At 62.0% G+C, this 56,598-nt stretch carries 54 protein-coding genes, 4 pseudogenes and 1 riboswitch (2 of these 59 running past the window's edge); of the genes and pseudogenes, 28 read left to right on the plus strand and 30 right to left on the minus strand.

Going from position 1 to position 56,598, the window contains the following annotated elements:
* The 5 genes from N2597_RS29890 to N2597_RS29910 all read right to left on the minus strand — a co-directional run.
* On the minus strand, positions 1–498 hold the 5' end (the start) of the coding sequence (locus N2597_RS29890; protein WP_183598060.1) for an ABC transporter permease. 513 nt of this gene lie to the left of the window's left edge; the window shows 498 of its 1,011 coding nt (coding positions 1–498); the start codon lies at positions 496–498; the stop codon falls past the left edge of the window.
* Complete coding sequence (locus N2597_RS29895; protein WP_183598062.1) at positions 495–1,496, minus strand: ABC transporter permease; 1,002 nt, start codon at positions 1,494–1,496, stop codon at positions 495–497. The genes N2597_RS29890 and N2597_RS29895 overlap by 4 nt, the downstream gene beginning before the upstream one ends.
* Before the next feature lie 9 nt (positions 1,497–1,505).
* Complete coding sequence (locus N2597_RS29900; RefSeq protein ID WP_183598064.1) at positions 1,506–3,041, minus strand: sugar ABC transporter ATP-binding protein; 1,536 nt, start codon at positions 3,039–3,041, stop codon at positions 1,506–1,508.
* A gap of 72 nt (positions 3,042–3,113) precedes the next feature.
* Positions 3,114–4,109 carry a rhamnose ABC transporter substrate-binding protein gene (rhaS, locus tag N2597_RS29905; RefSeq protein WP_077989669.1) on the minus strand — a complete coding sequence of 332 codons (996 nt, stop codon included), beginning with the start codon at positions 4,107–4,109 and terminating at the stop codon, positions 3,114–3,116.
* A 45-nt stretch (positions 4,110–4,154) separates the two neighbouring features.
* A complete protein-coding gene (locus N2597_RS29910) occupies positions 4,155–4,967 on the minus strand; it encodes a DeoR/GlpR family DNA-binding transcription regulator (protein WP_010027273.1) in 813 nt (270 codons plus the stop codon).
* A 198-nt stretch (positions 4,968–5,165) separates the two neighbouring features.
* On the opposite strand from N2597_RS29910, the gene N2597_RS29915 reads away from it, so the two are divergent.
* Positions 5,166–7,262 (plus strand): bifunctional rhamnulose-1-phosphate aldolase/short-chain dehydrogenase, encoded by a 2,097-nt coding sequence (locus tag N2597_RS29915; protein ID WP_183598066.1) that lies wholly within the window; start codon positions 5,166–5,168, stop codon positions 7,260–7,262.
* Here N2597_RS29915 and N2597_RS29920 read toward each other — a convergent pair whose 3' ends face one another.
* Entirely contained in the window at positions 7,263–7,421 is a 159-nt protein-coding gene (locus tag N2597_RS29920) for a YqaE/Pmp3 family membrane protein (protein WP_088689959.1), read from the minus strand.
* 79 nt (positions 7,422–7,500) lie between these two features.
* Between N2597_RS29920 and rhaI the strand changes: the two genes are divergently transcribed.
* Positions 7,501–8,793: an L-rhamnose catabolism isomerase gene (gene rhaI / locus N2597_RS29925; RefSeq protein ID WP_183598067.1), complete on the plus strand. Its 1,293-nt coding sequence runs from the start codon at positions 7,501–7,503 to the stop codon at positions 8,791–8,793.
* A gap of 64 nt (positions 8,794–8,857) precedes the next feature.
* Here the strand turns inward: rhaI and N2597_RS29930 are convergent, their stop codons facing one another.
* Complete coding sequence (locus N2597_RS29930; RefSeq protein WP_183598069.1) at positions 8,858–9,316, minus strand: carboxymuconolactone decarboxylase family protein; 459 nt, start codon at positions 9,314–9,316, stop codon at positions 8,858–8,860.
* Positions 9,317–9,425: 109 nt separating this feature from the next.
* Between N2597_RS29930 and N2597_RS29935 the strand changes: the two genes are divergently transcribed.
* Positions 9,426–10,292, plus strand: coding sequence for a sigma-70 family RNA polymerase sigma factor (locus N2597_RS29935; protein WP_077989665.1), 867 nt, complete (start codon positions 9,426–9,428; stop codon positions 10,290–10,292).
* Positions 10,293–10,553: 261 nt separating this feature from the next.
* Positions 10,554–11,762, plus strand: a complete 1,209-nt coding sequence (locus N2597_RS29940) for an amidohydrolase/deacetylase family metallohydrolase (RefSeq protein ID WP_183598072.1) — start codon at positions 10,554–10,556, stop codon at positions 11,760–11,762.
* Positions 11,763–11,782: 20 nt separating this feature from the next.
* Here N2597_RS29940 and N2597_RS29945 read toward each other — a convergent pair.
* The 4 genes and pseudogenes from N2597_RS29945 to N2597_RS29960 all read right to left on the minus strand — a co-directional run bounded on the left by N2597_RS29945 (position 11,783) and on the right by N2597_RS29960 (position 13,942).
* Positions 11,783–12,230: pseudogene (locus N2597_RS29945) on the minus strand (PIN domain-containing protein).
* Entirely contained in the window at positions 12,227–12,481 is a 255-nt protein-coding gene (locus tag N2597_RS29950) for a FitA-like ribbon-helix-helix domain-containing protein (RefSeq protein ID WP_183598074.1), read from the minus strand. Before N2597_RS29950 ends, N2597_RS29945 begins: the two are co-directional and overlap by 4 nt.
* Before the next feature lie 71 nt (positions 12,482–12,552).
* The gene (locus tag N2597_RS29955; RefSeq protein WP_183598076.1) at positions 12,553–13,386 is read right to left on the minus strand and encodes an IclR family transcriptional regulator; all 834 of its coding nucleotides are present in this window, start codon (positions 13,384–13,386) and stop codon (positions 12,553–12,555) included.
* A 226-nt stretch (positions 13,387–13,612) separates the two neighbouring features.
* Entirely contained in the window at positions 13,613–13,942 is a 330-nt protein-coding gene (locus N2597_RS29960; RefSeq protein ID WP_183598078.1) for a hypothetical protein, read from the minus strand.
* Between the two features lie 236 nt (positions 13,943–14,178).
* On the opposite strand from N2597_RS29960, the pseudogene N2597_RS29965 reads away from it, so the two are divergent.
* Positions 14,179–15,032: pseudogene (locus N2597_RS29965) on the plus strand (SDR family oxidoreductase).
* Positions 15,033–15,122: 90 nt separating this feature from the next.
* Here the strand turns inward: N2597_RS29965 and N2597_RS29970 are convergent.
* Entirely contained in the window at positions 15,123–18,734 is a 3,612-nt protein-coding gene (locus N2597_RS29970; protein ID WP_183598080.1) for a hydantoinase B/oxoprolinase family protein, read from the minus strand.
* An 89-nt stretch (positions 18,735–18,823) separates the two neighbouring features.
* Here N2597_RS29970 and N2597_RS29975 point away from each other — a divergent pair, with 89 nt between their 5' ends.
* The gene (locus tag N2597_RS29975; protein WP_183598082.1) at positions 18,824–19,351 is read left to right on the plus strand and encodes a winged helix DNA-binding protein; all 528 of its coding nucleotides are present in this window, start codon (positions 18,824–18,826) and stop codon (positions 19,349–19,351) included.
* Positions 19,352–19,404: 53 nt separating this feature from the next.
* Here the strand turns inward: N2597_RS29975 and N2597_RS29980 are convergent, their stop codons facing one another.
* Positions 19,405–19,620, minus strand: a complete 216-nt coding sequence (locus N2597_RS29980; protein ID WP_183598084.1) for a hypothetical protein — start codon at positions 19,618–19,620, stop codon at positions 19,405–19,407.
* A gap of 128 nt (positions 19,621–19,748) precedes the next feature.
* Here N2597_RS29980 and N2597_RS29985 point away from each other — a divergent pair, with 128 nt between their 5' ends.
* Both N2597_RS29985 and N2597_RS29990 read left to right on the plus strand, forming a co-directional pair.
* Positions 19,749–20,372: a TetR/AcrR family transcriptional regulator gene (locus tag N2597_RS29985; RefSeq protein ID WP_009994566.1), complete on the plus strand. Its 624-nt coding sequence runs from the start codon at positions 19,749–19,751 to the stop codon at positions 20,370–20,372.
* A 65-nt stretch (positions 20,373–20,437) separates the two neighbouring features.
* A complete protein-coding gene (locus tag N2597_RS29990; RefSeq protein WP_096763531.1) occupies positions 20,438–20,635 on the plus strand; it encodes a hypothetical protein in 198 nt (65 codons plus the stop codon).
* Here N2597_RS29990 and N2597_RS29995 read toward each other — a convergent pair.
* Positions 20,619–21,056, minus strand: coding sequence for a DUF1810 domain-containing protein (locus tag N2597_RS29995; protein ID WP_106795763.1), 438 nt, complete (start codon positions 21,054–21,056; stop codon positions 20,619–20,621). The genes N2597_RS29990 and N2597_RS29995 overlap by 17 nt on opposite strands.
* Before the next feature lie 90 nt (positions 21,057–21,146).
* The gene (locus N2597_RS30000) at positions 21,147–21,425 is read right to left on the minus strand and encodes a hypothetical protein (protein ID WP_170961481.1); all 279 of its coding nucleotides are present in this window, start codon (positions 21,423–21,425) and stop codon (positions 21,147–21,149) included.
* Positions 21,426–21,695: 270 nt separating this feature from the next.
* On the opposite strand from N2597_RS30000, the gene N2597_RS30005 reads away from it, so the two are divergent.
* Positions 21,696–23,066, plus strand: a complete 1,371-nt coding sequence (locus N2597_RS30005; protein ID WP_183598086.1) for an amidase — start codon at positions 21,696–21,698, stop codon at positions 23,064–23,066.
* Positions 23,067–23,132: 66 nt separating this feature from the next.
* Positions 23,133–23,993 carry a sugar phosphate isomerase/epimerase family protein gene (locus N2597_RS30010; RefSeq protein WP_096763534.1) on the plus strand — a complete coding sequence of 287 codons (861 nt, stop codon included), beginning with the start codon at positions 23,133–23,135 and terminating at the stop codon, positions 23,991–23,993.
* Positions 23,994–24,008: 15 nt separating this feature from the next.
* Here N2597_RS30010 and betC read toward each other — a convergent pair whose 3' ends face one another.
* Positions 24,009–25,523 carry a choline-sulfatase gene (gene betC / locus N2597_RS30015; RefSeq protein WP_183598088.1) on the minus strand — a complete coding sequence of 505 codons (1,515 nt, stop codon included), beginning with the start codon at positions 25,521–25,523 and terminating at the stop codon, positions 24,009–24,011.
* A gap of 94 nt (positions 25,524–25,617) precedes the next feature.
* On the opposite strand from betC, the gene N2597_RS30020 reads away from it, so the two are divergent.
* From N2597_RS30020 to N2597_RS30030, 3 genes are all read left to right on the plus strand, one after another.
* Positions 25,618–26,523 carry a choline sulfate utilization transcriptional regulator gene (locus N2597_RS30020; RefSeq protein ID WP_183598090.1) on the plus strand — a complete coding sequence of 302 codons (906 nt, stop codon included), beginning with the start codon at positions 25,618–25,620 and terminating at the stop codon, positions 26,521–26,523.
* 90 nt (positions 26,524–26,613) lie between these two features.
* Complete coding sequence (locus tag N2597_RS30025) at positions 26,614–26,814, plus strand: hypothetical protein (RefSeq protein ID WP_010032807.1); 201 nt, start codon at positions 26,614–26,616, stop codon at positions 26,812–26,814.
* A gap of 55 nt (positions 26,815–26,869) precedes the next feature.
* The gene (locus tag N2597_RS30030) at positions 26,870–27,664 is read left to right on the plus strand and encodes an HpcH/HpaI aldolase family protein (protein WP_077989653.1); all 795 of its coding nucleotides are present in this window, start codon (positions 26,870–26,872) and stop codon (positions 27,662–27,664) included.
* Positions 27,665–27,670: 6 nt separating this feature from the next.
* On the opposite strand, the gene N2597_RS30035 is transcribed toward N2597_RS30030, so the two are convergent.
* From N2597_RS30035 to N2597_RS30090, 12 genes are all read right to left on the minus strand, one after another.
* Positions 27,671–28,351 carry a spermidine synthase gene (locus N2597_RS30035; protein WP_096763537.1) on the minus strand — a complete coding sequence of 227 codons (681 nt, stop codon included), beginning with the start codon at positions 28,349–28,351 and terminating at the stop codon, positions 27,671–27,673.
* 70 nt (positions 28,352–28,421) lie between these two features.
* Entirely contained in the window at positions 28,422–29,321 is a 900-nt protein-coding gene (locus tag N2597_RS30040) for an ABC transporter ATP-binding protein (RefSeq protein WP_077989651.1), read from the minus strand.
* Positions 29,318–30,121: an ABC transporter ATP-binding protein gene (locus tag N2597_RS30045; protein ID WP_077989650.1), complete on the minus strand. Its 804-nt coding sequence runs from the start codon at positions 30,119–30,121 to the stop codon at positions 29,318–29,320. Before N2597_RS30045 ends, N2597_RS30040 begins: the two co-directional genes overlap by 4 nt.
* The gene (locus tag N2597_RS30050) at positions 30,118–30,996 is read right to left on the minus strand and encodes an ABC transporter permease (RefSeq protein WP_183598092.1); all 879 of its coding nucleotides are present in this window, start codon (positions 30,994–30,996) and stop codon (positions 30,118–30,120) included. Before N2597_RS30050 ends, N2597_RS30045 begins: the two co-directional genes overlap by 4 nt.
* 1 nt (position 30,997) lies before the next feature.
* Complete coding sequence (locus tag N2597_RS30055; protein WP_183598094.1) at positions 30,998–31,975, minus strand: ABC transporter permease; 978 nt, start codon at positions 31,973–31,975, stop codon at positions 30,998–31,000.
* Between the two features lie 56 nt (positions 31,976–32,031).
* On the minus strand, positions 32,032–33,678 hold the full coding sequence (locus N2597_RS30060; protein ID WP_077989647.1) for an ABC transporter substrate-binding protein: 1,647 nt from the start codon (positions 33,676–33,678) through the stop codon (positions 32,032–32,034).
* Between the two features lie 43 nt (positions 33,679–33,721).
* Entirely contained in the window at positions 33,722–34,744 is a 1,023-nt protein-coding gene (locus N2597_RS30065; RefSeq protein ID WP_183598096.1) for a glycoside hydrolase family 3 N-terminal domain-containing protein, read from the minus strand.
* A gap of 2 nt (positions 34,745–34,746) precedes the next feature.
* The gene (locus N2597_RS30070) at positions 34,747–35,247 is read right to left on the minus strand and encodes a GNAT family N-acetyltransferase (protein ID WP_183598098.1); all 501 of its coding nucleotides are present in this window, start codon (positions 35,245–35,247) and stop codon (positions 34,747–34,749) included.
* 192 nt (positions 35,248–35,439) lie between these two features.
* Positions 35,440–36,273: a bifunctional hydroxymethylpyrimidine kinase/phosphomethylpyrimidine kinase gene (gene thiD, locus N2597_RS30075; RefSeq protein WP_183598100.1), complete on the minus strand. Its 834-nt coding sequence runs from the start codon at positions 36,271–36,273 to the stop codon at positions 35,440–35,442.
* Positions 36,270–36,905, minus strand: a complete 636-nt coding sequence (thiE, locus tag N2597_RS30080) for a thiamine phosphate synthase (RefSeq protein WP_183598102.1) — start codon at positions 36,903–36,905, stop codon at positions 36,270–36,272. The genes thiD and thiE overlap by 4 nt, the downstream gene beginning before the upstream one ends.
* The gene (gene thiM / locus N2597_RS30085) at positions 36,902–37,705 is read right to left on the minus strand and encodes a hydroxyethylthiazole kinase (RefSeq protein WP_183598104.1); all 804 of its coding nucleotides are present in this window, start codon (positions 37,703–37,705) and stop codon (positions 36,902–36,904) included. The genes thiE and thiM overlap by 4 nt, the downstream gene beginning before the upstream one ends.
* Positions 37,706–37,746: 41 nt before the next feature.
* A riboswitch (TPP riboswitch) is annotated at positions 37,747–37,843 on the minus strand.
* A gap of 95 nt (positions 37,844–37,938) precedes the next feature.
* Entirely contained in the window at positions 37,939–38,523 is a 585-nt protein-coding gene (locus tag N2597_RS30090) for a DUF1349 domain-containing protein (protein ID WP_096763543.1), read from the minus strand.
* A gap of 226 nt (positions 38,524–38,749) precedes the next feature.
* On the opposite strand from N2597_RS30090, the gene N2597_RS30095 reads away from it, so the two are divergent.
* The 7 genes from N2597_RS30095 to N2597_RS30125 all read left to right on the plus strand — a co-directional run bounded on the left by N2597_RS30095 (position 38,750) and on the right by N2597_RS30125 (position 46,908).
* Complete coding sequence (locus tag N2597_RS30095) at positions 38,750–40,276, plus strand: ABC transporter substrate-binding protein (RefSeq protein WP_183598106.1); 1,527 nt, start codon at positions 38,750–38,752, stop codon at positions 40,274–40,276.
* 207 nt (positions 40,277–40,483) lie between these two features.
* Positions 40,484–41,425, plus strand: a complete 942-nt coding sequence (locus N2597_RS30100) for an ABC transporter permease (protein ID WP_179363856.1) — start codon at positions 40,484–40,486, stop codon at positions 41,423–41,425.
* Complete coding sequence (locus N2597_RS30105; protein ID WP_096763545.1) at positions 41,425–42,294, plus strand: ABC transporter permease; 870 nt, start codon at positions 41,425–41,427, stop codon at positions 42,292–42,294. The genes N2597_RS30100 and N2597_RS30105 overlap by 1 nt, the downstream gene beginning before the upstream one ends.
* 53 nt (positions 42,295–42,347) lie before the next feature.
* Positions 42,348–42,860 (plus strand): RidA family protein, encoded by a 513-nt coding sequence (locus N2597_RS30110; RefSeq protein WP_037144659.1) that lies wholly within the window; start codon positions 42,348–42,350, stop codon positions 42,858–42,860.
* Positions 42,861–42,930: 70 nt separating this feature from the next.
* Entirely contained in the window at positions 42,931–44,127 is a 1,197-nt protein-coding gene (locus N2597_RS30115) for an aminotransferase class V-fold PLP-dependent enzyme (protein WP_096763546.1), read from the plus strand.
* A 34-nt stretch (positions 44,128–44,161) separates the two neighbouring features.
* Positions 44,162–45,997, plus strand: coding sequence for an ABC transporter ATP-binding protein (locus N2597_RS30120; protein ID WP_183598108.1), 1,836 nt, complete (start codon positions 44,162–44,164; stop codon positions 45,995–45,997).
* Between the two features lie 89 nt (positions 45,998–46,086).
* Positions 46,087–46,908 (plus strand): bifunctional allantoicase/(S)-ureidoglycine aminohydrolase, encoded by an 822-nt coding sequence (locus tag N2597_RS30125; protein ID WP_096771384.1) that lies wholly within the window; start codon positions 46,087–46,089, stop codon positions 46,906–46,908.
* A gap of 405 nt (positions 46,909–47,313) precedes the next feature.
* On the opposite strand, the gene N2597_RS30130 is transcribed toward N2597_RS30125, so the two are convergent.
* A complete protein-coding gene (locus tag N2597_RS30130; protein WP_225881399.1) occupies positions 47,314–47,571 on the minus strand; it encodes a hypothetical protein in 258 nt (85 codons plus the stop codon).
* 422 nt (positions 47,572–47,993) lie between these two features.
* On the opposite strand from N2597_RS30130, the gene N2597_RS30135 reads away from it, so the two are divergent.
* Positions 47,994–48,440 carry a hypothetical protein gene (locus tag N2597_RS30135; protein WP_183598110.1) on the plus strand — a complete coding sequence of 149 codons (447 nt, stop codon included), beginning with the start codon at positions 47,994–47,996 and terminating at the stop codon, positions 48,438–48,440.
* Positions 48,441–48,460: 20 nt separating this feature from the next.
* Positions 48,461–51,415: an autotransporter family protein gene (locus N2597_RS30140; protein WP_183598112.1), complete on the plus strand. Its 2,955-nt coding sequence runs from the start codon at positions 48,461–48,463 to the stop codon at positions 51,413–51,415.
* 174 nt (positions 51,416–51,589) lie between these two features.
* On the opposite strand, the pseudogene N2597_RS30145 reads toward N2597_RS30140, so the two are convergent.
* A pseudogene (locus tag N2597_RS30145) lies at positions 51,590–51,797 on the minus strand (ISNCY family transposase); the annotation flags it as partial.
* A 3-nt stretch (positions 51,798–51,800) separates the two neighbouring features.
* On the opposite strand from N2597_RS30145, the pseudogene N2597_RS30150 reads away from it, so the two are divergent.
* The 6 genes and pseudogenes from N2597_RS30150 to aspA form a co-directional block, all read left to right on the plus strand.
* A pseudogene (locus N2597_RS30150) lies at positions 51,801–52,085 on the plus strand (cupin domain-containing protein); the annotation flags it as partial.
* A 72-nt stretch (positions 52,086–52,157) separates the two neighbouring features.
* A complete protein-coding gene (locus N2597_RS30155; RefSeq protein ID WP_077989771.1) occupies positions 52,158–52,877 on the plus strand; it encodes a FadR/GntR family transcriptional regulator in 720 nt (239 codons plus the stop codon).
* 51 nt (positions 52,878–52,928) lie between these two features.
* Positions 52,929–53,636, plus strand: a complete 708-nt coding sequence (locus N2597_RS30160; protein ID WP_183598114.1) for a FadR/GntR family transcriptional regulator — start codon at positions 52,929–52,931, stop codon at positions 53,634–53,636.
* Between the two features lie 232 nt (positions 53,637–53,868).
* Positions 53,869–55,338 (plus strand): amino acid permease, encoded by a 1,470-nt coding sequence (locus tag N2597_RS30165; protein ID WP_406549661.1) that lies wholly within the window; start codon positions 53,869–53,871, stop codon positions 55,336–55,338.
* A gap of 62 nt (positions 55,339–55,400) precedes the next feature.
* Positions 55,401–56,498: an asparaginase gene (locus N2597_RS30170; RefSeq protein ID WP_183598118.1), complete on the plus strand. Its 1,098-nt coding sequence runs from the start codon at positions 55,401–55,403 to the stop codon at positions 56,496–56,498.
* Between the two features lie 99 nt (positions 56,499–56,597).
* Position 56,598, plus strand: partial view of an aspartate ammonia-lyase gene (gene aspA, locus N2597_RS30175; RefSeq protein WP_183598120.1) — a 1-nt sliver only. 1,427 nt of this gene lie beyond the right edge of the window; only 1 of the gene's 1,428 nt is visible here; its start codon straddles the right edge of the window (only 1 of its three bases is visible, at position 56,598); its stop codon lies beyond the right edge, outside the window.

The following is a 56,598-nucleotide window of genomic DNA, read 5'->3' on the forward strand; positions in this document are numbered from 1 at the left end:
ATCGGCGGGGTATTTGCCATAGGCCTGGTCGCCGAGCACGATATAGGAAATGCCGCGGAAAAGGCTCATCGTGCCGATGGTGACGACGATCGACGGCAGTTTCAGCACCGAGACGAGCAAACCGTTGAAGATGCCGCAGGCAAGGCCGGTGCCGATGCCGATCAGCACAAGGCCGGGCGTGCCGATGCCGGCTTGAGCTGCCGCTCCCATCGCCGTCGAGGCGAGCGCGATGATCGCGGCAACCGAGAGATCGATCTCGCCTGAGATGACGAGCAGCGCCATGGCGAAGGCAATCATCGCCTTTTCGGTGAAGTTGAAGGTCGCGTCCGAGAGGTTCCAGGCATCGAGGAAATAGGGCGACGCCAGCGAATTGAAAATGAAGATCAGGACGGCGACGCCAAAGAGCAGCACTTCCCAGCTTGCGATGATGCGGCGGAAAGGTGTGCCGAGGCGGTCGGGGATGATGCGCTTTTCGGACGGCATGGAAACGGCGCTCATGCTGCGGCCTCCGTTGTCGTATCGGCTGCGGCGCGGTCGCGCAGGATGATGCGGCCGCGGTTGCGCTCGCGTCGGGCGTTGAAGGCGACGGCGAGGATGATGACGGTGCCTGATATCGCCATCTGCGTGAAGGGTGAAATACCGATGACCGGCAGAGCATTCTTGATGACGCCGAGGAAGAGCGCGCCGAGCACCGTGCCGGCGACCGAGCCGACGCCGCCGGCAATCGAAATGCCACCAATGACGCAGGCGGCAACGCTGTCGAGTTCGAAACCGTTGGCGATATCGACATAGGCGACAGCATAACGCGACACCCAGAGATAGCTGGCAAGACCCGCCAAGGCACCCGAGAGGACGAAGGCAAGGAATTTCGTCCGGCCGGTATCGATGCCGGCATAGACCGCCGCGGTCGGATTGCCGCCGGTCGCATAGGCCGAGCGGCCGAATTGGCTGTAGCGCAGCAGCATGTACATCAGCGCGACGATAATGATCGCGACCCAACTCAGCACCGGCAGGCCGAGGATCGGCGTACGGGGAACGGCGAGGAAGGTCGGCGTCATCTGATGCGCGTTGACCCAGGCTCCGCCAGAGAGCACGAAGGCCATGCCGCGATAGATGGTGAGCGTGCCGAGCGTCACGACGATCGGCGGGATCTCAAGACGCCAGACGAGGAAGCCGTTGATCGTGCCGAGTGCCGCGCCGATGACGATCGCTGTGAGGATGAGCACGACGAGCGGCAGGCCCGGATATGCGGCATTCATCATCGCGATCGCCATGCCTGTGAAGGCGAGATTGGCGGCGACCGACAGGTCGATCGATTTCGTCAGGATCACCGTCATCTGCGCCAGCGCCAGGATGATCAGGATGGAGGTATCGTTGAAGATGCCGGCGAGATTGTCCGGCGTTGCGAAATCGGCTGCCCGCGTCGAGAAGATCGCGATCATCACGACGATGATGAGGAACAGCAGGGTTTCGCGTTTTCTGATCAGTCTTGCCATGCTTCTACCTCATGCATTGCCGGTGGCGGCGCGCACCAGCGCTTCCGGCGACAGTTCGGCGCGTTCGAAAATTCCGGCCGAGAGGCCTTCCTTCATGACGAGGACACGGTCGGACATGCCGATGATCTCCGGCAGTTCGGACGAGACCATGATGATCGACAGGCCTTCGGCGGCGAGTTCGCTGATGAAGCCGTGCACGGCCGCTTTCGAGCCGATGTCGATACCCTTGGTCGGCTCGTCGAGGATGATGACCTTCGGCGCCGTCGCCAGCCATTTGCCGATGACGACCTTCTGCTGATTGCCGCCCGACAGCGTGCCGACCGGCACGGAAAGCGCGGCAGCGCGCAGATCCAGCCGCTCGGCATATTTGCGGGCCAGCGCGAATTCGTTCGCAGCCCGGAGGAAGCCGCGGCGCGAGGTGCGGGCGAGCGACGGCAGCGTCATGTTCTGGAAGATCGGCATCGGCAGCGCCAGGCCATGGCGGCCGCGCTCTTCCGGCACATAGACGATGCCGGCGCGGATCGCGTCCTGCGGCGAATGGATGGTGACCTCGCGGCCTTCGAGCATCATCGTGCCGGAAAGCGGCTTGGTGATACCGAAGAGCGATTGCGACAGTTCCGAGCGGCCGGCGCCGATCAGACCGTACACGCCGAGAATCTCGCCCTTGCGCAGGGTGAAGGAAATGTCGCGGAATTCGGTGCGGTGGCTGTAGTTGCGGATCTCCAGCACCGGGCCACCGATGGCAACATCGATCTTCGGAAAGACGTTCTCGACGTCGCGGCCGACCATCATCCGGACGATCTCGTCCTGCGGCGTGTCCTTGAGCCGCCCCTGGCCGACGGCGCGACCGTCGCGGAAGACGACGAAATCGTCGGCGATCTCATAAAGCTCGTCGAACTTGTGGCTGATGAAGAGGATCGCCTTGCCCTGGTCCTTCAGGCCCCGGACGATGCGGAACAGATCGTCGATCTCCTTGCGGGAAAGGGCGGCGGTCGGTTCGTCCATGATGACGATGCGGGCCTCGATCGACAGCGCGCGGGCAATCGCCACCAGGTGACGCTGCGCGATCGAGAGGTCTTTCAGCCGGATGGTCGGATCGATATTGCTTTCGAGCGCGGTCAGCAGCGTCTTCGAGCGGCTGTTCATCGCCTGCCAGTCGATGGTGCGCAGGCGCGTGCGCGGCGCATGGCCGAGGAAGATGTTTTCGGCAACCGTCAGCTCGTCGAAAAGCACTGTTTCCTGATGGATGGCGGTGACCCCGGCATCGATCGCAGCCTGGGCGCTGGCAAAACTCGTCGGCCGGCCGTCGACCAGGATCTCGCCTTCGTTCGGCCGGTAGATGCCGGTCAGGATCTTGACGAGCGTCGATTTGCCGGCGCCGTTTTCGCCGATCAGTGCGGTCACTGTGCCGGGATGAAGCGCGATGCTGACATTGTCGAGCGCCTTCACCCCAGGAAAGATCTGGGAGATGCCGCGCATTTCCAGGATCGCGGGCGCATCGCCGGTTTTGCTGTCCGTGACGGGTTGTTGAAAGGCAGCGTTCATCAGATTTCTACCAGTGTCAAAAGGGAAATCCCGGCGGCATCGAGCCGCCGGGTTCTACGCGTCGGCTCCGGATCAGAAGACCTTGGAGAACTGGTCGATGTTCGAAGCATTGTAGACGAAGGGATCGGCCATGGCGGCTTCGCCGTTGTCGCCGACCTTGATCTTGCCCATGCGGCCGGCATTGATCTCGCTGCCCGGCTTGCCGTCGGTCTCGCCCTTGACGAGGCGATAGGCGATCTGGGTGGCGGAGTAGCCGAGGTCGATCGGATTCCAGATGGCGAATTCCTTGGTCGCGCCCGACTTGATGGCGCCGGCCATTTCGGACGGCAGGCCGAGGCCGGTGACGTAGACCTTGCCGACGAGGCCCTTGTCTTCGACGACCTTGGAGGCGGCGAGAACGCCGACCGTCGTCGGAGCGACGATGACCTTGACGTTCGGGTTCGACTTCAGGAGGCCTTCGGCTTCACGATAGGATTTGTCCGAGAGGTCGTCGCCGTAAACCGTGGTGACGAGGTTGAGGCCCGGGAAATCCTTGAGCTGCTTCTTCATCTGGTCAATCCAGATGTTCTGGTTGGTCGAGGTAGTCGTGGCCGACAGAATGGCGAAGTCGCCCTTGCCGCCTTCCAGATGATTCTTGGCGAGCGTCAGGCACATCTTGCCGATCAGCTCGTTGGACGAAGGATTGAGCTGCAGGATGCGACCTTCCGGGGCGACGCCGGAATCCCAGGAGATGACCTTGATGCCGCGCTGGGTAGCCTTCTTCAATGCCGGAACGAGCGCGTCCGGATCGTTGGCCGAGACGGCGATGGCATCGACGCCCTGGGCGATCAACGAGTTGATGACTTCGATCTGGCCTTCGGCCGTCGTCGAGGTCGGGCCGGTATAGATCACCTCGACGCCGCCGAGTTCCTTGGCGGCTTCCTGGGCGCCCTTGTTGGCGGCGTCGAAGAAGCCGTTGCCGAGCGACTTGACGACGAGGCCGATCTTGATGTCCGCGGCGGTTGCCGTGCCGGCCATCATGGCGACGGCGAGCGCTGCGCCGAGCGCAAGTGTCTTTGCGAGTTTCATGTTACTTCCTCCCATTAAGATTAGACTTCCCACCTCGGCGGCGCCTCATGCGACCGACGAGGAATCCTCCCTCACAGCCTGGGTCACCGGGCTTGCGACAACGAGCCGGACGCCGGCATTCTCGACCATGCGCGCCGCCTCTTCCGAAATCCCGTCATCGGTGATGACCACGGAAACGCGGTCGAGCGCGCAGAGAATGAGGCTCGACCGGCGATTGAACTTGCTCGAATCGACCATGACGACGAGTTCGTCGGCCTGATGCATCAGCTTCTGCTCGCTCTGGATGATGAGGGCATCCGCCTCCATGATGCCGAGCGGGCCGACGCCCTGGGCGCCGATGAACATGCGCCGCGCATAAAAATTGCGGATCGCGTCATTGTCGAAAGGCGACAGGATCAGGCTCTGCTCGCGATAGATCGCGCCGCCCGGCACCGTCACCGTGTTTTTGGAATGCTTCACCAGATGTTCGGCGATGGCGAAAGAGTTGGTCATGACCTGCAGGCGATGGCCGGCCATATAATGCACCATCTGGAAGGTCGTCGTGCCGCCATTGATGATGATGGCGTCGCCGGCTTCGCAGAGATCGACGGCGGCGCGTGCAATTGCGCGCTTTTTATCGATGTTGACTGATTCTGAAACCCGGAAGGGTCGGCCGGCAAGATTGCCGAGCTGCGGCGGGTGCACGGCTTCCGCACCACCGCGGACCCGGCGGATCTTGCCCTGCACATGAAGAGCCGCAATATCGCGCCGGATGGTCGCTTCGGAAGCTTCCGTAAGCTCGGAGATGTCCTGGATCGTAACGACGGACTTTTCCTGAACGGCGCTTAAGATGATGCGATGGCGTTCGCGTTCGTGCATTGGGCTCCTCCTCTTGTCATATTTATTTCGTATCCGTTAAAGACTGTCAATCACAAACGATCATAAATTTTCATATTGCGATGCAGCATAATCGATTTTGATCGTTTTCGATTGACAAGCGCACTTTTGATGCGCGATACCGTGAGCGAAAGGGCGTGCTGATTGCGGCCCCCGACAAGCCTGATATGGGAGGATGATATGGCGGCGAACGTCCGGCTTCTGGAAAACCGGTGGGATGATGGTTACGCGGCGGGCCTCGACGAGCCCGGCAAGCTGCTCTATCGCTCCAATCTGCTCGGCGCCGACAAGCGCATCACCAATTACGGCGGCGGCAACACCTCGGCGAAGGTGATGGAAACCGATCCGCTTGATGGCGGCAAGGTCAAGGTGCTCTGGGTCAAGGGCTCGGGCGGCGACGTCGGCACGATCAAGCTCGATGGTTTCGCCACGCTCTACCAGGACAAGCTGGAATCGCTGAAATCCATCTATAAGGGTGTCGAGGACGAAGACCGCATGGTCGGCTTCCTGCCGCATTGCACCTTCAACCTCAACGGCCGCGCCGCCTCGATCGACACGCCGCTGCACGGTTTCGTGCCTTTCACCCATGTCGATCACATGCATCCCGATGCGATCATCGCCATTGCCGCCTCGAAGAATTCGAAAGAATTGACGCAGCAGATCTTCGGCAACGAGATCGGCTGGCTGCCCTGGCGCCGTCCGGGCTTCCAGCTCGGCCTCGATCTCGAAGCCTTCGTCAAGGCCAACCCGAACGCCAAAGGCGTCGTGCTCGAAAGCCACGGCCTCTTCACCTGGGCGAATGATGCCAAGGCCTGCTACGAGCTGACGCTCGAGATCATCAACAAGGCGATCGTCTGGTTTGCCGAAAAGACCGAAGGCAAGACGATTTTCGGCGGCGCGGTTTCCGAGAGCCTGCCAGTTGCCGAACGCCGCGCCATTGCCGCCCGGCTGATGCCGGAGATTCGCGGCCGCATCGGCAAGCAGGAGCGCAAGCTCGGTCATTTCGACGATCAGGAGGCCGTGCTCGAATTCGTCAATTCCAGGGATCTGCGTCCGCTCGGCGCGCTAGGCACCAGCTGCCCGGATCATTTCCTGCGCACCAAGATCCGCCCGCTGATCGTCGATTTCGATCCCGCCAAGCCGGATGTCGACGCGATCATTGCCGGTCTCGACCAGGCGCTGGAAGATTACCGCGCCGACTACGCCCGCTATTACAACGACTGCAAGCATGACAATTCGCCCGCCATGCGCGACGCCAATCCGGTGATTTTCCTCGTTCCCGGCGTCGGCATGCTGTCCTTTGCCCGCGACAAGGCGACATCACGCATCGCCAGCGAATTCTACGTCAACGCCATCAACGTCATGCGCGGCGCCTCGACGGTCTCTGAATATCAGGGCCTGCCGGAGCAGGAAGCCTTCGATATCGAATACTGGCTGCTCGAAGAGGCGAAGCTGCAGCGCATGCCGAAGCCGAAGAGCCTGGCCGGCCGGGTGGCCTTCGTCACCGGCGGCGCCGGCGGCATCGGCCGGGCGACGGCCGCGCGCCTCGTCGGCGAGGGCGCCTGCGTGGTGCTCGCCGATATCGATCAGGCGGCGCTCGAATCGACCGAGGCCGATTTCGTGAAGAAATATGGCGCCGATGCCGTGCGTAGCGTGAAGCTCGACGTTACCAAGGAAGACGCGGTTATCGCCTCCTTCGCCGAGTCCTGCGTCGAATTCGGCGGCATCGATATTCTCATTTCGAATGCCGGTATCGCCTCCTCGGCGCCGATCGAAACGACCGAGCTGTCAACGTGGAACCGCAACATCGACATTCTGGCGACCGGTTACTTCCTCGTCTCGCGTGAGGCCTTCCGGCTGTTCCGCCGGCAGGCGCTCGGCGGCAACGTCGTCTTCATTGCCTCGAAGAACGGGCTTGCCGCTTCGCCGAATGCGTCCGCCTATTGCACGGCGAAGGCCGCCGAGATCCATCTCGCCCGCTGCCTGGCGCTGGAAGGCGCGGATGCCGGCATCCGCGTCAACACCGTCAATCCGGATGCGGTCCTGCGCGGCTCCAAGATCTGGAGCGGCGAATGGCGCGAACAGCGTGCGGCTTCCTCGAAGATCGAAGTGGACGACCTGGAGGAGCATTACCGCAAGCGTTCCATGCTGAAGCTCAACGTGTTCCCGGAAGACATCGCCGAAGCGGTTTACTTCCTGGCATCCGATCTCTCGGCCAAGTCGACCGGCAACATCATCAACGTCGATGCCGGCAACGTGCAGAGTTTTACGCGCTAACTATTTTCGGAGGATCACCCATATTGCGTGGATGATCCCCGGCACATAGCCGCAAAGCGTCAGCAATATGTTGAGCCAGAAATGCAGGCCGATCCCGACCTGCAGGAATACGCCAAGGGGCGGCAGGATGATCGCAAGAAGAATGCGGACGATGTCCATCGTAGCTCCTGAGTTTTGAAGACATACAAGCGTTAGAACGCAAACCACGGTTCGGTGGTTCGCGACGTGGGAGGAAACAATGGCTGAATTCAGGATTGCGCCGGATCTGGTGGCGAGCGAAAATGAAAAGCGGGTGGCGGCACTGAAAGCTGATTACGGCGCATTGGGTGCGACGCTTGATCGGCGCGGCGTCGATATCGAAGCAATCACCCGCAAGGTTGCGGAATTTTTCGTCGCCGTTCCGTCCTGGGGTGTCGGCACCGGCGGCACGCGCTTTGCCCGTTTTCCCGGAACCGGCGAGCCGCGCGGCATCTTCGACAAGCTCGACGATTGCGCCGTCATCAACCAGCTGACGCAGGCGACGCCGAATGTCTCGCTGCATATTCCCTGGGACAAGGCGGATGCCAGGGAATTGAAGGCCAAGGGCGATGCGCTCGGCCTCGGCTTCGACGCAATGAATTCGAACACTTTTTCCGATGCGCCGGGACAGGCCCATTCCTACAAATACGGTTCGCTCAGCCATACGGATGCGGCAACGCGGGCGCAGGCGGTCGAGCACAATCTCGAATGCATCGAGATCGGCAAGGCGATCGGCTCGAAGGCGCTGACGGTGTGGATCGGCGACGGCTCGAACTTTCCCGGCCAGAGCAATTTTACAAGGGCGTTCGAGCGTTACCTCGCCTCGATGGCTGACATTTACAAGGCGCTGCCCGACGATTGGAAGCTCTTCACCGAGCACAAGATGTACGAGCCGGCCTTCTATTCGACGATCGTGCAGGACTGGGGCACCAACTACCTGATCGCCCAGACGCTCGGCCCGAAGGCCCATTGCCTCGTCGATCTCGGCCATCATGCACCGAACACCAATATCGAGATGATCGTCGCCCGGCTGATCCAGTTCGGCAAGCTCGGCGGCTTCCACTTCAACGATTCGAAATATGGTGATGACGATCTCGACGCCGGCGCGATCGATCCCTACCGGCTGTTCCTCGTCTTCAACGAGCTGGTCGATGCCGAGCAGCGTGGCGTCAACGACTTCAACCCGGCCCATATGATCGACCAGTCGCACAATGTCACCGATCCGATCGAGAGCCTGATCAACAGCGCCAACGAAATCCGCCGCGCCTATGCGCAGGCGCTGATCGTCGACCGCAAGGCGCTCGAGGGTTACCAGCAGGACAATGACGCGCTGATGGCGTCGGAAACGCTGAAGCGCGCCTATCGCGCCGATGTCGAGCCGATCCTCGCCGAAGCCCGGCGCCGGGCCGGCGGCGCGATCGACCCGATCGCCGCCTACCGCGCCAGCGGCTACCGCAACAAGGTGGCGGCCGAGCGCCCGGCTTCCGTTGCCGGCGGCGGCGGTATCATCTGAATTGCAAAGCTGAAAATAAAAGGATGACCGGCAGCGCGGATGACGCGCTGCCGGTCATTGCCGTTTACGGCTTCCAGGCGCCGGCGATCTGGCGGGTGGCGATGTTCAGCCGGTTCCAGACATTGATGTTGGCGATGGCGACGACGAGGGCTGCGAGGCTTCTGCCGTCGTAATGCCGGGTCGCTTCGTCCCAGATATCGTCCGGCACCGGGTCGGCGCGGTCGCTGGTGCGGGTCACGGCCTCGGTTAGCGCGAGGGCTGCCCGTTCGGCATCGCTGAAATAAGGCGTGTCGCGCCAGGCGCTGACGGCGAAGAGCCTTTCATCGGTCTCGCCGAGCTTCTTGGCGATGCGCGGATGCCCGTCGATGCAGACGCTGCAGCCGTTGATCTGGCTGGCGCGCAGATTGACGAGTTCGAGCAGCTTCGGTGAAAGGCCGGCCTCCGCCGGCACTTTGCCGAGCGCCGTCAGCGCCTGCATGGCCGCGGGAAGGACGAGGGCGGGATTTCCCATTCTCTCCTGCATGATATGTCTCCTTGATGCGTTTGCGGGTCGACCGATCCGCCGGCACTGTCACATCGGCCGGTTTCCATTCGTCATAGGTTTGACGGAACGCAGCGAAGGAATGTGACGGATGAACGAAAAAATATGGCTGGCTGATGAATTTGAGGCGAACCGGGCACATTTGCGCGCCGCCGCCTATCGCATGCTCGGCTCCCGCAGTGAGGCGGAGGACGCCGTTCAGGAGGCCTGGCTGCGGTTGAGCCGGGCCGATACGAGCGATGTCGGAAATCTCGGCGGTTGGCTGACGACGGTCGTGGCGCGTATCTGCCTCGACATCCTGCGGGCGCGCAAAAGCCGGCGCGAGGAGCCGCTGGATATGCCCGCTCATGCCGGGCTGGCCGATCCTGAGAAGGATCCGGAACGCGAGGCAGCCTTCGCCGATTCCGTCGGCCTGGCACTGCTCGTCGTGCTGCAGACGCTGGCGCCCGCCGAACGTGTCGCTTTCGTGCTGCACGACATGTTCGATCTGCCGTTCGATGAGATTGCGCCGATCATCGGCCGCTCATCCGCTGCCGCCCGACAGCTCGCAAGCCGCGCGCGCCGAAGGGTGCAGGGCGTGGACGAGGCGCCGGAGGTCGATTTTGCCCGCAAGCGGACGATCGCCGAGGCCTTTCTTGCCGCTTCCCGCAACAGCGATCTGGAGGCGTTGCTTGCTGTGCTCGCGCCCGACGTCGTCTTCCGGCCCGATGCGACGGCGGCCCGATATGGCATTGGCGAAATGCGCGGCGCGGCCGACGTGGCCCAGGCCTTCAAGGGCCGGGCACAGGCGGCGCAGATCGCCGTCGTGGACGGCGAAGTTGGATTTGTCGTTGATATTGGCGGTCAGATTCGCGTCGCGGTGACGCTGGCGATCGGCGATGACAGGATTGTTGCGATCGACGCGGTTGCCGATCCGGATCATCTGCAACGGATCAACTATTCGATCCTTCGGGACTGAAAGCGCGCTGATGTTGGAACCAGACCGGCTCGCTTCGGGGCGCCTCTGCGTTTGCGCCGTGGCGAGTCGGGTCATTTTCTGTGACAGATTCCTTGACAGCCATGAGCTTGGCCTTATTCTATTATACGGCCTCATATGTCATAATTACGGAATTGCTCAGGTGTGATTGTATGAGCCGCCATCTCTAGTTTCCCTCACTCTCCATAGCGACTTGGACGGATGGGCAGGGAGCGATTCCCAGACTTCGGAAGGAATACATATATGTCCGGCGACCAGATGAAGAAGCCGCTTCTCCTTACCAATGTCAAACCGGTCGCTTTCGGTGGGGGTACAGGCGAGAGGGTGATCGACATCCTCGTTGATGGCGAGGGCAGGATCGCTGAGATCGGGTCGTCGCTCGCGGTTTCCCAGGATGTGACGCGCATCGATGGCAAGGGTGCCTTCATCTCGCCAGGCTGGATCGACCTGCATGTGCATATCTGGCATGGCGGCACCGACATTTCGATCCGCCCCTCTGAATGCGGTCTCGAGCGCGGCGTGACGACGCTTGTCGATGCCGGGTCGGCCGGCGAGGCGAATTTCCACGGTTTCCGTGAATATATCATCGAGCTCTCGCGCGAGCGCATCAAGGCGTTTCTGAACCTCGGCTCGATTGGTCTTGTCGCCTGCAACCGCGTCGCTGAACTAAGGGACATCAGAGATATCGATCTCGACCGCATCCTCGAAGTCTATGCCGAAAACAGCGAGCATATCGTCGGCATTAAGGTGCGCGCCAGCCACGTCATCACCGGTTCCTGGGGTGTGACCCCGGTCAAACTCGGCAAGAAGATCGCCAAGATCCTCAAAGTGCCGATGATGGTGCATGTCGGCGAGCCGCCGGCGCTTTATGATGAAGTGCTCGAAATCCTCGGCCCCGGCGACGTCGTCACCCACTGCTTCAACGGCAAGGCCGGGTCGAGCATTATGGAGGACGAGGATCTCTTCAATCTCGCCGGGCGCTGCGCTTCGGAGGGCATCCGCCTCGACATCGGCCATGGCGGCGCCTCCTTCTCTTTCAAGGTGGCGGAAGCAGCGATCGCCCGCGGCCTGCTGCCCTTCTCGATCTCGACCGACCTGCACGGCCATTCGATGAATTTTCCGGTCTGGGACCTGGCGACGACGATGTCGAAGCTGCTCAGCGTCGGCATGCCCTTCGACAAGGTGGTTGACGCCGTCACCCATGCGCCGGCATCGGTCATCAAGCTGTCGATGGAGAACCTGCTTTCGGTCGGCGCGCAGGCGGAATTCACCATTTTCGACCTGGTCGATTCCGACCTCGAAGCGACGGATTCCAACGGCGATCTCTCGGTCTTGAACAAGCTGTTCGAGCCGCGCTATGCGGTGATGGGCGCCGAGGCCGTCACCGCCAGCCGCTACCTGCCGCGAGCGCGCAAGCTCGTGCGGCATAGCCATGGTTATTCCTACCGTTAGGATATACGGCGCCGGATTGATCAGAAATCCGTCCGAAAGGCGTGAGGTGCTTGGTGGTTCCAGGGATTTACGACAGTAAGTCCCGCGGCTTCAAAGGGGCTGACGTCGCGTGTTGCGACCATAAACCCCTTCGAAGCGGCGATGGCGGCGATATATCCGTCCGGAGTTGGAAATCCTTTGCCGCCCGCACGAGCCCCTGACGGCAAGATCGGCATAGTGTCGGGCCGCTTCCGCGTCGAATGACAACACGCGATCCTGAAACAGTTCGAGTATACCGCCGAGTGTTTCGGTTAGAGCCGTCTTGCGCCGACCGTCCGGCAGCGCGCCGATGCCAAACAGCAACTCGGCCAACGTCACACTCGACAAATACAAGGTTTCAGCGACCTGCTCGTTCAGCCATGACCGCACAGCCGAATGAGGGGTTGGTTTCATCGCCTCGGAAAGAACGTTCGTATCCAGAACGATCATTCAAACCTCAATGGCTCCGCCGGCGCCTTGTTGCGTAGCTGGTCGAGCCCTTCGAAATCATCATTGGACAGCCCTGACTGTCGACCGATTTCCGCCAACGCATCCCCCATGCGCATACGCTGCTCGGGTTTCACCGCATTTTCCAGGATGTCACGGACCTCCGCCTCGGTGCTGCGGCCGTGTATCGCCGCCCGCAGACGCAATGCGCGATGCACCTCATCGGGCACATTTCGAACTGTCAGAATGGCCATATTCAAACTCCGAATACGCTGTCAATGACAGCAATATAGCCATTATGCAGTCATGTCGCAATCAGGAGGCGCTAGCGGTTGCGCCAGCCCATCAGTTTTTCGATCTGCTCCGCCGAATTGCGCACATGCGCGGTATAGTGGTTCTCGTCGGAGAAGGCTTTCTGCTCCGGCAGCACGATGGAGATGGTGGCGACGCACTGGCCGTCGCGGTCGCAGATCGGCGAGGCGATGCAGGCGACCGCATAATCGGATTCCCCCGCCTGGATCGACAGGCGCGCCTCAAAGGCCTTGGCGGCGGCTTCCGATAGCGTGCTTGGATCGATCTCGGCGCGGCCGGTCGGCGACGAGCGGGCGCAGCGCTTGAACAGCTCGATGCGCTCCTGCTCCGGCAGATGGCCGACGAGCAGGCGGCCGGATGCTGTCCAGTTCAACGGCACCCGGGTGCCGACGCGGGATGCCACCTGGAAGTGGCTCGGGCCATCGGCCATGGCAAGCACCAGCATATAATCGCCGTCGCGGCCGCAGACCTGCACGGTTTCGCCGGCCTGGCGGCAGAGATCATGCATCTCGTGGGTGGCGATGCTCATGAAATCAAGCGACCGGGCATAGGCGAGGCCATAGTGATAAAGCCGCGCACCGAGCCAGATCGAACCATCAGCCTGACGTGTCAGCATGTTCTTCTCGACCAGATCGTCGACGATGACGTAAACGGTCGAAAGCGGCGCCTTCACCGCCTTGGCGATGGCATAGACGCCGGCCGGCGATCCCGTCTCATAGAGATGATCGATCACCTGAAGCGCCCGGTCGATGCCGCTGACGCGCGCGCGGCGCGCACCCTTGCCGGCGGCTTCGTCGGCATGGCCCTCATCTTCGGAGTAAACTGCGGGTGATGTCTTTCCGTCCAATTCATGCACCTCGTTAACACTGCGATCATGTTACATTACTATGGCATAGCGGTCGCTGTGGCAAATCGCAACATCTTGTAGGTTGATCGTGCGGGCGGGTGCGCCAGCGATGGAAGCCCTGGGGAAACTCATGGATTATTCTTCAGCCACCGCCATCCCCGCAGCCCACTGATCATAAGAAGACTCGTCAGCACTTGCATCAGCGACATTGTTAGAAATGCCGCAGTCATTTCAGGTTCGTATCCGTTTCGCACGAATATCCAAGCCCACAAACCCTACCCAAGGCATGCAGCAAAACCATCGCAACCGAGAATGGCAACAACCCCAGCTTGCCGCTGCGTATGCGCAGGCCCGTCAAGATTAACAAAGCTCCGACGAGGATTTCGATGCCAGAGCGCAAATCAAAAATTTGGGATTCTAAATAGGGGCTCAGAACATAGGAAATGCCCAGCAGAAAAGTGGGTAACCCGGCCATTCTGGTCACATAAATAGCGCTCTCTCTGTCCCTGACACGTGGCCATAAGCCATGAGGCTGCACTGATCCGTCAGTTGTCATTTCGGTGTCTCATTGGGCAATGCGTGTAATGCCTCGCCATTACAACCATGCTTGAGGTCTGTCGAGGAGGATTCTGAATTCGGGCGCGATGGCGCTCGAAATCGGACGCCGTCCCGATGGCGACGAGAACTGATGTCTCGACGTGAGGTCATTTGAATCCGAAAACGATGCAGTCGTAATCCCGCTTGGAACAACAAGCCGCAGCCTGAGTTTGACCCCGAACCCAGGAGGTCATGATGACGAATTATCCGACACCGCCTTTCCCGTCCCAGAAACAGCCCATGCCCGGTTTTACCGCACAGATGGATCCCGTTCCCGATCATGGCGAGAAAAGCTATCGCGGTTCCGACCGGTTGAAGGGTAAGCGGGCGATCATCACCGGCGGCGATAGCGGCATCGGCCGGGCGGTGGCGATCGCCTATGCCAGGGAGGGCGCCGACTTGGTGATTTCCTACCTGGACGAGGATGAGGATGCCGACGAGACGAAGCGGCTCGTCGAACAGGCCGGACGCAAGGCCGTGCTCGTCAGCGGCGATATCCAGGATCCGGCTCATTGCCGGCAGATCGTCGACACGGCGGTCAAGGAGCTCGGCGGTATCGACATTCTCGTCAACAATGCCGCGCATCAGGCAAGCTTCAAGAGCATCGACGAGATCAGCGACGAGGAGTGGGAACTGACCTTCAAGGTCAACATCCACGCGATGTTCTACCTGACCAAGGCTGCCGTCCCCCATATGAAGCCCGGCAGCGCCATCATCAATACGGCCTCGATCAACTCCGACAGTCCGAATCCGACATTGCTCGCCTATGCGACGACCAAGGGGGCGATCCAGAATTTCACCGCCGGCCTCGCCCAGCTGCTGGCCGAGAAAGGCATTCGCGCCAACGCCGGCCGGGGCCGATCTGGACGCCGCTCATTCCCTCAACGCTTCCTGAGGAAAGCGTCAGCAATTTCGGCAAGCAGGTGCCGATGAAACGGCCGGGCCAGCCGGCCGAGCTCGCAACAGCCTACGTGATGCTGGCCGATCCTTTGTCCAGCTATGTCTCCGGCACGACAATCGCGGTCACCGGCGGCAAGCCGATCCTTTGATGCCGGTTACCCGGAACTGGCGGTTCGGGTTCAAACACGTGCATGAAAGGACGAACTGAAGCGTGTCCTTCTGACCTGATGCGACCCGCTTCAGCGCGGCCTGCCGTAACCGCCGCCGGTCGGCGTCGTGACGATCACGGCGTCGCCGGCGGCGAGCATTGCCTGATCGCAGCCTGCGAGCCCTTCGCTGGTGCCGTCTGCGCGACGGATCTCGGTTTTCCCCAACTGCCCGTCTTCCCCGCCGAACAGGCCGAACGGCCGGATCGTTCGATGCGAGGAGAGAATGCTGCAATCCATCATTTCCAGAAAGCGAATGGTACGCTCGGTGCCGCCGCCGGAACTATACTGCCCCTTGCCGCCTGAGCCGCGGCGGATGTGGAAATCTTCCAGCACGACAGGAAACCGAAATTCCAGCACTTCAGGGTCGGTCAGCCGCGAATTGGTCATGTGCGTGTGCACGCCGTCGGCGCCGTCGAAGCCCGTACCGTCATTGAGCCGGCCGGCGGGGCCGCCGGCGCAGATTGTCTCGTAATATTGGTAGGTTGCGTTGCCGAATGTCAGGTTGTTCATCGAACCCTGGGCTGCCGCGAGCGTGCCGAGTGCTCCGAATAGGGCATTGGTCACATGCTGGCTGGTCTCGACATTGCCGGCAACGACGGCGGCCGGATAGGCCGGGCGCAGCATCGAACCATCCGGCACGATGATCCTGATCGGCCGCAGGCAGCCGGCATTCATCGGGATCGGCTGCTCGACCATGACACGGAAGACATAGAGCACGGCAGCGCGGGTCACCGGTTCCGGCGCATTGAAATTGGTCGGCTGCTGCGCGCTCGTGCCGGTGAAATCGACGGTCGCCTCACGCGCCAGCCGGTCGACGGTGATCTTCACCTTGATGACGGCGCCCTGATCGGTGGGATAGGTGAATTCGCTGTCGCTCAAGCGGGCGATCACCCGGCGAACGCTCTCCTCGGCATTGTCCTGCACATGGCCCATATAGGCTTCGACGACGTCGAGCCCGAAATGAGCGACCATTTTGCGCAATTCCCAAACGCCCTTTTCATTGGCGGCGATCTGCGCCTTCACGTCGGCGAGGTTCTGGGCGGGGTTGCGGGCGGGATAAGGATGATCCTTCAGCATCGCCGCGAATTCAGCTTCGCGAAAACGACCTTCTTCGACCAGCAGGAAATTGTCGATCAGCACGCCTTCCTCGTCGACCTTCGTTGCCCGCGGCGTCATCGAGCCCGGCGCCTTGCCGCCGATATCGGCATGATGGCCGCGCGAGGCGACGTAAAAGAGAATGGTCTCTCCGGTATGGTCGAAAACAGGTGTGACGACGGTGATGTCGGGCAGGTGCGTGCCGCCATTATAGGGAGCGTTGAGCGCGAAGACGTCGCCCGGGCGGATGCGGCCCTCGTTGAGGCGGATGATGGTTTCGACCGAACGGTCCATGGAGCCGAGATGCACCGGCATGTGCGGCGCATTCGCGACAAGGGCGCCGGTGCGGTCGAAGACGGCGCAGGAGAAATCGAGCCGTTCCTTGATGTTGACCGAATGGGCCGTGTTCTGCAGCGTCACGCCCATCTGTTCGGCGATCGCCATGAAGAGGTTGTTGAAGACTTCGAGCATGACGGGGTCGGCATTCGTGCCGATGGCGGCATTGCGTGCCAGCGCGATTTCGCGGGTGAGGACGATATGGTCGTGGCCGGTGAGCCTTGCCTGCCAGCCGGGTTCGACGACGATCGTCTGATGCGGTTCGATGACGAGCGCGGGGCCCTTGATGATGGCGCCAGGCTTCAGTGCACCGCGTTCGAAAATACCGGCCTCATGCCATGCACCGCCGGAAAAGATGCGGGTCGTGCGCAGCGCTCGCGGTACGAAGGCTTCCGCCCGTGTCACCGTTTCCTCGATGTTGGCGCCGCCCCCAATGCCCTCGACTTCGATGGAGTCGACGACAACAGGACGGTCTTCGAAGATAAAGCCGAACTGCTTCTTGTGGGCGATGGCGAAGACTTGCACCATCTCTTCCTGTGGCCCGAAGGCGACCGGCAGGGCGGTGTCGGTGCCCTTGTATTGCAGGTGCAGGCGGGTGACGATCTCCATATCGGCAGCCTCGACGCCCTGCAGCGCCAACTCCTCGCGGACATCTTTCTCCAGTTCAGCCCTGATGCCGCCAATCGTCGCCAGCGCCTCGGCAATCTCCGTCAGCACTGCGCGCTGGCGCGTGGCGCGTATATCGGCAAGCCCCATGCCATAGGCCGAGAGGATGCCGGAAAACGGATGGATCAACACGGTTTTCATGCCGAGGCTGTCGGCGACGAGGCAGGCATGCTGGCCGCCGGCGCCGCCGAAGCAGGTGAGCGCATAGCCGGAAACGTCATAGCCGCGCTGGACGGAGATCTTCTTGATGGCATTGGCCATGTTCTCGACGGCGATGGCGAGGAAGCCGTCGGCTACGTCTTCCGCCGTGAGCCCACCGCCGATCGTCTCTGCCATCTCGGCAAAGGCGGCGCGCACCGCCTCGGCATCCAGCGGCTGGTCCTGCTCCGGCCCGAAAATCGCAGGGAAGAATTCCGGCAGCAGCTTGCCGGTCATGATGTTGGCGTCGGTGACGGCAAGCGGGCCGCCACGGCGATAGGATTTCGGGCCGGGCGTGGCGCCGGCCGATTCCGGGCCGACTCGGAAGCGCGAACCGTCATAACTCAGGATCGAGCCGCCGCCGGCAGCGACGGTGTGGATCTTCATCATCGGCGCGCGCATCCGCACGCCGGCCACTTCAGTCTCGAAGGCGCGTTCCAATTCACCGTCGTAATGCGAAACGTCGGTCGAGGTGCCGCCCATATCGAAGCCGATCATCCTGTTGAAACCGGCAATGCGTGAGACCTCGACCGCGCCGACGACCCCGCCAGCAGGACCCGAGAGGATCGCGTCCTTGCCCTGGAAGAGATGCGCGTCGGTCAGCCCGCCGGAGGACTGCATGAACATCAATTTCGGGCCTTGTCCCTCGACAGCGCCGAGCTCGGCTGCGACCTGATCGACATAGCGCCTCAGAACCGGAGACAGATAGGCATCGACGACGGCGGTATCACCGCGGCCGACGAGCTTGATCAGCGGTGAAACCACATGCGAGGGCGAGATCTGGGTGAAGCCGATCGCGCGCGCGATGGCGGCGGCCCGCTGCTCGTGCTCGGGGTAGCGATAGGCGTGCATGAAGACGATGGCGACGGCGCGCAGCCCTTGGGAATAGGCAGCTTCCAGCGCTTGCCGCAAATTTTCCTCGTCGAGCGGGCGTTCCACGGTGCCGTCGGCCAGCACGCGCTCGTCGGCCTCGATGACATCGGCATAGAGCAGTTCCGGCTTGACGATCTTCTTGGCGAAGATATCGGCGCGGGCCTGGTAGCCGATCTCCAGCGCGTCGCGAAAACCCTTGGTCGTCACCAGGAGGGTCGGGTCGCCCTTGCGCTCCAGCAGCGCATTGGTGGCGACCGTCGTTCCCATCTTCACCGCGCCGATGAGCTTGGAAGGGACCGGATCATCGGCTTTGAGGCCGAGCAACTCGCGAATGCCGTGCACCGCCGGGTCGCGATAGGCTTCCGGATTTTCCGAGAGCAGCTTGTGGGCAATGAGTGAGCCGTCCGGGCGCCGGGCGACGATATCGGTGAACGTGCCGCCGCGATCGATCCAGAAATCCCACTGTCCGCCCATCGTCCGGCCTCCTGTTGAACTGAAAATTTATTGACGATTTATCGATAAAATGTCAACGTTTCTCGTCTTGGATCGCGGAGGTGTTGATAATGGCGGAAGGGCGTGGACGACAGGAGATCGGGCCGATCGTCTCCTCCGCACATCTGGCCGATGGCGCGCTTCCTGTACTCTCGGAGCTGGAATTCGGCCTGATCCTCGCGAGCAATGCCTTCGACCGCTGGATGGTGCGCTGCATGACAGCGGCGGGCGAACCGGGCTGCGCCGCAATCGACGTGCTGGTGCTGCATTCGGTGGCTCACCGGCAGCGGCCGAAGCGGCTCGGCGACCTTTGCAGCGTGCTCGGCGTCGAGGATGCGCATGTGGTGATTTATGCGATCAAGAAACTGGAAAAGCGCGGTCTGGTGAAAAGCACGCGGGCGGGCAAGGAAAAGTTGATTACCGCCACCGACAAAGGCCTTGAAACCTGCCTGAAATATCGCGCCGTGCGCGAAGCGCTGCTAGTGGATTCGGTCAGAGGGCTTGGGCTCGATCCGGCGGCGACATCGGCAGTGGCGGCGACCCTCAGGGCTCTTTCCGGCCATTATGATCAAGCAGCAAGGGCCGCCGCCTCTTTATGACGACAGCCCTTGTCGGGGGCAGGGAGAGATCCCCCGGTATTCAGAAAGTTGTTTCAGCCGAAGCAGGGCATCGCCGGCAGGTTGGCGCGGCTTGCGAGTGCTCCGATCATTTTGCCGACCGGCGTCGGGCGCGGTTCGCGTTTGCCGGCAGCCGTCTCCAGGAGTTGCTTGAAATCTTCAAGTCTCACGCCGTCGGCGCGCAATACCATGGCGATCAGGGGGTCGCGAAGGGCTTCGGATATCGTCAGGTCGTCTCTGGTCTTTCTCATGGCTTGTCCTCCTTTCGTGGGCGGTCGCCCGTGTTCCACTTTGCGCCGCCAAGCTCTCGGCATTGACTTTGGCGGTCTGTGGTGTTACCGGTAAGTAACAATGCAGTTGTTACCGATCGGTCACATTGATGTCAAGGACTTCGTCCGCAAAAAAATCAGAAACTTCGAGTGAAATCTCCGCCGCCGTTCCAGAAGATCGCATCCCTCCGCGGGAGCGCATCGTCTCGACCGCCTCGGAGCTTTTCCGCGAACACGGCATTCGCGGCATCGGCGTCGATGCCATCGCCGATGCGGCATCGACCAACAAGATGACGCTTTACCGGCATTTCGGCTCGAAGGACGAGCTCGTCTGCGAGACGCTGCGCCGCGCGTCCGAAAAGGCGGATGCCATCTGGCGGGATCTGGAGGCGGCCCATCCCGGCGATCCCAGCGCCCAGCTGGACGTCTGGGTCGAGATGCGGGCGCAGTGTCTGAACGGCGAGCCCGCCGGCTGCGATCTCGCCAATGCCGCCATCGAACTCAAGGGCGAGGGCCATCCCGCCCACGAGATGATCGAGCGGCACAAGGCTGAACAGCGCGATCGCCTGGCTGCGCTCTGTTCGGCAGCCGGTGCGCGCGAACCTCAACTTCTTGCCGATACGCTGACGCTGCTGCTCGAAGGCGCGCGAGTCAGCCGCCAGGCGATGGGTGCCGCCAGCTGTTGCGGTCATTTCGCCAAGGCCTGCAGGGCGGCGATCGCCTCTTTCACCTGACCTCCGGGGAACCTTACCGCCTCCATGCCGTTTTTCCATCACCGGAAGGCGATGTGGAGGCAGAGATGAACTACGTCTATCTCAAGCGCCTATATGCCAGACGCGCCGAGCTCGAAGCCAAGCTGGAGCTTCACGATGCGCGCTATTGTTTCGGCGAGGAAGAGGTCGATGACGGCACTGACAGCGATCTGCGTCAGCGATTGAGCGAGGTCTCCGACGAGATCGCCGCCCTGGAGAACAGAGCGGCTACTGCCTGGCGCTGAGGATTTCCATCGTCCGCTCGTCGAATTGTCCCTCATAGAAACGCTCGATCGCCCGGTGGAAAGGCGAGCCGTGATCGCTGATCGCGGCAAACAGCGTCATCGATGAGCGCAGCTTGAAGTCATCGGGCGAGCCGAGGATGTCATGCGCCGATCGGCCGTCGACCGATAAAATCGCCTCGACGCAGCGCAGCAGCCGGCTTGAAAGAATGGGGTGGGCGAGATAGGCAGCGGCTTCCTCGGCCGAACGGATCGCATATTTCTCCGCCATCGCCGACGTGCCGAGACCTGATATCTGCGGGAAGATGAACCACATCCAGTGGGACGTCTTGCGCCCGGCTTTGAGCTCGGAGAGCGCCTGTTGGTAGATGCCGTTCTGGGCTTCGACGAAGCGGTCGAGGTTAAAGTCGATATCACCGGCCATGGTTCTTTTCCCTTTTCCTGCTGTCTTGCAGCCTGGGCCAAGGGGTTCCATGCCCGGCGAAGCTTTCAGCCCGGCGAAGTAGCTGGGCTGTCAGCAGACCCTTTCAGCGTAGGGGCTGCTGTCGCGGCAATGGCCGTAAGGCGGATGATGCGGCGTGTTATCGCCGGCTGGGGCGGCAATCGCCGATGTCGTCATCGGATCGGTATTGCCGGAAGAATATGCGGCAAAACCCGCAAAGCTCAAGACAAGCAATGCGCCGACAACGACAACGCGCTCAAAACCCGACAGTTTCTGGGCACTGACATGTTCCGCATAATCGCGCTCGCCGGCGCCGGCCGTTTCGTCCTCTTTCACGTGGACGGTCACCATATCTTGGTGACGGTTTAAAGTTTCACAATCTGTCATCTAATTACTCCTGCAACACATGCAGAGTCGCGTCCCGAGAGTAAACTCACACCCTCGCGCCGCATCCTACTCCAAATGCGAGCATCATGTGTGTCTTCAATCGCGGCAATTGAAGGGGCGATCTGCAAACGCAGTGTTCAAAAAATCGAACTAATCGATGCAAAATATCGTGAAGCTCTGGCTCGTCGAAATGATCCGCGGTAATCCGGAGGGATATTTCCTCTGGATGGTCCCATGAGCAAATCCTTCGGCGCCATGACGGTCGCCCAGCTTTCCGTCCTCATTCAAGGCGGCGCAGCCGATCCGGTCGATGTGGCAGAGGCCGTCTTCGACGCCATCGCGAATTACGCCGACAAGGCTGTGTTCACCACACTGCTTGAAGACCGGGCGATGGAAGAGGCGCGCGCGTCTTCCGGACGGCTGCGGCAAGGGCGCTCGCTCGGACTGCTGGACGGTATTCCGATCGCCTGGAAAGATCTTTTCGACATCGAAGGGGTGACGACGACGGCAGGCTCTGTTGTCCTGGCAGGGGATGCGCCGGCCGAGCGGGATGCGGCCGTCGTCGATTTGCTGGGGAATGCCGGCATGATCGCCATCGGCCGCACCAATATGAGCGAGTTCGCCTTCTCCGGCCTCGGCATCAATCCGCATTACGGCACACCGGTCAATCCGCGCAGTTCCGACCGCCCGCGCATCCCCGGCGGCTCCTCCTCCGGCGCCGGTGTGGCCGTCGCCGCTGGATTGGTCCCGGTCGCGATGGGCACGGATACCGGCGGGTCGGTGCGCATTCCCGCCGCCCTCAACGGCATCGTCGGCTACAAGGCGACACGCGGCCGCCATGCGATGGACGGTGTCTATCCGCTGGCGAAAAGCCTGGATTCGTTGGGACCGCTCTGCCGCACCGTCAAGGATGCGGTCTGGATCGATGCGGCGATGCGCGGCCTGACGGCGCCCGCTGTCGCTGAGCGGCGCTTGCAGGGGCAGGAATTGCTCGTGCCTGAAAACATCGTCTTCGATGGGGCCGAACCGGGTGTCGTCGTCGCCTTCGAAGCGGCCCTGGAGCGCCTTCAAAGGGCAGGTGTTCGGGTTTTGCGCATCACCATCCCCGCTTTCGACGCAATCATCGATCTGCTGACGACGTACGGCCCGCTGGTGACTGCGGAAGCCTATGCCCTTCATCAGGAGCGGCTGTCAGGTCCGGAAGCGGACCGCATGGATCATCGCGTCGTCCTGCGCACCCGCTTGGGAGCGAGGACGACGGCGCCGCATTACATGTCGATTCTCGAGGCTCGTCGCCGGCTGATCGCCGATGTCGACCGCCTGGTCGGCGACCGACTGATCGCCTTTCCGACCGTCGCCCATGTGGCGCCGCCGATCGCGCCGCTGGAACAGGATGACGAGCTCTTTTTTGCCACGAACAACAAGACGTTGCGCAATACGATGTTCGGCAATTTCCTCGACTGGTGCGGCGTCTCCGTCCCCTGCGGCACGGGCGAGGCCGGCATGCCGGTCGGCCTGTTGTTGTCGGCAACAGCGCGCCGCGACGAGGCGCTGCTCGGGGCGGCTCTTGCCGCCGAGTCGATCATCCGCGGCGATTTCGCCTGATCGACAATTGAACCGACAGGCGTTTATTGCCATTGATGGCAACAGGAGATCCTGGGAGGACGGCAGATGCAGCTTTTGCAAAACGGACGCTTCGCGGTTTCGACATGGTCGCTGCATCGTTTGCTCGGTGCCGTCCATGCCTATAGCCCGGATCCCGACAAAAGCGCGGCGCCGAAGGAACCCTACGGTCCCGGCGGCGCGGCACTGATCGACGTGCCGGCGATGCTGGCGGCGCGCGACATCAACCGGCTGGAGATCTGCTCCTTCCATCTGCCGAGCCTCGATCCCGCCTATCTTAGCGAACTCAGCGACGCGATGACGGCGTCGAACGTGCTATTCCAGACACTGCTCGTCGAGGACGGCGATCCCAGCCATGCCGGGACGGCCGAGCGCGACATCGGCTGGATCGCGGAGTGGATCGGCATCGCGGCGGCCCTTGGGGCGCAGAGAATGCGTGTCATCGCCGGCAAGCAGAAGCCGACTGAGGAAAACCTTGACCGTGCGGCCCGCCAGCTCAACTGGCTGGCCGAGAAGGCGGAAGGCAGCGGCGTGCGTATCGTCGTCGAGAACTGGTTCGACCTCTTACCGTCGCCGGTCGAAATGAACTGGCTGCTCGACCGGCTGGATGGCAAGGTCGGGCTCAACGGCGACCTCGGCAACTGGTCGGCACCTGCGAAATATGCCGGTCTGGCCGATATCATGCGCCGGGCGGAAATCTGCCACGCCAAGGCCGATTATAATGCCGGCGGTCTCGATGCAGACGATTACCGCATGTGCCTGGAGATGTGCGAAAGGGCCGGTTATGCCGGCCCCTTCACGTTGATCTACGATTCGACCTTCTTCGCTGACGAATGGGACGGCATCCTGCTGCAAAAGACCTTCATCGAGGATTTTCTGCGCGACGCGCCGGCGCGCCGAACGGCTTGAACCGGAGCGTTCCCGTTATTCTTGGCGCGGGAACCGCTGGCTTTCCTCCAGCACGTTCAGATCCATGTGGTTGCGCATATAGCGCTCCGATGCTTTCTGCAGCGGCTGATAATCCCATGGGTAATAGGCGCCGTTGCGCAGCGCCGCGTAGACCACCCAGCGGCGGGCCTGGCTTTCGCGCACGGCCGCGTCGAAAGCGGCAAGGTTCCAGCGCCGGCTCGCCTGCTCGACAAGCTCTGCCAGAATTTCGGCATGGGCCAGGTCGGCTGCCAGATTTTCGCGCTCTTGCGGATCTGCCTCGAGATCGAACAGCATCGGCGGGTCCTTTTCGCAGAGCGAGAGCTTGTATCGGCCGTCCCTGATGCAGACGAGCGGCGCCTCGGAGCCTTCGGCGGCATATTCCATCGGTACCGGGCCGCGGCTGCCGGTGCCCTTCGCAAGGCTTGCGAGATCCTGGCCTTCAGTCCACGGCTTCAGCGACGCGATATCGATGCCGGCCAGACCGGCAAGCGTCGGCGTCACATCGAGGGTAGAGACGGGCTGGTCGATGCGCTTCGGCGTCCAGCCGGGGGCTGCGATCATCAGCGGCACGCGGGACGATCCTTCGAAGAAGTTCATCTTGAACCAGAGGCCGCGATCGCCAAGCATGTCGCCATGGTCGGACACGAAAAGGATGATGGTGTTCTCGGCCATACGGCTGCGTTCCAGCACACCGAGAAGCTCGCCGATCTTGTCGTCGACATAGGAGATATTGGCGAAATAGCCGCGTCTTGCCCGCCTGATCTGCTCTTGGCTGATGTCGAACGCATCGTGGTCGCAGGCTTTCATCAGGCGCTGAGAATGAGGATCCTGCCGCTCGAAGGGGATTGCCGCGACCGCCGGGTCGAGGGCCGGGCAGTCCTCATAGAGATCCCAGAATTTGCGGCGCGCGACATAAGGATCGTGCGGATGGGTGAAGCTGACGGTCAGGCACCAGGGGCGCTCGTCATGGCCGCGCGAGAGATCGTAAAGCTTGCGCGTGGCGTGATATGCGACTTCGTCGTCATATTCCATCTGATTGGTGATCTCGGCGACGCCGGCGCCGGTCACCGAACCGAGGTTGTGATACCACCAGTCGATGCGCTCGCCGGGCTTGGTGTAATCGGGCGTCCAGCCGAAATCGGCTGGATAGATATCCGTCGTCAGGCGTTCTTCGAAACCGTGAAGCTGGTCGGGGCCGACGAAGTGCATCTTGCCCGACAGCGCCGTCTGGTATCCGGCCGCGCGCAGATGGTGGGCATAGGTCGGGATATCGGAGGCAAATTCCGCCGCATTGTCATAGACGCGCGTCCGGCTCGGCAATTGCCCGGACATGAAGGAGGCTCGCGCCGGCGCGCAGAGCGGGCTTGCCGTATAGGTATTGGCGAAACGCACGGAGCGGCCGGCCAGTGATTTCAGGTGCGGCGCGTGAAGAAAATCGGCGGGACCATCGTGAAAGAAGGTTCCATTCAGTTGATCCACCATCAGGATGAGGATGTTCGGGCGCCCCATGTCAATTCCCTTTGCTATTTGAAGATTTTATTGAAGCGCCTATTGTGAGAGCTGTAAAGACAGCTTTTTTCGATGGCCACCCAAAGGTATTTTTATGTCAGATCACCCACCTGAGCTCGGATGGATGCGCCTCTTCGTCGAAGTTGCACGGCTCGGGAGTTTTTCGGCGGCTGCAACGCTTCTCGGGCTGACCCAGCCTGCTGTGAGCTACCAGATCCGCCGGCTGGAGCAGCAGTTCGGCGTCAACCTGCTTCGCCGCCAGCATCGCGGCGTCAAACTGACCGCGGAAGGCGAGCGCCTTCTCGCGGTCGCTGCCAAGGCGGTCGGCGACATCGATGCGCTCGCCCGCAGTTTCCGTGTCGAAGCCGAGAGGCCGGTCGTCAGGCTCAGGACCGACTATGCTTTCTCGGCGCTTTGGCTGATTCCCCGCATGGATGGCTTTCGACGTCTGCATCCGGAAACGGACATACAGATCGTCGCGACGCAGAGGCTTGCGGCCGGATTTCGCGACGAAGCCGATGTCGCGGTCGTTTTCGGTACGCGGACGGAGTTCGAAGCCGTCGGCACCCTTCTGTTGCCGGAGAGGGTCGTGCCCGTCTGCACGCGGGGATTCCTCGATCGCAACGGACCCTTCGACGATCCAGGGCAATTGGCCGGGGCGAGGCTCATCCATCTCGACGCACCGCTGCCATCGCCCTGGTTCGACTGGCGCACGTATTTTGCCGAATTCTCCATCCTGCGCGGCGCCCATGCCGGCCGCGGTGATATCAGCTTCAATACTTATTCATTGGTCGTTCAGTCCGCGCTGAGCGAGCAGGGCGTGGCGCTCGGCTGGATGGGGCTCGTCGACACACTGCTTTCGGCAGGCATGCTGCTGGAAGCCGGCCCGTCGCTGGAGGCTCGAGACCGCGGTTACTGGCTGGTGCCTCCGCGATCTCCAAACGTCCACAGCGAAAGGCTCAGCACATGGCTGTCGGATGAGGTGAAGAAGAATGATTAGCGACGGTTGCATTTCTCCTCGGAAGAAGCCTTGTCATTGGCGATGGCGATCGACATTGTGGGCCGAATCCCTAGCGGAGGTGACTAAAGCATGCGAACCATCGGATATGTCGTCGGCCTGCTTATGGTCGTATTCGGGCTGATCTGGATCGGGCAGGGAAGCGGCTATTTTCCCTATCCGGCATCGAGTTTCATGATTGCCCAAAAGATCTGGATGCTCTGGGGCGCCATTCTGGCGGCGGCAGGCATCGTCGTGATGGTCAGCATCTCGCGGCTTCGCCGCAGAGGATGAATTGGCCGCTTGGCGGCAACCGGCCGCTGACGGCCTGTCGAATGAGGAGAATGGCATGAGCGCAGCTGAAATCGACGGTTTTGCCGACCGCATCAGGAAGCACCAGGCCGGTATGATCTCGGCCTGGGTCGGTATCCCCGACGCCATGCTCGTCAACCATCTGGCGCAGGAAGCTTTCGACGCCGTCGTCTTGGATATGCAGCACGGCATGTGGGACATGCAGTCGGCGGCAAATGCCGTTGCTCAGGCGCGTCTTGCCGGCAAGCCGGCCATCGCGCGCATTCCGGTCGGCGATTTTGCCTCCGCATCGCGGCTGCTTGATGCCGGGGCCTCCGGTGTCATTGCGCCGATGATCAATTCGGCCGAGGATGCACGAGCCCTGGTCAGGACGACGAAATATCCGCCGCTCGGCGAGCGCAGCTGGGGACCGTCCCTGGCGCTGAATCATAGCGGTCTGGCGGCGGACGCCTATCTGAAGACTGCCAACGAGCTCACCGTCGCTATCGCCATGATCGAGACCCGCGCGGCGCTCGACGCGATCGACGGCATTCTTGGTGTAACCGGCATCGACGGTATTTTTGTCGGCCCGGCCGACCTTTCGATCGCTCTGTCGAACGGCGATCAGGTGGCGCCGAATGCGGCCGAGATCGACAGCGCCATGCAGCACGCGGTTGCGCGCTGCCGCGCCCATGGCAAATTCGCCTGCGCCTATGCCGGCGATGGCGAGCGGGCCGGCGAACTGCTGAAGTTCGGCTTTGATCTGGTCACCGCCGGCGCCGAGACCATACAGCTGCGCGCCGGTGCCCGCCGCGCCATCAATGCCGCCCGCAGGATCGCTTCGGGCAGCTGATCTTCGTCAGCGGGCCGGCTTGATCGCCAGCCAGATGACGTGGCGGGCGCCGCCGCGTTTGCCGTTGGCGCGGGTGTTGACCGCTTCGACGGAAAAGCCGCTGTCCTTGAGGCGGCGGGTGAAATCCGTATCGGGGCCGGACGACCAGACGGCGAGCACGCCGCCGGAGCGAAGCGCGTCGCGGGCGGCGCGCAGCCCGGCGAAATCGTAGAGCCGGTCGTTGGATTTGCGGGTCAACCCGTCCGGGCCGTTGTCGACATCGAGCAGGATCGCGTCATAAGCGTTCTTGCCGGCGCGGATTGCCTCGCCGACATCCCCCTGATGGATGCCGACGCGGGGATCGTCGAGGCAGCCCTTGAACACCTCGGCCATCGGCCCGCGCGCCCAGGCGACGACGGCTGGCACCAGTTCGGCGACGGTGACACCGGCATCTTCGGGAAGGACGGCAAGAGCGGCGCGCAGGGTGAAACCCATGCCGAGCCCGCCGATCAGCACCTTCGGCTTCGGATGCGTCTTGATCCGCTCCCAGGAAAGCGTGGCAAGAGCTTCTTCCGAGCCGCTGAGACGGCTGTTCATCAGCTCGTTGGCGCCGAGCATGATCGAGAACTCGCCGCCGCGCTGCTTCAGGCGCAACTCGCCGCCTTCGCCGGGAATGGTCGCGGAATCGAGTTGGATCCAGGGCAGCATGACAGTTTCGCCTTCAAATGAAGAAAGGCTCCCCTAGCACAGGCAGATGAGCGAAACCAGCAAACCGGCGTCAGACCATCCGCATAAAATGACACGGCTCCACCTCGGCGACAGCGTCCTGCGGTGCGGCCGAACGGCGGCGGATATCCTCGACCTCGTCGGGCCTCAGGCGCGCCTTCGGATCGTCGAAACGGACGTCGGGATCGGGCACGGCCGAGAGCAGCAGCCTGGTATAGGGATGCAGCGGATTGTCGATCACTCGGGCGGTGCTGCCCCATTCGACGATCTGGCCGGCATACATCACGGCGATGTCCTCGGCGACATAACGGGCGGTGGCGATATCATGGGTGATGTAGAGCAGGCCGAGATTCATCTCCCGCTTCATCTCGTTCAACAGGTTGAGCACGCCGAGGCGCACGGAGACATCGAGCATCGAGGTCGGTTCGTCCGCCACGATCACTTCCGGTTTGACGGCAAGGGCGCGGGCGATGTTGACGCGTTGGCGCTGGCCCCCGGAGAGTTCATGCGGATATTTCGGCGCGACGAGATCGGGATCGAGCCTGACGCGCTCCAGCAGTTCGCGGATCGTCGCGTCGATTTCAATCCCCTTGATATCGGGGCGATGCAGTTTCAGCGGCCGACGGAGATGGTGCGCGATGGTATGGGCGGGGTTCAGCGAAGCGAAGGGATCCTGGAAGATCATCTGCACGGAGCGGCGGTAGCGGGCGATTTCAGCGGAATTCGCCGTCTCGACCGGCCGGCCCTTGTAGAGGATGCGGCCCGATCTCGGCAGATATTCGCGCATCGCCATGCGGGCGCAGGTGGTCTTGCCGCTGCCGGATTCGCCGACGAGCGCCAGCGCCCGGCCAGCGCGCAGCGAAAACGAGATGGAGCGGGCAGCATAAACGACAGATGCACCGTGGCCGAAGGTCTTTGTCACCGTGTCGAGCGCAAGGATGGCTTCGCTCATAGCAACACGCCTCCATGCAGCGAGGGGAAGGAAGCCCACAGCTTCTTCGTGTATGCGTGCCGCGGCGTTCGGTAGATCGCTTCGGCTGTGTTTTGTTCCACCAATCTGCCGGACAGCATGATGCCGATGCGGTCGCAGAACTGCACCATCAGCCCGAGATCGTGGGTGATGAAGAGGACGGAGAAGCCGAAGCTGCGGCGCAGCTCGTTGATGCGCTGCAGGATTTCACGCTGGACGACGACGTCGAGCGCCGTCGTCGGCTCGTCCATGATGACGAGCTTCGGGTCGAGCGCCATGCAGATGGCGATGACGATGCGCTGGCGCATGCCGCCGGAAAACTGATGCGGATAATCGCGCATGCGATCCGGCGCGATGTCCACGAGCGTCAGCATCTCGGCGGTGCGCTCGCGGGCTTGCGCACGGCTCATGCCTTTATGGGTCCGCAACACGTCATAAAATTGCGCCTCGATGCGCAGCACCGGGTTCAGCGAATTCATGGCGCTCTGGAATACCATGGCGACTTCGCGCCAGCGGAAGGCGGCAAGCGCCTGCCGGTCGAGGCTGAGCACGTCGCGGCCGTCGAGCAGGATGCGGCTCTCCTTGCGGATCAGCGCCGGCGGCCTGTGCAGGCGGCTGATGGCGAAGGCGATGGTGCTCTTGCCGCAGCCGGATTCGCCGGCAAGGCCGAAGACCTCGCCGGGCGCCACATCGAAGCTGACATCGTCGACGGCGCGAAAATCCTTCTCCTCGCCGATATAGTCGATCGAGAGCTTTCTCACCGAGAGCAGCGGCTGCGTCACAGGCGGCCCTCCCCGGAACGGACGAGCAGCGACCAGCGCTTCAGATGATTGCCGGTACGCAGCCTTGGATTGGCGATCTCGTCGACGGCGAAGTTCAGGAGTGACATTCCGATGCCGAGGAAGGCGAGCGCGAAGCAGGGGGTGAGAATATCCCACCAGGCGCCGACCGAAAGCGCCGAGGCCTTCTGAGCATTGTAGAGCATCGTGCCCCAGGAGATCGCGCGGGGATCGCCGAGGCCGAGAAATTCCAGCGTCGCCTCGGTGATGATAGCGAAGATGACGCTGCCGATGAAATTGATGCCGACGATCGATATCACATTGGGGAAGATCTCGAATGTCATGATGCGCCATTGCGGCTCGCCCATCATCTCGGCCGATTTGACGAAATCCTTGTGTTTGACGGAAAGCGTCTCGGCGCGTGTGACGCGGGCGCCCCAGGCCCAGGAGGTGGCGCCGAGGATGAGCGCAATGACCAGCGGGCTCGCTTGGCCGATGAATGCGGCGAGCACGAGCAGCAGCGGCAGGTTGGGAACGACCAGCACCATATTTGTGAAGAAGCTGATGATCTCGTCGGTCTTGCCGCCGCGATAGCCCGCGATGATGCCGAGCGCGGTGCCGACGAGGGTGATCAGCAGACCGGCGCCGAAGCCGACGGCGAGCGAGGTGCGGGCGCCGTAGAGCAGGCGGGCGAAGACATCCTGGCCGATGCGGGTCGTGCCGAGCAGATGATCGAGCGTTGGCGCCTGGTGCGGCCGCCCGGTGCGGGCGGCGGGATCGTATTGGGACAGCAGCGGCGCTGCGATCGCAACGATGACGATGAAAGCGATGATGACGAGGCCGGTGAGCGCCTTGCGGTTTCGAAGCAGGGTCTTCATCTCACGCTCCCTTCAGCCGCGGGTCGAGCATGACATAGCTGACGTCGACGATGAAATTGGCGATCAGCATGGTCGCGGTCATGATCAGCAGCTGGCCCTGGATGACGGGGTAATCGCGGGCGAGGATCGCCTGGTAGAGAATATTGCCGAGGCCGGGATAATTATAGACGACCTCCGTCACCAGCGAGCCGCCGAGGATGGTGCCGATGGCGATGGCAAGGCTGGAAACGGTCGGCAGCAGGGCGTTGCGCGCCGCATACCAGAGCATCACATGGCGGTCGGACAGGCCTTTGGCGCGGGCCATGACGATATAGTCCTCGCCGAGCAGGTTGATCATGTTGTTGCGCATGGTGACGGTGAAGCCGCCGATCAGCACGGTGCAGAGCGTCACCATCGGCAGGATGCCATGATAGGCGACGCTGCCGATATATTGCAGGCTGAAGGCCGGATCGAGCGAGGGATCGGCCGCATAGCCGTTTGGGAACCAGCCGAGCGTGAAGCCGAAGATGAACAGCACGATCAGCGAGGTGACGACGGCCGGCACCGAGGTCGCAAAAATCGCGCCGACGGAGACGATGACATCGAATCTGCTGCCACGCCGCCAGGCGGCGAGGATGCCGAGCAAGGTGCCAAGCGCGAAGCTGATGAGCGTTGCGGTTCCCATCAGTCCGACGGTCCAGACGAGCGCATGGCCGAGCACCGAGGTGACCGGCAGCGGGAAATATTTGATCGAGCGGCCGAGATCGCCGGTGAAGATGCTGCCGAGATAGGTGAGATATTGCTGCCAGAGCGGCCCGTCGACGAAGCCGAAGGTGAGCTTCAGCGCCTGCAGGCTTTCCGGCGGCAGTTCAGTGCCGGCGCTCGCAAACATGATCTGCACGGGATCGCCCGGCATCAGCCGGGGCAGGAAGAAATTGATCGTCGCTGCCGCGATGAAGGCCGCCATATAGAAGACGAGACGGCGAAGCAGGAAAGCCATGGAAACTCCGTCGTGGCGGGAGCGGCGTTGAAAGCACCGCTCCCGGGATCAATGCCTTACTTGACCGGCTCGAGAGCGAGCAGGTTCAACAGGCGTGCCGGATTGGTGCGCGAAATCGACGGATTGACGAAGGGGTTTTCCTTGGTCGACCAGCCGGTGAAGCGCTTGGTGTTGTACTGGTACCAGTTCGGATTGTTGAACACCGGAATGACAGGCATGTTTTCGGCGACGATGCGCTGCGCCTTGTTCATCGCGTCCTTCTGCTTGGCGAGGTCGGCGGTATGGGTGAATTCGACGACGAGCTTCTCGACATCGGGATTGAACCAGCGCTGGGCGGTGAAGCGGGTCTTGCCCTTGTCCGAGGCGCTGAAGGCGCGCTTGTAGGGATAATAGGGCGAGGCCGAGGCCGGCAGGCTGTTGATCGCCGCATCGAAGCTGCCGTTGATGAGGTTGCCTGTCCAGACGGCTTCCTCCGGCGTTTCGATCTTGGCGTCGATGCCGACCGCCTGCATGCCTTCGACGGCGATGTTGACGGTGTCGACCCAGTCCGTCCAGGAATTCGGAACGATGATCGAGAAGGAGATCTTCGTACCGTCGGGATTGTCGCGGAAGCCGTCGCCGTCCTTGTCCTTGTAGCCGGCTTCGTCGAGCAGCGCCTTGGCGGCGTCGGCGTCATACGTCGCGAACTTGCCGAAATCGGCCTTGACCGACGGATCCGCCCAGCTTTTGTAAAGCTCGCCCATCAGGCCGGGATCTTCGTTCAGCGTCGGATAGCCGTAGCCGGCGACGTCGATCATCGTCTTGCGGTCGAGCGCCATGCCGAGCGCACGGCGAAACTTCACATCGTTGAAGGCCTTCTTGTTGTTCTCGTTCGCGGTTTCCAGGTTGAACAGGAAGGCGACCATGCTGCTCGGCGAATACCAGTAGTGGAAATGTTCCGGATCCTTGGAGACATAGACATTATCAATATCGGGGATGAAGGAGACGCCCCAATCGAGCGTGCCGTCGGCCGTTGCCGTCAGGATCTGGTTGTTGTCGGCAAGCTGCGGGAAACGGATGCAATCGACCTTCAGGTGCTCATTGTCCCAGTAGTTGGGATTGCGGCACTGATCGTAGGTCTGACCGGTGAAACGCGGCACCTCGGTCAGCGGGCCGCTGCCGACCGGGTTTTCGTTGGCGAAGGTGACCGGGTCGGCGACATCCTTCCAGACATGTTCGGGGACGATCGGCAGCTGCGAGATCTGCTCGGCGGCGAGCGAGCTCGGATTGGCGAGCGTGAAACGCACCGTCTGGCCGTCGACGGCCTGGACGTCGGTGACGAAGGTCCAGATGCTGACGAAGTCGAGCGCCGGGAATTTCTTCAGGTAATCATAGGTGAACTTGACGTCGGCTGAGGTCAGCGGCTTGCCATCAGACCATTTCAGGTCGGGGCGCAGCTTGAATTCGATGCTCTTCAGGTCGTCAGAAAGTTTGAAGCTTTCGGCCAGGCGATAGACCGGCTTGTTGCTGTCGAAGCGGTTGAAAATAACCAGCGGCTCGTAGATGAAATCGAGCGTCGACTGGCGCGCCGATGTCTGGTTGAACGGGTTGAAGTTGCGAACCCAGGTCGTCGCCGGTTCGATATTGGCCGTCAGGATCGTCTGCGCCATGGCAGAGCCGGAAAGCAGCGACAGCGCGGCGGCGATAAGAAGATATTTTTTCATGTTTTATTCCCCTTCTTTTATACGGTGAGAGTTGGCGCGCCAGTCAGGAGACCAGCGCGCTTGCAAATATGTCTTCGACTTCGGCATGGGCGGCCCGATAGTCGATCTTGAGATTGCCGAGACGGGCCTTGCCGGCGGCGATCCGCTGCAGTGCGGCGGCGGTCAACGGGCGCGCCGCCTTGGCGGCTGCTTCGCTTTCCCTGACGTCGCCATGGCTGTGGAGCGCGATGTCGAAGCCGGCGTCGAGCACCTGTTTGACGCGTTCCGGCAGGGTGCCGGAGAGCGACTGCATGAAGATGCAGTCGGAGATCAGCACGCCCTCGTAACCCAAGTCCTTGCGGATCACGTCGTGCATGATCGGCGAGACGGACGCCGGCAATTCCCTGTCATAGGCCGAGTAGACGACATGGGCGACCATCGCCCAGGGTGTGTCATTCAGCGCGATGAAGGGCTTGAAATCGGTGGCAGCGAGCGTCTCGCGGCTGGCGTCGACGACCGGACGCTCCTTGTGGGAATCGAGCGTCGCCCGGCCATGGCCGGGAATGTGTTTCATCACAGGCATGTTGCCGGTCTCGAGCAGGCCGTCGACCACCTCGCGGCCGAGGGCGGCGATGACATCGGGATCGGGGCCAAAGGAGCGGGCACCGATGACCGCGCTCGTCGTCTCGAAGACGAGGTCGAGAACGGGTGAGCAGCCGCTGGAAAGACCGAGTTCCGTCATCATCGCCCCCATGGCCTGGGAGGAAAGGCGTAATGCCTTTTTGCCGAGCTGGAAATCGCGGCGCGCCAGTTCGGCGAACTGGCCGAAGCTGCGGAACAGCGGCCAGGGACCGGCATCAAGGTGCTGGACGCGGCCGCCCTCCTGGTCGGTGAAGACGGGGGCGTCGTCGCGGCCGACCGCTTCACGGAAGCGTTCGATCAGCCGCTTGGTCTGCTCCGGCTCGCGCTGATTGCGCCGGCCGACGAAGAGGCCGAGCGGATTGGTCTCGCGAAACAGCGTAAATTCATCATCCGAAAGAACCGGATTGGGAAGGCCGACGAAAAGGGCGAGCGGGGTCGAGGACAAGTCTATAGCTCCGGTATCAGATGATCATTTCGGCGTGCTTTCAGCATGCCTTCGTAGATGCCCTTGTCGGGGGCCGGGATGGTAATTGCGCCTGCGGTCCTGGCGTAAAATTCGACCGGGCCGGCATCGCCGATAAAGGCATAGGCATGGCCGAGCGCTTTCATGGTCTGAAGGCAGGCGGAAAACAGCGCGAGCCCGATGCCCTTGCCGCGCGCTTGCGGGTCAACGCCGGTCGGTCCGAAGAAGCCGCGTGCCGTCGTGTCGTAGCAGGCAAATCCGAGCAGTTCTCGACCTTCGACGGCGATCAGGCAGGCGACGGGCTGGCGGGAGAAGGCGACCGAGACCTCGCTTGCCCAGTTCTCGCTGAACCGTTCGCGAACCCAGTTGACGACGAGATGCAGTTCCGGGGGGAGGGCCGGGCGGCTGGCGACGCCGACGTTGTCGGCTCGCTGTTTCAGCTCGGCAAGCTTCGCGGAATACAGGCTCACAAGCAGGTCTGGCACCCGACATTCCTCCTGTAATTCCGTAGTTACGGAATATATATCCCTCTTATGTCATAGACTTGGCCATCTCGCCGGGCTTGTCAACAGGGTTTTTCAATCGTCGCCAGTGATGCAGCGCTTTGGCGCGGCACAGGCGAAAACGGCCCGGGGAGACCGGGCCGTTCGATGAGAGCTGTTCGTCGATTTGAGCGCTTATGCGCCATCTTTCCAGAGTGCATGAAAATGCTGTACCGGACCGTGGCCTGAGCCGACGGTAAGGTTTCCGGCCGCCGCGACCGCGCCGGCCAGGTAATCCTTGGCGATGGCGACCGCCTCTCGCGCCGAGGTGCCCTTGGCGAGCTCGGCCGCCAGCGCGCTCGAAAGCGTGCATCCGGTGCCGTGGGTGTTCTTGGTCGGCACGCGCTGGGCTTCGAACCAGTGCAGGCCATCGGCGGCGGCCAGCACGTCGGGGCTGTCGTCGCTATCGAGATGGCCGCCTTTGACCAGGACGGCGGACGGGCCGAGGGCGCGCAGCCGTTCGGCCTGCGCCGCCATGTCAGCCCGGTTCGTCGCGACCGGCTGGTGCAGCAAGGCGGCGGCCTCCGGCAGGTTCGGGGTCAGCAGCGTGGCAAGCGGCAGCAGCCGGAGGGTCAGCACGTCGACCGCTTCGGGTGCGAGCAGCGCGGCACCGCCTTTGGCGATCATGACGGGATCGAGGACGACAGGAATGCCGTGTCCGTTGTCTGTTGCTGCGGCCAGAGCTTTAGAAAGTGCGGCGGCGACGGCCTCGGCGATCTCGGCATTGGCGATCATGCCGATCTTGACCGCATCGACGCGCACATCGGCAAAGACGGCATCGATCTGGTCGGCGACGAATGGAGGCGGCACCAGATGCACGCCGGTGACCCCTTGGGTGTTCTGCGCCGTCAGTGCGGTCAGCACCGCCATGCCGTAGACGCCGCGCGCGGAAAAGGCCTTGAGATCGGCCTGGATGCCGGCGCCGCCGGAGGGATCGGAGCCGGCGATGGAAAGAACGTTGCGGATCATGCCGGAACCTTTCGAATTTCTGCAGCGATGCGGCGGGTGGCGGCTTCCGGATCCGGCGTGCCGCAGACGGCTGAGACGACGGCAAGCCCCTTGGCGCCGGCGGCAAAGACATCGGCCACATGCTCCGCCTTCAACCCGCCGATGGCGACGGACGGCACCGGCGAGACCTGCACCAGCCTGGCAAGACCGTCAAAGCCGATCGGCTGCTTGTGGTCGGCCTTGGTCGGCGTCGCAAATACCGGGCCGACGCCGGTATAATCGACGAGATCGGGATCGACGGCGGCCGCGAGCGCCTCGGTCTCGACCGAGAGGCCGAGGATCATGTCGGGGCCGATCATTTCCCGCGCAGTGCGCGCATCCATGTCCTCCTGGCCGATATGCAACCCGTCGGCGCCGATGGCGATCGCCGCCTCGACATCGTCATTGACGATGAGGCGGGTGCCGGTGCCATCGAGCGCCTGTTTCAAGGCGCGGCCGGTCTCGATCATCCCCAGCGTGCCGGCTCTTTTGTCGCGCAGCTGCACGATCGTCGCGCCGCCGGCAACGGCAAGCCGGGCGGTCTCGACCATGCCGATCGGGGCGCAGAGATCCGGATCGAGCACGAGATAGAGCGAAAGGTCGAAAGCCTTCATGCAATCGATACCCTGGCTCTCGCATCCAGCGCTTCGCCGTCGAGCGCGGCCAGCGCATCGAGGAAGCGCCAGGCGAACGAGCCGGGGCCGGCCGCCCCGAGTGCGGCATCTTCGCCGGCGACGGCAAAGGTTGCGAGTGCTGCGACCGTCGCCCCGAACAGATCCTCTGGCACTGTGGCGGCGAAGGCGCCAACGAGGCAGGTGAGCGAGCAGCCGAGCGCGGTGACCTGCGGCATCAGCACCGATCCGCCCTTGATGCGCACCGCCCTGGCGCCATCGGTCACGAAATCAACGACGCCGGTGACGGCGACGATGGCCTGCTGCCGCTCCGCGAGCCGACGAGCCGAATCCTCCGCCTGCTCGACCGGATCGCGGCTGTCGACGCCCTGGCCGCGGCTCTCCCCGCCGGCAAGCGCGATGATCTCGGAAGCATTGCCGCGGATGATCGTGGGCTTCAGCGCCAGCAGATCGGTGACCGCTTGGCGGCGAAAGGCGGTCGCATAATGCGCCACCGGATCGAGCACCCAGGGTTTGCCTGATGAGGCTGCCGCCTTGGCCGCCGCCTGCATGCCGTCGAGCCATTGCGTCGACAGCGTGCCGATATTGACGGTCAGCGCGCTCGCGATGCCGGCGAATTCGCCGGCTTCCTCAGCCGCATGCACCATGGCGGGCGAAGCGCCTGAGGCAAGCAGGACATTGGCCGCGACGTTCATGGCGACATAATTGGTGATGCAGTGGACGAGCGGCGGCTTTTCGCGCATCGCCTCCAGCATGGCTCCCGAGGTGGTCTTGCTCTGCATGGCGCCCCTTTCAGGCGGGGCAGGCGCGGGGCGCGTCGACGGCGATGCCCCGAGCGACTCCCTCCGCCGGCATTATCCGGTTCAGGTTCGAAGGGTTCTTCTCAGCCCGCCTGTCGACGAACGCCCCTGTCTCTCATCCCGCTCTTTTTCGCAGAGAACGACGCGGCTGTCATCCCGAAAATAGCGTTCCGCCTGCCTTCCGACAAATCTGGTTGAACGCATCACAGCGTTCCTCAACTTAAATCATGCAGATCCGTCGTAATTGCCGGCCCGATCGAAAACTCCGAAAAACGCACCGTCAACCCGCTTCGCTCCGGCGTGCACGCGGTCGGCCCAACCTCGTATCGGCCGGCAGCGGGGAAGGGCGCTAACCGCAGTAGCGGCCAGCGGCTGCCGTCGCGGGAGGCCTGGATACGCAGGGCGCCGCCTGCGAGGGTGACGCGGATGCGGAAATCTTTGAGTTCCTTGAAAGGCTGCGACACCGACCAGTCGGACCTGCCGTCGGTGACGACGGTGCTCAGGAAGGCCTCGCCGTCGGTGAATTCGACGCCTGTCTTGACCCAGCGTTTTTCGTCGAGGCGCACCATCAGGCCGGCCTGGTCGTAAAGGGTGCGGAACTCGCCTTGTACGCGGATCTGCGCGGTGAAGCTCTCGGTCGTCGGGAAGGCGAGGAAGTGGCCGCTGTCGCGGGTGAAGCCGTAATAGGTTTCCCGCCAGAAATCGGTCTTTTCGCCTGTTGTCAGCGTCAGGCCGGTTGCGTCGGCGTGCCAGCTTTCCGGTTCGTTCCGCCATTTTCCGTCGTTGAAATCGATGCTCATTCCATCCTCGCTCTATTGAAGCCGTGGCGCTGCCGATTCTTCACGCTCGCATAATGCGCGAGCTTCGGGCAGGCGGCTAGCCGCACACGCGGTTCGGTGCTGTTTGCCGCTGCGACCTCGTCTCACGACATAATCCACGGCTTCCGCTTGACACGATCATTTCATCTCTTATTCTGTTACAAAAACATGAATTACATAATTGTGGAACTTAACCGGGAGCTCTCATATGAAAACGCTTGTCGCATTCCTGCTCGGCACTGCGCTCGTCGCCCTGCCTTCGACCTTGCTTGCTGAGGAAAAGGGCGGCGTCATCAATGTCGCGACGATCGGCGAGCCGCCGACGCTCGATCCGATGTCGTCGACGGCCGATCTCGTCGGCATCGTCACGCAGCATATTTTCGAAACGCTCTACACCTTCGACAAGAGCTGGAACGTGACGCCGCTTCTGGCCGAAAGCCTGCCCGAGATCAGCGCCGACGGCAAAACCTATACGATCAAGCTCAGGGCCGGCATCAAGTTCCACGACAATAGCGACATGACGTCCGAGGATGTCGTCGCCTCGCTGAACCGCTGGATGAAGATCGCCTCGCGCGGCAAGCAGGTGGCGGGCTTCATCGACAAGATCGCGGCTGCCGATCCGGCGACCGTGACCATCACGCTGAAGCAGCCCTATGCGCCGCTGACCTCGCTGCTCGCCTTCAACAATTCGGCGGCGATCATCATCCCGTCGGAAAAGCAGGACGAGCCGATGAAGGAGTTCATCGGCACCGGCCCCTATATGCTGAAGGAGCGCAAGGCCGACCAATATATCCAGCTCGTCCGCTTCGACGGATACGTCTCGCGCGAAGGCGACAGCAATGGTTATGGCGGCGCCCGCCGTCAGTATCTCGACGAAATCCGCTTCGTGCCGGTGCCGGATCCGAATACCCGCGTCGAGGCCGCCGTTTCCGGCCAGTACGATTATGTCGATTCGATCCCGGTCGAATCCTACGACAAGCTGAAGGCCTCGACCGCCTCGCAGCCGGTCATGCTCAAGCCCTTCGGTTATCCAGTTTTCGTCTTCAACACGAAGGAAGGTGTTGCCGGGAATGTCGAGGTTCGCAAGGCGATCCGCCAGGCGCTCAGCATGGAAGACATGCTGGCCGCCGCCTTCGGCAGCACGGATTTCTATGCGCTCGACGGCGCCATCTATCCGAAGACCTTTTCCTGGTCGACCGATGCCGGCGCCGAAGGCGCCTACAATGTCGCCGATCCGGAAGGGGCGGCGGCTGCCGCCAAGAAGGCCGGATACAATGGCGAGCCGATCCGCATCCTGACCAGCCGCCAGTACGAATTCCATTACAAGATGGCGCAGGTCGCCGCCGAATATCTGAAGCTTGCCGGCTTCACCGTCGATATGCAGGTGGTGGATTGGGCGACGCTGACGCAGCGCCGTACCGATCCGAAGCTCTGGGATATCTACATCACCCACAGCCCGTTCCTGCCGGAGCCGGCGCTGATCGGCTCGCTCTCGACCAGCTCGCCCGGCTGGTGGGATACGCCGGCCCGCAAGGCCGCCGTCGATGCCTTCACCTCCGAAGTCGATCCGAAGAAGCGTGTCGCACTCTGGGCCGATGTCCAGAAGGCCGTTTATGCCGATGCGCCCTTCATGAAGATCGGCGATTTCAACGCGGTTTCGGCGAAATCGGTCAAGCTCGAAGGCGTCGATCCGGCTCCGTGGCCGTATTTCTGGAACGCTTCGATCAAGAAGTGATGGAGTGATTTCGGTGGCCGCCAGTTGCTCCCTCATTCCTGTGGTTGTCACAGGAATCCAGCCACGGCGCTTCTGCGCCGTGATTGACCCTTATCCGATCAAAGAGTCTTTCGCGCCCAAGGACTTGGGCGCGCTGGATTCCTGTGACAAGCACAGGAATGAGGGAAGGTGGATGCTGCGCGAACCAAGCCGAGGAGCAAAGTTCGGATGATCCGCTACATCCTCCAGCGCCTGTTCGGCATGATCGTCGTGATGTTTCTCGTCGTCACGATCGTCTTCGTCATCGTGCGGGTGACGCCGGGGGATCCGGCCGCGGTCATGCTCGGGCCGGATGCGACGCCGCAGGATATTGCCGATCTGAGAAGCAGGCTCGGCCTCGATCAGTCGCTCGGCCTGCAATATGTCTATTATATCGGCCAGCTGCTGAAGGGCGATCTCGGCCAGTCGATCTTCCTCAACATGCCGGTCACGTCGGCTCTGCTCGACCGCGCCGAGCCGACCTTTTTCCTGACGCTGTTTTCCCTTGCCATCGCCAGCATCATTGCGCTGCCGATCGGTATCTATGCCGCCTATCGGCGCGGCTCCTTCGTCGACCAGGCGGCAACGACGCTGGCCATGTTTGCCGCCAGCATTCCAAGCTTCTGGCTTGGTCTCATCCTGATGCAGTTCTTCGCCGTCAGGCTCAATCTCTTCCCTGTTTCGGGCTATGGCGGCCCCGGCTCGACCTTTGCCGACCGCATGTATCATCTGACACTGCCGGCCTTTGCGCTCGGTATCGTCTCTTCGGCGCTGATCCTGCGCTTCACCCGCGCCTCGATGCTCGATGTGCTCGGCGATGATTATATCCGTACGGCCCGCGCCAAGGGGCTGATCGAGCGCAAGGTCATCCTCAAGCACGCGCTGAAGAACGCGTTGATCCCGATCCTGACGGTGCTCGGCCTGACGGCGGCCGTATTGATGTCCGGCGCCGTCGTCACCGAGACCGTCTTCGGTCTGCCGGGCGTCGGCAATCTCGTCGTCTCGGCGGTGCTGCGCCGCGACTATCCCGTCATCCAGGGGGCGCTGCTCGTCATCGCCGCCCTCTACGTGCTGATCAATTTTGCGATCGACATGCTCTATCTGCTGGTCGATCCGAGGGTGCGCTACTGATGGCCGATATTGCAATCAAGCCCGCCGAGAGCGAGGGCAGCAAATTCCTCCGCCGCCTGCTGAAGCGCAAGACGGTGGCCTTCGGTCTGCTGATCCTGGCGATCTTCGTGCTGCTGGCGGTCTTTGCGCCTGTCGTCGCGCCCTATTCGCCCTCCAAGCTTTCGATCGTCAACCGGTTGAAGCCGCCGGGCGGCACCTTCTTCTTCGGCACCGACGAGTTCGGCCGCGACGTCTTCTCGCGCACGATCTTTGCCGGCCGCCTGTCGCTGCTCGTTGGTGCGGCGGTCGTCAGCCTGTCGGCGGTGATCGGCGTGACGCTCGGCCTGCTTGCCGGCTTTTTCCAGAAGCTCGACACGCCGATTGCCCGGCTGATCGACGCGATGATGGCGTTCCCGGATATTCTGCTGGCGATCGCCCTTGTCGCCGCCCTCGGCCCGTCATTGACGACGGTCATCATCGCGCTGTCGATCGTTTATTCCCCGCGTCTTGCCCGCATCGTCCGCGCGTCGACGCTGGTTATTCGCGAGCTGCCCTATGTCGAGGCAGCCAAGGCGCTCGGCATTTCCACCTTCCACATCATGACCCGGCATGTGCTGCGCAATCTGCTGTCGCCGATCCTGGTGCAGGCCACCTTCCTCTTCGCCAGCGCGATGCTGGCCGAAGCCGGCCTCTCCTTCCTCGGCCTCGGCGTCAGCCCGGAGATCCCGACCTGGGGAACAATGATCGCCGCCGGCCGGCAATATATCGGCCAGGCCGACTGGATGACGCTGTTTCCCGGTGTCGCCATCATCCTCTCGGTGCTGTCGTTGCAGATGGTCGGCGATGGCCTGAGGGACATGCTCGATCCAAGACTTCGCAAGGACCTTTAATCCGCCGACCTAAATCGGCCAATCCAAAACCAAATTCGCCAATCCAAATTCGCATGACAGGAGTTTGCGTGAATCAATTTCCCAACGCCGCCGGCAAGGTCGAGAACTCGCCTTACCAACGGTTAGCCGCCCTCGGCATCAAGCTGCCGCCGCCGCCGCCGCCGATCGCCAATTTCGTGACGCATGTGGTGGAGGGCAATATGCTCTACCTCTCCGGCCAGGGGCCGCGCGAGGCCGACGGCTTTCTGCATGCGGGCAAGGTCGGCGGCGGCGTCGGTGTCGAGGAGGCCTATCGGCATGCGCGGTTGACCGGCATCAACCTGCTCGCCGTCATGCAGGAGGCGCTCGGCGATCTCTCCCGCGTCAAACGGGTGGTCAAGCTGCTCGGCATGGTCAATGCCGTGCCTGAGTTCGAAGATCATCCGAGCGTCATCAACGGCTGCTCGGATCTGCTGATCGCGGTCTTCGGCGCGGCCGGCGAACATGCCCGCTCGGCCGTCGGTTTCGGCTCGCTGCCCGGCAACATCACCGTCGAGATCGAGGCGATCGTCGCCTTGAATGGCTGACGAGAGCTTGCATATTTGGAGCAACGTCCACCCATGGCCCGTTCCTCGCCCCAGACTTCCGGAGACCTTCATGCCCAATGATATCAGACCTTCGCTCGGCCTTCGCCCCGTCATCAACGTATCCGGCACGATGACCAGCCTCGGCGCCTCGATCGTCGTGCCGGAGGCGATCGAAGCGATGGCATCGATCCTGCCACATTTCGTCGAGATCAACGACCTGCAGCGCAAGGCAAGCAGCGTCATCGCCCGGCTGACCGGCGGCGAAGCCGGCTTCGTCACCGCCTCCTGCTCTGCCGGCATCTCGCTGGCGGTCGCAGGCGCCATCACCGGCGACAATCTGCTGGCGATCGAGAAGCTGCCGGATGTGGTGCCTGAGAAGAACGAGGTACTGGTGCAGATGGGCCATGTGGTGAGCTACGGCGCCCCGGTCGATCAGGCGATCCGGCTTGGTGGCGGCAAGGTGGTGCTTGTCGGGCAGGCGACCTCGACCCATCGTTTCCACATGGAAAAGGCCATAAGCGAGAAGACCGCCGCCGCCGTCTATGTCGTCTCCCACCATGTCGTCGATTACGGCCTTTTGAACCTGAAGGAATTCGTCGAGATCGCCCATGCCAGGGGCGTGCCTGTGATCGTCGATGCGGCCTCGGAATATGATCTGAGAATTTTCCTGGAGCAGGGGGCCGATATCGCGCTCTATTCCGGCCATAAATTCCTCGGCGGCCCGACCTCGGGCATCGTTGCGGGCCGCAAGGAACTGGTGCGCCATGCCTTCCTGCAGAATATGGGCGTCGGCCGCGGCATGAAGGTCGGCAAGGAGAGCATCTTCGGCGTCATGGCGGCGCTCGAGGCCTGGGAGCGCCGCGACCATGCCGGCATCCGCGAACGCGAGACCGGCTATCTCAATCTGTGGAAACGCACGCTCGACGGCCGCCCCGGCGTCATCGCATTGATCGAGCCCGACCCGACCAACAATCCGCTCGACCGGTTGCGCCTGATCGTCGATCCCGAACAGGCGCATATCACCGCCTGGGATCTCGCCGATGCGCTGGCCAAGGGCAGCCCGCCGATCATTGTCCGGGATCACGAGGTGGAGCATCGCTATTTCTATCTCGACCCCTGCAACATGCATCCGGGCCAGGAGGTCATCGTCGCAAACCGCCTGGTCGAGGAACTCGACAAGGCGCGCGCTTCCAACGAGATCATCGCAACCCCGATCGAAAACCGCAGCCGGCACCGCTTCGACGGCTTGCTGCGCTGGCCGGACTGATCCGCCGTTCTCATTCGCCGCAAGAGGAGCCGACATGGGCAGCGTCCAAGCACAATCGATCGAGACCGCCATCCCCGTTCTTTCCGTCGAGGGGCTGACGACGTCCTTTCTGGTCGACGGCGCCTGGAAGCCTGTGGTGCGCGACGTTTCCTTCACCGTGGCGCCCGGCGAAACCGTGGCGATCGTCGGCGAATCCGGTTCGGGCAAGAGCGTCACGTCGCTGTCGATCATGCGGCTGCTGGAGGCGGAGGTGAGCCGCATCGAGGGCCGCGTCATGCTCGGCGGGCGCGACCTGCTGGCCTTGCCGGAACAGGCCATGCGGCAGGTGCGCGGCAACGAGGTGGCGATGATCTTCCAGGAGCCGATGACCTCGCTCAATCCGCTCTTCACCATCGGCGATCAGATTTCCGAAGCGCTGCTCTGCCATTCCGATATCAGCAGGGCGGACGCCAGGGCCGAGACGATCAGGCTCTTGGAAAAGGTCCGTATCCCCTCTGCCGCCTCGCGCTTCGACGAATATCCGCATCGTTTCTCCGGCGGCATGCGCCAGCGGGTGATGATCGCGATGGCGCTCGCCAGCCGGCCGAAACTCCTGATCGCCGACGAGCCGACGACGGCGCTCGACGTGACGATCCAGGGTCAGATCCTCGATCTCATCAAGATGCTGCAGGAAGAGGAGGGGAGCTCCGTACTCTTCATCACCCACGACATGGGCGTCGTCGCCGAGATCGCCGACAGGACGGTGGTGATGTATCGCGGCGAACAGGTCGAGAGCGGCCCCACCGCCGATATTTTTCACCGCGGCAAACATCCTTACACCAGGGCGCTGCTGTCGGCCGTGCCGGTGCTCGGTTCGATGCAGGGCCGGCAGCGGCCGCTGCGCTTTCCCGTGGTCAATACGACGACGGGGAAATCGAACATACCGGCAGAGGCCGCCGATACCGTCGCCGCGAGGCCGGTGCTTGAGGTCAAGAACCTCACCAAGCGCTTCGACATTCATTCCGGCCTGTTCGGCCGGCTGACCAGCCGGGTGCATGCGGTCGAAAACGTCTCCTTCGATCTTCATGCCGGCGAAACCCTGTCGCTCGTCGGTGAATCCGGCTGCGGCAAATCGACGACGGGCCGCGCCATCATGCGCCTCATCGAGCCGCAGGCGGGTTCCGTTCTCGTCGAGGGCAGGGAGGTGCTCGGCCTCGACAGGAAGGATTTGCGCGAGATGCGCAAATCCGTGCAGATGATCTTCCAGGATCCGTTCGCCAGCCTCAATCCGCGCATGAAGGTGGGCGCCGCGATCGCCGAGCCCTATCTCGAGCACAGGATGGGCAATTCGAAACAGGCGAGGGACGTTGTCGCCGACCTGCTGGTCAAGGTCGGCCTCTCCCCCGAGATGGCGTCGCGTTACCCGCATGAATTTTCCGGCGGCCAGCGCCAGCGCATCTGCATCGCCCGGGCGCTCGCCCTGCAGCCGAAGGTCATCGTCGCCGACGAAAGCGTGTCGGCGCTCGATGTTTCGATCAAGGCACAGGTCATCAATCTGATGCTGGACCTGCAGCAGAGCCTCAACCTCGCCTTCCTGTTCATTTCGCACGACATGGCGGTCGTCGAGCGCGTCAGCCACCGCGTGGCGGTGATGTATCTCGGCGAGATCGTCGAGATCGGCCCGCGCGCCGCCGTCTTCGAAAATCCGCAGCACTCCTATACGAAGAAACTCATCGCCGCCGTGCCGGTGCCGGATCCGGATCGGCGCCACGAAAAACGCATGGTGGCGAATGACGAAATCAAGAGCCCGATGCGTGGCGTGGACTATAATCCTCCAAGCGCCACCTATCGCGAGGTGGGGCCGGGGCATCTGGTCATGGACGGACGCTAGGCCCAAGCCCGGCTGACCATTGGCAGTTGCCTAACCGGTCCGTGGCGCATAAAGCAGATGCAGAAACAAATGCTTGGAAGTGCGGCCCGATGAACAAGACAGATTATTTTTCGAAGCTCGGCGGTTTGCCGCCGCAGACCCACCTGCTTTCCGGCAGGGCCGTCTTCACCACGGCTTACGCGGTCATCCCGCGCGGCGTCATGAGCGATATCGTCACCAGCCTCCTGCCGCATTGGGAGGGAACGCGGGCATGGGTTCTCTCCCGTCCTCTCTCCGGCTTCTCCGAAACCTTCTCGCAATATGTGATGGAGGTTCAGCCGGGCGGCGGAAGCGACCGGCCGGAGCCGGACAAGCGGGCCGAAGCGGTGCTCTTCGTCGTCGAGGGCGGCATGACGGTGGAGCTCGAAGGTGTCAGCCATACGCTGCGCGCCGGCTCCTTCGTCTATATTCCCGCCGGTTCGGCCTGGCGTCTGAAGAACGACGGCTCGGCCCCAGCGATCTTCCACTGGGTCAGAAAGGCCTTTCAGGAGGTCGAGGGGCTGGAGCCGCCGCCGGCGATCGTCACCCATGAGGACGACCATCCGATCCGCGCCATGCCCGATACCGACGGCCGTTGGGGCACGACCCGCTTCATCGACCCCGCCGATGTGCGCTACGACATGCACGTCAATATCGTCACGCTGGAGCCGGGCGCGGTGATCCCCTTCATGGAAACCCATGTGATGGAGCACGGGCTCTATGTGCTTGAGGGCAAGGCGGTCTATCGCCTCAACCAGGACTGGGTCGAGGTCGAGGCCGGCGATTTCATGTGGTTGCGCGCCTTCTGCCCGCAGGCCTGCTACGCCGGCGGCCCCGGCCGCTTCCGCTACCTCCTCTACAAGGATGTCAACCGGCATATGAAGCTCTGGTAGCATCGGTGCCGTTCGCTCTGGGAGCGAATGGGACTACTCCCGGGCCTCTTTTCGCTGATCCGTGAGAGGGAGAGGCATATCAAATCGGCCGTCAGTAGAGAGACGGTCGCTGTTGCACCCAATCATCGCGCGGCCATGATACGATGGATTCCGTAACGTTTGACCAGCGTCGGTTTGGCCCTGAGCCCAAAGCGAAGGAAGAACCGGCAGCCGGTCAAGCGAGCGGATAGAATTCGCCCGCGATCCGAGTCGAGCTCCAGACAGCGGCGACGTTCAGTCATGCCGATCTGTCAAACTCGCGCGTGCCGACAGGAAGCTGTTCTTTTCCACGAAAAGTAACTCACCAAGTGTCTGTTCAGGCGCCGGTGGGCGACTTGACTATAACGGCTGAACGGACCCCCTGTATCAGTTTGCGATTTTTTCGAACTCCGCGGATGATTTCGAGGGCAGTGGTGTTTTTCCGAAGTGCCGGCTGAGTTCGATAGAAAGGGCGGCGGGCGAGGTCATTCCGTCGCGATAAAGCTTGAACAGCAGTCTGACGGCGATGTTGTAATGTTTCGGATCTGCGAGGCTACTTGTGGAATCGTATCCGGCGTCGTCGAGGACGCCTTGGAATACAGTCAGGTCAGAGCTCCGCACGGAGATGTTGAGATTGGAAGACATGCTGTCCTTCTTCAATTTGGGGCGAAGGGACAACCGACCTCCACGCAGCAGCGCCCGGAGAAACAGCTACTGAAGACCCATCGTGGGCCAAATCTGCTGGAAAACTAAATATTCGGATGAGCAGGAAGCGGTCTGTCTTGTGCGTTCGAATGTGGCTCGAGCATTTCAAAAACCAGACGCTTCGTTGCCTCTGCCGTCGCCGCCCATAAGCGTCGCCGTCAGGTTTTTCGAAGCGTTCCAGGCCTGCAGAACGGAGCGCGTTTTTGATCCACATCCTGAACTGCCTTGCCAGACGCCCACCTGTGATCGTTAAACCTGCATATGTGCCCGTGATGGTTTTAATTTTTTTCTTTGTTGCCGATCGAACACAGGCATTTTGCCCGTTCTAGTTTAAGGAGGTGGAAAAGATTTGGAGATAATGAATGCAGGAACTTCATTCCGCCTTTGCTTCGTGCACCTCCCGTTTGTCGATCTGCGCTGCCGTATTCATCGGAGGCTCATTCCTGGCGCCGGCGATGGCGTTTGCCGATTGCGTCACCTTTGGGGGTGTCATCAGCTGCGACACGACTGCTCCCAATCCTTATACAACCACGGTCGGCGCCGGCAATTCTGCTGCTGGAGACAACATCACCGTGAATGTTGGAGCCGGTGCGCAGATTGCAGTCGGCGACATGAATGGTATCAGCCTGCGCAACGGCGCGGTGATCACCATTTCCGGTGGGGGCCTTGTTAGCGCGACGGCAGTCTCCACCCTTGGCAATTACAACACGGGTGGGAACGCCATTGAGGTCAACAACAATGGTACGGTGACGATTGAGCAGGGGGGCAGCTACTTGCCCTCGGGTCGCAGAACAGTGCGGAAGCCGTAAATTTCCAGGGCACCGGCAATGTGCTTACCAACAATGGCCTAATCGATGCGAACAATGCTGTCGCTATCTGGTCGCAGAACACGTCCGGCCTGAACACGGTCATCAACAATGAAACCGGAATTATCGAAGCGGGCAACGGAACAACCAGCACCGTCATCGGTGGATCGGGCGCCGGAGCGCTCGACTTCACCAACAAAGGCATAATTCGAGGCAGTATCAATCTAGCCAATGGCAATGATATCTTGCGTCTCTATACCGGATCGAGTGTCACTGGCAATTTTACCGGCGGCGGCGGGACTGATGCGATCTTCCTCAGCGGCGATGGGCAATCGTCCATGGCCGGCAACTTCACCGGGTTTGAAAGCCTCGTTAAAAACGATCTCGGAAGGTGGACGCTGACAGGTACCATTACCGGCGTCACCGTCGCTACGGTTCAGAACGGCACGCTTGTCCTGACGGGGACGAACAGCAACTATACCGGGCAGGTTATCATCGATCCTGCCGGCATATTGGAAGCGCGTGCGCAGGCTCTCCCGACGCAGCTTGTTCCCGCAAACAATATCGCCAACATCACCAATAACGGCCTTGTCCGGTTTACTCAGCCCGATAATGGCACCTATGTCGGTCAGATCGTCGGAACCGGTGCCGTCGAAAAGACCGGAGCGGGCACCCTTACGCTCGATCCCTCGGTCGCGGCGGGCAATACCTATTCCGGAGGAACCTTTATCAATGGCGGCGTTGTCGCGGTCGGCGCCGACAATGCGCTGGGTGCTTCGACGGGCGGTGTCAGTTTCAATGGCGGCACCTTGCAACTCAACAGCAGTTTCGACTTATCGGCCAGTCGCGCAGTGACTTTGAATGTCGGGGGCGGCACGATTAATACACAGGCCTTCGATTCGACCTTGGCACAGGGTATAACCGGGCCCGGCGGACTTACGAAGACGGGATCAGGGTCTCTGGTCCTGACGGGCAACAGCGATTATGCTGGTGGTACCGTGATCTCAGCAGGCACCCTCCAGCTTGGAAACGGCGGAACGAGCGGCTCGATCTCTGGCAATGTGTTGAACAACAGTCTCCTCGCGTTCAACCGCTCGGACGCTTTTTTAGTGCCCGGGATTATTTCCGGTTCGGGTGCCGTGGAACAGAACGGTTCGGGCACCACGGTCCTCGCCGGCAACAATACCTACACTGGCGGAACCACCATCAACGCCGGGACACTGCAGCTCGGCAATGGCGGCACGTCGGGCTCTATTGTCGGAGATGTTGCCAACGACGGTTCACTTGCATTCAATCGCTCGGACAGCATGAATTTCGACGGCGTGATATCCGGCTTGGGTAACGTCAGGCAGATCGGCGGAGGAACGACAATTCTGACCGCACAGAATACGTATTCAGGTGCAACGACGGTCGAGGCTGGAACGCTCGCGGCTGGGACCACGAACGCCTTTAGCTCCACTTCGTCGACTTCTGTGCTTGCTGGCGGGACCCTCGATGCGGCCGGATTCGATCAGACCCTTAGCGTGCTCACCAATGCCGGATCGGTCATTGTGGGAGGCGCCCCGGGAGCAACACTGACTGTCAGCGGTAACTACGTGGGCGCGGGTGGCACTTTACGATTGAATACGGCGCTGGGCGATGACGCGTCAACGACCGACCGGCTTGTCGTTGCGGGTAACACGTCAGGATTGACGACGCTTGTCGTGAACAATGTTGGCGGCAAGGGAGCGCTGACTGTGGAAGGGATACGGGTGATCGATGTTGCTGGCTCTTCCGCCGGCAGCTTTGCCCTTGACGGAGACTATCTCTTTCAGGGCGAAGAAGCCGTTGTCGGCGGCGCCTATGCCTACCGCCTATACAAGAATGGCATCGCAACGCCAAACGATGGTGATTGGTATCTGCGTTCCGCTTTAGGCGATGCGGCTGACGCCGCATCATCGCCGCTCTACCAACCCGGTGTTCCCGTTTATGAGGCCTACGCGCAGACATTGCTAGGCCTGAACGGGCTGCCAACGCTGCAACAGCGTCTTGGGAACCGCTATTGGTCAGGAGCTGGCAACGGAACGCTGTCCCAGGGTGACGGCCCTGGAACGATCGAGCCGGCCCCGCAGCCGTCTGAGGGCGGACCGACCCTCGTCGAGGAAGGCGGCGTGTGGGCACGCGTCGAAGGCGCACATCAAAGCTTTGACCCGAGAACGTCAACGAGTTCCGCTGATTACGATTTGGATACATGGAAGTTCCAAGGCGGCTTGGATAAGCAGCTTTACGAAAGCGGCAGCGGCACACTCATGGGAGGCATCACGGCTCAGTACGGCAAAGCGTCCGCAGATGTGTCCTCCGTCTTCGGCGATGGCACGGTCAATACCGACGGCTATGGCGTTGGCGCTACGCTGACCTGGTATGGCCAGAATGGTTTCTATCTTGACGGGCAGGCGCAGGCGACATGGTATGATAGTGACCTGTCTTCCGACTTCCTGGGTGGGCTCTCGAGAGGGAATGGCGGTTTCGGCTACGCCTTCAGCTTGGAAACCGGTGAAAGATTTGCGTTGAACCAGAGCTGGACGCTTACCCCGCAAGCTCAGCTCGCATATTCCAATGTCGATTTTGATAACTTCACGGATCCCTTCGGTGCCAATGTTTCTCTCGGGAGAGGCGAAAGCCTGAAGGGCCGTCTTGGACTTTCGGCGGATTATGAAAATACTTGGGAGGGCGCTTCAGGAACGACGACCCGCGCGCTTCTTTATGGCATTGCCAATCTTTATTACGAGTTCCTTGACGGGACGGAGGTTGGCGTATCAGGCGTGGGCTTTGCCAACGAGAGCGACCGCACCTGGGGTGGTATCGGCGCGGGCGGCAGCTATAACTGGAATGACGACAAATATTCCCTGTATGGCGAGGTTTCCATCAACACCAGCCTGTCCAACTTCGCGGACAGCTACAGCCTCACTGGGACTGCCGGGTTCCGGGTGAAGTTCTAAGGACATGTCCCGACGGAACTGTGAACCTGACGGCCACGGATCTATGGTGAAACCGCCCATCGGTGGTTAAGCCCCAGCGTTTTTTGTCCACAGGTTCATTCGCCGTTGAGCGCAACATTCGATGATGGTGAGAGGAGAGGCGTGGCGGGGAAACGTGGAACAGATTGGCGTGGGGTCGGCAGCATCAAGCTTTGCAAGCGCTGCTTTAAGGCGTTCGATCGTCGCCGGATTGGTCATGAAATCCTCCCTCGTCCCGGACCATGAGCCCGTCGCACATAGCCGCTCTTCTCGCTGTTGGTCTTCACCACTGGACTTGACTGTTGCTCCTGGCGCTCCTTGATAAAGCCAGAACGTCGCTGAGCCGCTTGTTCTCGGTGATCGCCGTCGCTGGGGCACCACCCGCTTCAACGACCCTGCGGATGTGCGCTTCGACATGCACGTCAATATCGTCATGCTGGAGCCGGGCGCGGTGATCCCCTTCATGGAAACCCATGTCATGGAGCATGGCCTCTATGTGGTGGAAGGCAAGGCCGTCTATCGCCTCAACTAGGACTGGGTGGAGGTCGAGGCCGGCGATTTCATGTGGGTGCGCGCCTTCTGCCCGCAGGCCTGCTACGCCGGTGGCCCCGGCCGCTTCCGTTACCTCCTCTACAAGGATGTCAACATATGAAGCTCTGGTAGGCAATATCGCACACCTGTCCGGTTGCTTGACAGCTCTTTCGAATGCCCGCATCGTCCCTCGATGCAGGATATGGATTCATGGCTGTCGGAGAAGAAAGAGATAAGCCGGAGAAACGCTGCCCAAGCGGTCTTCGAAGATGTCCGCACGGCCATTATCGATCGGAAACTGGCTCTCGGCACCCGTCTTCCCTCGGAGGTGCAGCTCGCCGAACGCTACGGCATCAGCCGGGCCATCGTGCGTGAGGCGCTTCGCTCGCTGCAGACGCTGGGGTTCACGCAAACCAGGACGGGGCGGGGCACTTTCGTCGTTTCGGAGAGCCCGGCGCGGCAGCTCGGCGGCGGCGCCTATTCCGCCCGCGATCTCATGGAGGCGCGCCCCTGCATCGAGATCCCGGCTGCCGGATGGGCCGCACTGCGGCGCTCGCACGCACAGCTGGCGTCGCTCTCATCCTTGTGCGACCGGATGGACGACGAGGAGGACGTCCAGACATGGGTGCGGATGGACGCGGAGTTTCATGGCGAAATCGCCGAAGCCTCGGGAAATGCGATCTTCCGGAAAGTCGTCGCCGATGTCCGCGGGGCACTTTCGACGCAGTCGGAACTGGTGGAGCATGTTCGCGGCCGGCGCAAAGCCTCCAACGCCGAGCACCGCCGGATTCTGGAGGCGATCGCCGCAGGCAGCGAGGCGGATGCGCGCGCCGCCATGGCGGAACACCTGCTGGAGGTAAAACGGTCCATCATCGGGATTGCCGATGAAAAGCGATCCGCGCTGAAGGTATGATTTCAATTTGCATCCGGAGATCCGGCTGCGCTGCCGATCGAATGCAAAGCGATGAACGATCTAGAAAACTGGCTATCCGACTCCGCGATCCTCAGCCGAAAAAGTGCCTCGGAACTGGTCTTCGAGGAGTTGCGCAATCTCATTCTTTCCGGCCGCTTTGCCGCCGGCTCCAAGCTGCCGTCGGAAGCGAAGCTCGCCGCAAAATACGGCGTGAGCCGCCCGATCGTGCGGGAAGCGCTACGCTCGCTGCAGATTTTGGGACTGACGGAGACGCGGACCGGGAGCGGAACCTATGTGCTCGCCGCCGCCGGCGACGGAGATATCCGTTACGGTGATTATTCGGCGCGGGATCTGATGGAGGCGCGCGCCTTCGTCGAGGTATCGGCTGCCGGCTGGGCGGCGCTACGCCGAACTGACGATGAGCTGTCCCGGTTGCTTCAGCTGTGCGACCGGATGGAGCAGGAAGAAGATACCGGGGCCTGGGTGCGCCTCGATTCGGATTTTCACGGGCTGATCGCCGAGGCATCGAAGAATGCCGTCTTCCGCGACATTGTCGATGACGTCCGCGAGGCGATGGCGCAGCAATCCGGCCTGCTGACTGCGTTTGGCCCACGGCGTGAGGAATCGAACGAAGAGCATCGCGCCATCGTCGAAGCCATCCGCAAAGGCGCGGAGGCCGAGGCCGAGGCGGCGCTGGAAATTCATCTCAAGAAGGTCGAGGCGGCGGTCAGCCGCATCATCGGCGCCGAGCCGCGCTAAGTCTGTCGCGCCTTGAACGAAAGCGTAAAGAAGCGACGTCATCCAGCCGCCAAAGACTGGCTTTCCACAGGCGGTGGATATGCATCCTGAGATAGCAGCAGGAAAATCCTTGACTGAAGGGTAGTTTTCCTTTTAATCGCCAAACCTGTCAGACCGCATAGCAGATTAACATCTTTATGGCATCTCGCGGAGGAGCGGCCTGGAGGTTGCCGACCGCGGATAGGGAGGAGAAGTGACAGTCATGCAATCCAACAGAAGCTCTGATGGCCAGGTCTTTGTCGAGGAGGAGCTCGGTTATCAAAAGGCGCTGAAGCCGCGGCAGATCCAGATGATCGCCATCGGCGGCGCCATCGGCACGGGGCTGTTTCTCGGCGCCGGCGGCCGGCTTGCCGCTGCCGGTCCAGCACTTGTGCTGGTCTATGCCTTGTGCGGCTTTTTCGCCTTCCTCGTTCTAAGAGCCCTCGGCGAACTGATCGTCCATCGCCCGACCTCGGGCTCGTTCGTCTCCTATGCCCGGGAATTTTACGGCGAAAAGCTCGCCTTCGCAGTCGGCTGGATGTATTGGCTGACCTGGGCGATGACGGCGGTCGCCGACGTCACTGCGGTCGCCCTCTACATGAATTTCTTCAAGGCCTATGTCCCGTGGATCGCCATGATCGACCAGTGGGTGTTCGCGTTCGCGGCGCTAGTCCTCGTCCTCTCGATGAACCTTCTGTCGGTGAAGGTCTTCGGCGAACTGGAGTTCTGGTTCAGCCTCGTCAAGGTCCTCGCCCTCCTCATCTTCCTGGTCGTCGGCGTTTACTTTGTCGTCACCGGCACGCCAATCGACGGCCATGTTCCGGGCGTGAACACGATCACCGATTTCGGCGGCATGTTCCCGAACAGCGTCCTGCCGGCGCTGGTGGTGATACAGGGCGTGGTTTTCGCCTATGCCTCGATCGAGCTGATCGGCACGGCCGCCGGTGAAACCGAAAATGCCCGCAAGGTCATGCCGCGGGCGATCCGCACGGTCGTTGTGCGCCTGGTGGTCTTCTATGTCGGCTCGGTCCTGCTGCTGTCGCTGCTGCTGCCCTACACCGCCTATAAGGGCGGCGAGAGCCCGTTCGTCACCTTCTTCGGCAAGATCGGCATCCAGGGTGCCGACGTCGTCATGAACCTCGTCGTGCTGACCGCCGTCCTGTCGTCGCTCAACGCCGGCCTCTATTCGACGGGCCGCATCCTGCATTCCATGGCCGTTTCCGGCTCGGCGCCGGCGGCGCTGGCGAAGATGAACCGCTCCGGCGTGCCCTATGTCGGCATTGCGGTGACGGCTGTCGTGACCGCCTTCGGCGTCGTCCTGAACGCCGTCGTTCCGGCAGAAGCCTTCGAGATCGGCCTGAATGTCGCCGCCCTCGGCATCATCGCGGCATGGGGCGTGATCGTGCTCTGCCAGCTCAAGCTGTGGCAGCTGTCGCGGCAAGGCAAGCTGGCACGGCCTGAATTCCGGATGTTCGGCGCGCCCTATACCGGCCTGCTGACCCTGGGCTTCCTCGCCGTCGTCGTGATCCTGATGGCTCTCGACTATCCGGTTGGAACCTACACGGTCGCTTCTCTGGCCCTGATCATTCCGGCGCTGGTGGTCGGCTGGCTCTTGATGCGTGAGCGCATCCACATGCTCGCCGCCGAACAGGGCGAGGATCGCGGCGGTTTCGATCTCGCCTGATACACCCAAGCTTTCTCCGGCGGCGCAGTCGCCGCCGGGGTGCGGCATGAATGGAGAGAGACATGAGTGAGGATTTCGTCGTCACCGATCGTGGCGGGATCGTCGAGAACAGGCACCGCGTCCACGCGGCGGTCGTCGATGCCAAGGGCAGGCTGCTCTACACGCTCGGAAATCCGGCGCGCCTGACGCTTGCCCGCTCCGCCGCCAAGCCGGCCCAGGCGCTTGCCATCCTGGAGACGGAGGGTGTCGAGCGTTTCGGCTTCGATGATGCGGATATTGCGCTGATGTGCGCGTCCCACAGCAGCGAAGAGCGGCATATCGCGCGCACGCGAACCATGCTGTCGAAGATCAAGGCCGAGGAGGCCGACCTTCGCTGCGGCGGCCATCCTTCGCTGTCGGAAACGGTCAACCGCGTCTGGATCAAGCAGGACTTTATCCCGACGGCAGTCTGCAGCAATTGTTCGGGCAAGCACGTCGGCATGCTTGCCGGCGCCCGGGCGATCGGAGCCGGCATGGAAGGCTACCACCTGCCGGATCATCCGATGCAGGGGAGGGTCAAGCGCACCGTCGCCGAACTCTGCGATCTGGATGCCGGGGACGTCGAATGGGGAACCGACGGATGCAATCTCCCGACCCCCGCTTTTCCCCTGGATCGCCTGGCGCGCATCTATGCCAAGCTTGCCTCGGCAGCAGATGGGAGCGATGCGGGTGAGGGGCAGTCGACGCGCGGCGCGGCGCTCGCCCACATCTTCCAGGCAATGGCGCGTCATCCTGACATGGTCGCGGGCGAGGGGCGCTACTGCACGGTGCTGATGCGCGCATTCGACGGCGCCCTCGTCGGCAAGCTCGGGGCCGATGCCAGCTATGCGATCGGCGTGCGGGCTTCGGGCGCAACCAAGCAATTGGGAGCGGACGGTGCGCTCGGCATCTCGGTCAAGATCGAGGACGGCAATCTTGAAATCCTTTACGCCGTCGTAACGGAGCTCCTCGAGCGGCTCGGCATCGGTTCGCCTGAGATCCGCAGCCGGCTCGCGCCGTTCCATCATCCCCGGCGCGTGAACACGATGGGTGTTACGACAGGCGCCGTGTCTTTTCCGTTCAAGCTGCGCGGATCGAAGCCGGACGGCGACGATCCTCGCCTTGCCGCCGTGGCACCATGACGTCTTCGGACGCGGCTATTCTGCCGCGTCTCCAGCCATTGTCTTCTTCAGCCTGCCGTCGCATTACATCCAACAGCGCCCCACTCGAAAGTTACTGCCA

The organism is Rhizobium sophoriradicis (assembly GCF_025200795.1).
GTDB classification, from domain to species: domain Bacteria; phylum Pseudomonadota; class Alphaproteobacteria; order Rhizobiales; family Rhizobiaceae; genus Rhizobium; species Rhizobium sophoriradicis.

Coding starts and splice junctions, on each gene's coding strand:
- N2597_RS29895 (WP_183598062.1), bottom strand. CDS start 1,496: ATGGCAAGACTGATCAGAAAACGCGAAACCCTGCTGTTCCTCATCATC.
- N2597_RS29900 (WP_183598064.1), bottom strand. CDS start 3,041: ATGAACGCTGCCTTTCAACAACCCGTCACGGACAGCAAAACCGGCGAT.
- rhaS (WP_077989669.1), bottom strand. CDS start 4,109: ATGAAACTCGCAAAGACACTTGCGCTCGGCGCAGCGCTCGCCGTCGCC.
- N2597_RS29910 (WP_010027273.1), bottom strand. CDS start 4,967: ATGCACGAACGCGAACGCCATCGCATCATCTTAAGCGCCGTTCAGGAA.
- N2597_RS29915 (WP_183598066.1), top strand. CDS start 5,166: ATGGCGGCGAACGTCCGGCTTCTGGAAAACCGGTGGGATGATGGTTAC.
- N2597_RS29920 (WP_088689959.1), bottom strand. CDS start 7,421: ATGGACATCGTCCGCATTCTTCTTGCGATCATCCTGCCGCCCCTTGGC.
- rhaI (WP_183598067.1), top strand. CDS start 7,501: ATGGCTGAATTCAGGATTGCGCCGGATCTGGTGGCGAGCGAAAATGAA.
- N2597_RS29930 (WP_183598069.1), bottom strand. CDS start 9,316: ATGCAGGAGAGAATGGGAAATCCCGCCCTCGTCCTTCCCGCGGCCATG.
- N2597_RS29935 (WP_077989665.1), top strand. CDS start 9,426: ATGAACGAAAAAATATGGCTGGCTGATGAATTTGAGGCGAACCGGGCA.
- N2597_RS29940 (WP_183598072.1), top strand. CDS start 10,554: ATGTCCGGCGACCAGATGAAGAAGCCGCTTCTCCTTACCAATGTCAAA.
- N2597_RS29950 (WP_183598074.1), bottom strand. CDS start 12,481: ATGGCCATTCTGACAGTTCGAAATGTGCCCGATGAGGTGCATCGCGCA.
- N2597_RS29960 (WP_183598078.1), bottom strand. CDS start 13,942: ATGACAACTGACGGATCAGTGCAGCCTCATGGCTTATGGCCACGTGTC.
- N2597_RS29970 (WP_183598080.1), bottom strand. CDS start 18,734: ATGGGCGGACAGTGGGATTTCTGGATCGATCGCGGCGGCACGTTCACC.
- N2597_RS29975 (WP_183598082.1), top strand. CDS start 18,824: ATGGCGGAAGGGCGTGGACGACAGGAGATCGGGCCGATCGTCTCCTCC.
- N2597_RS29980 (WP_183598084.1), bottom strand. CDS start 19,620: ATGAGAAAGACCAGAGACGACCTGACGATATCCGAAGCCCTTCGCGAC.
- N2597_RS29985 (WP_009994566.1), top strand. CDS start 19,749: ATGTCAAGGACTTCGTCCGCAAAAAAATCAGAAACTTCGAGTGAAATC.
- N2597_RS29990 (WP_096763531.1), top strand. CDS start 20,438: ATGAACTACGTCTATCTCAAGCGCCTATATGCCAGACGCGCCGAGCTC.
- N2597_RS29995 (WP_106795763.1), bottom strand. CDS start 21,056: ATGGCCGGTGATATCGACTTTAACCTCGACCGCTTCGTCGAAGCCCAG.
- N2597_RS30000 (WP_170961481.1), bottom strand. CDS start 21,425: ATGGTGACCGTCCACGTGAAAGAGGACGAAACGGCCGGCGCCGGCGAG.
- N2597_RS30005 (WP_183598086.1), top strand. CDS start 21,696: ATGAGCAAATCCTTCGGCGCCATGACGGTCGCCCAGCTTTCCGTCCTC.
- N2597_RS30010 (WP_096763534.1), top strand. CDS start 23,133: ATGCAGCTTTTGCAAAACGGACGCTTCGCGGTTTCGACATGGTCGCTG.
- betC (WP_183598088.1), bottom strand. CDS start 25,523: ATGGGGCGCCCGAACATCCTCATCCTGATGGTGGATCAACTGAATGGA.
- N2597_RS30020 (WP_183598090.1), top strand. CDS start 25,618: ATGTCAGATCACCCACCTGAGCTCGGATGGATGCGCCTCTTCGTCGAA.
- N2597_RS30025 (WP_010032807.1), top strand. CDS start 26,614: ATGCGAACCATCGGATATGTCGTCGGCCTGCTTATGGTCGTATTCGGG.
- N2597_RS30030 (WP_077989653.1), top strand. CDS start 26,870: ATGAGCGCAGCTGAAATCGACGGTTTTGCCGACCGCATCAGGAAGCAC.
- N2597_RS30035 (WP_096763537.1), bottom strand. CDS start 28,351: ATGCTGCCCTGGATCCAACTCGATTCCGCGACCATTCCCGGCGAAGGC.
- N2597_RS30040 (WP_077989651.1), bottom strand. CDS start 29,321: ATGAGCGAAGCCATCCTTGCGCTCGACACGGTGACAAAGACCTTCGGC.
- N2597_RS30050 (WP_183598092.1), bottom strand. CDS start 30,996: ATGAAGACCCTGCTTCGAAACCGCAAGGCGCTCACCGGCCTCGTCATC.
- N2597_RS30055 (WP_183598094.1), bottom strand. CDS start 31,975: ATGGCTTTCCTGCTTCGCCGTCTCGTCTTCTATATGGCGGCCTTCATC.
- N2597_RS30060 (WP_077989647.1), bottom strand. CDS start 33,678: ATGAAAAAATATCTTCTTATCGCCGCCGCGCTGTCGCTGCTTTCCGGC.
- thiD (WP_183598100.1), bottom strand. CDS start 36,273: ATGATCCGCAACGTTCTTTCCATCGCCGGCTCCGATCCCTCCGGCGGC.
- thiE (WP_183598102.1), bottom strand. CDS start 36,905: ATGAAGGCTTTCGACCTTTCGCTCTATCTCGTGCTCGATCCGGATCTC.
- thiM (WP_183598104.1), bottom strand. CDS start 37,705: ATGCAGAGCAAGACCACCTCGGGAGCCATGCTGGAGGCGATGCGCGAA.
- N2597_RS30090 (WP_096763543.1), bottom strand. CDS start 38,523: ATGAGCATCGATTTCAACGACGGAAAATGGCGGAACGAACCGGAAAGC.
- N2597_RS30095 (WP_183598106.1), top strand. CDS start 38,750: ATGAAAACGCTTGTCGCATTCCTGCTCGGCACTGCGCTCGTCGCCCTG.
- N2597_RS30100 (WP_179363856.1), top strand. CDS start 40,484: ATGATCCGCTACATCCTCCAGCGCCTGTTCGGCATGATCGTCGTGATG.
- N2597_RS30105 (WP_096763545.1), top strand. CDS start 41,425: ATGGCCGATATTGCAATCAAGCCCGCCGAGAGCGAGGGCAGCAAATTC.
- N2597_RS30110 (WP_037144659.1), top strand. CDS start 42,348: ATGACAGGAGTTTGCGTGAATCAATTTCCCAACGCCGCCGGCAAGGTC.
- N2597_RS30115 (WP_096763546.1), top strand. CDS start 42,931: ATGCCCAATGATATCAGACCTTCGCTCGGCCTTCGCCCCGTCATCAAC.
- N2597_RS30120 (WP_183598108.1), top strand. CDS start 44,162: ATGGGCAGCGTCCAAGCACAATCGATCGAGACCGCCATCCCCGTTCTT.
- N2597_RS30125 (WP_096771384.1), top strand. CDS start 46,087: ATGAACAAGACAGATTATTTTTCGAAGCTCGGCGGTTTGCCGCCGCAG.
- N2597_RS30130 (WP_225881399.1), bottom strand. CDS start 47,571: ATGTCTTCCAATCTCAACATCTCCGTGCGGAGCTCTGACCTGACTGTA.
- N2597_RS30135 (WP_183598110.1), top strand. CDS start 47,994: ATGCAGGAACTTCATTCCGCCTTTGCTTCGTGCACCTCCCGTTTGTCG.
- N2597_RS30155 (WP_077989771.1), top strand. CDS start 52,158: ATGCAGGATATGGATTCATGGCTGTCGGAGAAGAAAGAGATAAGCCGG.
- N2597_RS30160 (WP_183598114.1), top strand. CDS start 52,929: ATGAACGATCTAGAAAACTGGCTATCCGACTCCGCGATCCTCAGCCGA.
- N2597_RS30170 (WP_183598118.1), top strand. CDS start 55,401: ATGAGTGAGGATTTCGTCGTCACCGATCGTGGCGGGATCGTCGAGAAC.